This is a genomic window from Yersinia sp. LJYL362 (genome assembly GCF_048323875.1).
In genome coordinates this window covers 1-48,247 of record NZ_JBLWEX010000308.1, presented here as the reverse complement: position 1 = coordinate 48,247, position 48,247 = coordinate 1, and the positions used below count along the sequence as shown (strand labels likewise).

The following is a 48,247-nucleotide window of genomic DNA, read 5'->3' as shown; positions in this document are numbered from 1 at the left end:
AAGGGACTAAGCGTTTGGTTCGTGCTGCAATTGAGTATGCCATTACCAACGATCGTGAATCAGTCACCCTGGTTCATAAAGGCAACATTATGAAATTCACCGAAGGCGCATTTAAAGACTGGGGTTATCAGTTAGCGCGTGAGGAATTTGGTGGTGAGCTGATCGATGGCGGCCCTTGGGTTAAAATCAAGAATCCAAACAACGGTAAGGACATCATTGTTAAAGATGTGATTGCCGATGCTTTCCTGCAACAGATCCTGCTGCGTCCGGCTGAATATGATGTTATCGCGTGTATGAACCTGAATGGGGATTACATTTCTGATGCATTGGCTGCTCAAGTTGGCGGTATCGGTATTGCTCCAGGTGCAAACATTGGTGATGAGTGCGCATTGTTTGAAGCGACTCATGGTACAGCACCTAAATATGCGGGTCAGGATAAAGTGAACCCAGGTTCTATTATTCTGTCCGCAGAAATGATGCTGCGTCACATGGGCTGGTTCGAAGCCGCAGACCTGATTATCAAAGGCACCGAAGGCGCAATTCAAGCCAAGACTGTGACCTATGACTTTGAGCGTCTGATGGAAGGCGCTAAGTTGCTGAAATGTTCAGAGTTTGGCGACGCCATTATTAAGCATATGTAAGTTGTAACCAATAATATTTAGCCAACATAATTGTAGTGATTATGTTGGCTTTTTGGTCTGCATTGTTACTCTGCAAAACTCTTCTGCAAAACGGTACAAAAAATAAGCTACAAAGCTGTCACGATAGTCCACTCTGTTTGGTCTTACCTGTGCTCCACGCCTTGAATGAGAAGAGTTGTGCGTATAGTGGATTAGGCAGGGGCTTACGATATTATCGCGACACATACCGATGACATCTTCAAGAGTCATATTTATGGCGTTACATCTTAGGGGCAGAGGAAATGAGACTTTAGCTCCCGTCTTTTTACTCTACATGTAAAAAATCATCCCAAATGTCAGAAAATTTCAGTGTTGGAATAGGGCTTGATCTCTCAATCAAACAGTCCGCGGCCCGCTTCGATTTTATGTAACTTCCTGTAGAGCTCGATACTTATAAAGTATAAGTAAAAAGACCTCGAAAAGGCCCTTTCGTCGATATAAGTCAATCAGGCAACTTCACTGATGAGATTATTGGTTAACTTTCTTGGCTATCATATTCGAATTCAATACTTAGTTTCATTTTCTCTAAATCGAACGTCATTTCACAACCAATCCATTCAGGTAGGCCGTTTGTAAGTCCATGCTCCAAATAATACTTTCTAAGTTCCACAATTAACGGAGTAAGGTCACTGACGGCACCATCATAGGGGTCAAACCAGTTATTTGTACCTGCTGAGTCAATATAATCGAACTCGTATTCTCCTCCATCACCTTCAGGGAAAAGTTTTGCTCTGACTATGACCTTAACTGCATCATCAGGTGATGTATTTAAAAGAATTTGACTTATGTCTTGATAAATATTTTGTTCGTCTCTCATAACTCTACTGTCCTCCAGACACATTTTTAAAACCAGTCACGACAGGTCGCTCGTTGCCTATTGTACATTTTATTTCAAAGCTACTAGGCCTGTTACTGTCACCAGTATAAATAGGATTTATTTTCACTTTAACTGGTTTGCCATCTTCCAGCGCCTTAGCCCAGCTATTCTCCATCTTTTTCCATGCTCCCTTGTTCAGGTTTGCATCCATCGGAACAAGATTAAGTTTTTCTCCCGGCCCATCAAAAATGCTAGCGAGCAAATGTCCGCCTTCATCACCGGAATCACCACTTTTCCCGGCTTTGCGTTGTTGGTAGGTATTGCGATCTTTAGTCATCGCCGTAAGGTCGGCTTCAACCATCTTCACCCGGCCTTGATCATCTGTATGATATACTTTATTTCCATCAACTTTATAAATTGTATTGGGGCTAGGCTTGTTCAGTGGTTTGCTCCAACTGCCTTTTTCTCCAGCTTTTATTTCTACCACTTTAAACTCTTTCGTTGACGCGGCTTTCAAGTTATCAATCTGTTTTATCGAAGCTGCGCCGCCTTTTTTTGCACCAAGTAGAGCGCCAGCAGCAAGCATAGCCCCGGCAGTTTGCTTATTCAGTACCTGCTCGAATCCTTTATCTGCATCACCACCTAAATCCTTAGCTACTTTCGCATAGCCTTCAACATTTCCGTTGTAAACCCCCCCGGCAGCTAGCAACCGCCCCGCAGCTTTGGTATTGATAGTACGAAGGGCTTGCTGTGCTGGCAAATCAGGTGCAGAAGTGCGCACCAAACGCTGAATTTGTGTTGACCGTGGTTTTCCTCCGGAGTGTCGATAGTCTCTTCGCTTTACAGAAACCGTATACTCTTGAATGATTTTTTCTACGCCATTAAGGTGGAAAGCTAATGGATCAGCACAAATCAGTTTACCGTCATCATTAATATGAAAAAGCCCTGCTGGGCGATAGATATCACTTAGCATCACGATTTCACCAGAAAACACCATTTTTTCCAGTTTCTCTTTTTCACGCGATCCGCGAGAGGAGGCTGGGGTATGATAAGTCCGGCCCTCTCTCATATTGATAAGGTAACGGCTGGCGTTGTAGCCATCATCAAATTCATACTCACGACAAATCCGTGACCAGGCAGCATAGGCGCTGATAATTCGTTCATACTCTTCGGGGGCGAGATTGTCTCTTGAAAGGTAGTACAGATAATTTCCGGGCAAGCTAAGATTCATATCCATTTCCTTATGGCATTGAGTAAAACTGTGTGACTGTATAGCTACTACGCAATAGATTTTCTACAAGAAAGCTCTGTATTTAGCCTTCTCGCAGAGTAAATATCTTTCCTCATCAGGTGCACCGTAAACCTCGCCCTCAGCCGCCGAACGTGTGATCCACGATGATGTCAGCACCAACAAGAATAGATCGCTGGCACTCATGTCAGCACGTGCTAGTCCTTAAGCTCAGTCGAGAAGCAGTAAAGGGGCAGTAAGACGTTCAATGTGTTCGCCACTCAAGTGAATGCCTTTCTCACCTTCGTATATTCAGCCAATTCAGTAACTTTGAAGGCCAATCAAGGTGCTGTGACCTGCCATAATAATATGAAGAAAATATTTGACTGATTAGGTTAACTCTTTATCCTTTACGGCAATGTTATTCAGCATGTGTTTATCATTTAATAACCAGATCTCAGTAAATTATAAATTTTGTTATTTTCTCTCTTAAAACAGAGGTTTATATTGTGGCGAAGGATGTAGAAATTGTTAAAGCACGGCATCCGTTAGATAAGCAGCACATCAAACTGACTTATGTAACTCATTTTTACTGTAATCAGGGAAATATGGATTCTGTTGAGTCTTTGTTGAAGGAATATGAATCTTACCCTGATGATATTAAGGATGCGGTCGAATTTGTCATCGTAGATGACTGTTCACCTTTAGAATATGAAGTAAAAGATTATGATTTGAATTTCACGTGGTTAAGAATAACCACTGATATCCAGTGGAATCAGGCTGGCTCCCGTAATCTTGGTGTGACTTATGCCAAATCTGACAAGATTATCATTACCGATTTAGATTGCCTGCTGCCCGAAGATACCCTGCGTTATCTGGTTAATGCGCGTAACCCAGGGCGCTCTCTGTATCGTATCTATCGTACCGATGAAAAAACTGGCAAGGCCTATCGTGGTCACCCGAATTTATTCTTCATGTCCAGAGCTCGTTTCTTCAGACTTTATGGTTATGACGAAGAGTTCGCCGGTCATTACGGTTCGGAAGATTACCGCTTTGTGAAGTTCCATAAAGACCATGGTTCCACACCGCGTTATTTGCCTAAGCAATACCGCTGTATTGAACGTAATGTTGATAGGAAGAAAAGTTACCATTCACTGGATCGTGATTTGACGCATAACGCGCCTATCGATGATCGCAAGAAAAATGAAATTGCCCTATTTGGTGCGGAATATGGTCATAGCCGAATATTCCTTAACTTTAATTGGGAAATTAAAAAAGTGCATTCACGTCCGCCGACAGTACCTGAACGTAAAGTGTGGTGGCGGCCATTATGGTGGTTCCGTTACCTGTTCCGTTCACTCGCGGCATAACAGCATTTATCCAAAATACTTTTCATAGCCAGCCAGAGTACACCGGTTGGCTATGTCATAGATGGAGGCCAGCTATGCTGGGTTACGCGTGTCATGCGGCCTCTTCTGGTGATTACTCTGAAGTGAGCGACTTATGATTTCTTCTGCTGCTTTGCCCGGTTCGCCGCCAGCACATCGATATATTGGCATGTTCTCTTGTGCCACTGCATTTTTGTTAGGTATTGGTCTACCCACTTCTAATTTTATAATGAATTTGTCGATGGTATTGGCTGTCATCTGTTTACTGCTAAGCCGCGATACTCGCTATGTGAAAGTCTTAGTCAAAAATCCGTTGATTTGGCTACCTGCTCTCATGTTTTTGTTGTTGGCTATATCTTTGCTTTGGCATCACAATCTGTACGGTAAAGTGATGGTAGGTAAGTACTCAAAACTGTTATATATCTTGCCATTAGCGATGTTTTTTGTTCTTTCGCGCTCACTTGCCAGCTATTTTGCCAAAGGCTTTTTACTGGCCAATGCCGTGATCCTGGCCGCCAGCTTGTGGGTTGGTGTACTGCATATGCCACTGGGTCAGATTGATCCATTAAATCCGTATGTCTTTAAATTACAAATCACACATAACTTCTTTATGGCCTTAGCGGCGGTTATATGGCTCTCTTTGGCGTTCCGCAGTCAGGGGCTGAAGCGCTGGGGTTATGCTTTGCTGGTGTGCCTGGCTGTTTATAACATTATATTTATGGTGCAGGGCAGAACCGGTTATATTGCTTTGGCTGCGGCTTTTGGGATGTGGGGTTTACTGTCGCTATCAAACCGCCAGCGTTTGGGAATGGTAGTTGGCGCTCTTATCGTTGCGGCCATAGTGGCTATAGTACCAAACCGCGCTGTTGAACGGCTGCAACAAGGTGTGACAGAGATTCAAAGTTGTCTGGCGGTCACTGATACTGCAGATAAAGAGGCTTGTGATAGCTCGATGGGGCTACGTACGGCATTTATGCTTGAGTCTGTAAAGCTGATAGAACAGGCTCCAGTTTTAGGCCATGGTGCTGGAGGCTTCTGGTTAAGTTTCTCTGAAGATGCATACAGTATAAACCCACATAATGAATATCTGATGCAGACTGTGCAATCAGGGATAATCGGGTTAGCTTTATTCCTCGGATGGATGTGGTGCTATTTCCGTTCAGCTTTACGTTTACCCGCACACCTTAGAAATATATTGGTGTCTTTACTCTGTGCTTATTTGGCTTGTCACCTGTTTAACTCCTTCTTACTGGATTCCTCGGAAGGGCATTTATTTATTATTCTTACAGCGATCGTTGCCAGTTATTCAGTGATACCGCCTAAAGAACAATTAGAAATGGAACAAACAGAATAGGCCATTCACGGAGAGAAGATTCGTAAATCTAGAAAACAGGTGCAAAAATAGCGCCTGTTTTTTTATCTGTTTAATCAGATATTTCAGTTGGTGGACCAAAACCTAAATTTTTGTATCCCTCTTGAAAACCAAACAACTCAAGGAACTCATAAGCTGTTGAATACATATGATACGGTGAGAAAAACATCCAGGCAAAAAGTGACAATAAAATCATAATGACAACCAGTAGGATTTTATCCAGTAACACTTTTCCTCCTTATATTATTCGGGCCAGTAGGCATGCCAGATTGACCCATTATGCCAACCCAAGCTATTGCCTAACGATAACGTAAAACCAAAAAAAACACATGAGGCAAGCTAGATAATATCATGTGATTTTCATCACATAAATTGATTGTTAACGTTAACATTGGTGATTAACATCACGAAACAAACGAAGCAGATCTTTCCAAAATAAAAAGTTAACGTTAACAATGAGCGTAAATCTCCAACCGGATATCGCCATGAAACACTCTGTCCGCAATCAATATCTGATCTTAAGTGGCTTACTGTTTACGTTTTTCTTTACCTGGTCATCGGCATTTTCATTATTCTCGATTTGGCTAAATCAATATGTAGGGTTAAAAGGAGCAGAAACCGGTGCAACATTTTCTGCTATCGCCATAACGGCATTATGTGCACAACCGTTATACGGAGTGATACAAGATAAGCTGGGACTTAAAAAACATCTTTTATGGGCTATTGGTATTTTGCTGCTGATCAGTGGCCCTTTTTTTATTTATGTTTATGCCCCTTTATTGCGCATCAATATGCTCGTCGGTGCGGTAGTAGGCGGTTTGTATATGGGGATGACATTCTTTGCCGGTATTGGCGCTTTGGAATCTTATACCGAGCGAGTGAGTCGGATTAGCGGGTTTGAATTTGGTAAAGCCCGGATGTGGGGATCACTGGGTTGGGCGGGAGCGACCTTTTTTGCTGGCATGCTGTTTAATATTAATCCCAACATTAATTTCTGGATGGCTTCGGCATCGGCTGCGTTATTTTTACTGTTGTTGTGGCGTCTGCATGAAGTCAAAGCAGATGCAATGGGGCAATTGGAATATGGTAAGAGTAGTGCCCTGAAGCTTCACGATACGTTGTCATTATTACGTCTTTCACGTTTCTGGGCGCTGGTGGTGTTTGTTACGGGGGTCAGTGTTTATAATGTATATGACCAGCAATTCCCGGTGTATTTCTCTTCTTTATTTGCGGATCCGCGCCACGGCAATGAAATGTACGGTTTCCTTAATTCATTACAGGTATTCCTGGAAGCGGGCGGTATGTTCCTTGCACCTTTTTTGGTTAACCGTATTGGCGCGAAGAAAGGTTTATTACTGAGTGGGTTGATCATGGCGATGCGGATATTTGGTTCAGGGCTGGCCCAAGATGCCGCTACTATTTCACTGATGAAACTCTTACATGCGGTCGAATTACCCATACTGCTGATCGCAATGTTTAAGTATATCGCTGCCAATTTCGACCCACGTCTATCAGCGACGCTGTATTTGGTGGGCTTCCAGTTTGTCACCCAAGTCTGTGCCAGCATATTTTCACCGCTGGCAGGTATTAGCTACGACCACATCGGGTTCGCTGATACTTATATGGTTATGGGGGCGATTGTCCTCGGATTAACCGTTATTTCCTGCTTTATGCTACGTGCTGAGCCACCTACCGATGATCCTTCTTTGCAATTAACGACCAAGTGAGCACTATGAATCCATTAATTGAACGGGCCAATGATGCACTGCAAACTTTAGCTTCTCAGGTTGGCCAAAATTTCTATCCACATTATCATTTGGCTCCGCCGGCAGGGTGGATGAATGACCCCAACGGGTTGATCTTTTTTAACGGACAGTATCACGCGTTTTATCAGCATCACCCTTATGATGAAAATTGGGGGCCGATGCATTGGGGCCATGCGACCAGCCACGATATGTTGAGTTGGCAACATCAATCCATTGCCTTAGCTCCAGGTGATTTATGGGATAAAGACGGCTGTTTTTCTGGTTGCGCGGTAGACGATAATGGCGTGTTAAGCCTGATTTATACCGGACATGTTTGGCTTAACGGTGAGGGTGATGACAGCGATATTCGCGAGGTGCAGTGCCTGGCAACCAGTCAGGATGGCATACATTTTGACAAACAAGGTGTGGTACTGACCCCGCCCGAGGGAATCATGCATTTCCGCGATCCGAAAGTGTGGTTTGAAGATGATTGTTGGTGGATGGTAGTCGGTGCTCGAGATGAGCGAGATCATGGGCAAGTCTTGCTATATCGTGGCAATTCATTGCAGCAATGGCAATTTATGCAAGTTTTAGCGCGCGCAGACGACAGCATGGGATATATGTGGGAATGTCCAGATTTCTTCCCATTAGGGAATGAACGTATTCTGATGTTTTCACCGCAGGGGCTGGCAGCAAAAGGTTACCTCAATCGCAATTTGTTCCAAAGTGGCGTCTTACGCGGCAAATGGCAGCCAGGAGTCGATTTTAAGCCATCACAGCCTTTTACCGAACTGGATCTGGGCCATGATTTCTATGCACCTCAATCCCTACTTACGGCTGATGGGCGGAGAGTCATTATTGGTTGGATGGATATGTGGCAATCGCCTATGCCGACCAAAGCCGATAATTGGAGTGGCTGCTTAACCTTGCCACGAGAATTAAGTATTGATTGTGATGGTAATTTATTAATAAAACCGGTGCGGGAGGTTGAAGCACTAAGGCAAGCCGGTGAATTCATCACATCAATGACACTGGCCCAAGAGAAACAACTTTTACATGAAAATTGCCAGAGTCTGGAACTGCAATTGACATGGGATACCACAGCCAGTCATGCAGAAAGATATGGTGTACAGTTAGCTGATGCCCAAGGAACGGGGGGTAAAGTTTCGGTTTATGTCGATAATCAGGCTAATCGACTAGTTTTGGATCGATATTACCCACAATATGGACTGACGGGGTATCGCAGTGTGGCATTACCAGAACAGGGGTTATTATCATTACGTATATTTATTGATAGTTCGTCGTTGGAGGTATTTATCAATGACGGGCAAGCTTGTATGAGCAGTCGTATCTACCCGACCGAGCATGAACGCTGTTTATCCCTGTATGCGGAGAATGGTCAGGCCCAGCTACTACACGGCGAATACTGGCAGTTAGTGGCTAAATCATCACGTTGAAATTAAATGGATGCCCGCTCCAGCAGTGGGCACGGCAACCGGTGTGTTGATCGTGATTCTCGCCCTTCAATCAAATGAAGGGCCGCTTCCCGACCAATATCATAATGCGGCAGTTGCACCGTAGTCAGTGGTGGTAAAAATAGTTCTCCGATGCCGACCATATTGTCATAACCCACCACCGCAACTTGTTGTGGGATAGTTATACCTTTGGCTAACAGCACTTGGTAGGCCAGAAAAGCAATGCGATCATTACCGCAAATAAGCACATCAAAATCAGGTTTGCCCTCAGGGCAGTAGCGCTCTAACAGTGGGATCACATCCTGATAATGTTCATCCCCCCAGGCTAAATGGCACTGACGTAACTGCTCTACCGGCAAGGCGGATTCTTGCCACGCTTTTTCTACACCCGCTCGCCGCGCTTTGCCTGCCAAAGTACATTCGGGAAGGTAAATACACAATGGCCGCTGATATCCTCGGCGCAACAGCACTTTCATCGCCTGATACTGACCATCAAAGTCATCAGGAATATAGCTGGGGATAGAATGGTTTTCGCTGACACAATTAGCTAGCACGATATTTTTATCCCGCAGGCGCTCAGGGATGGTGACTTGCCGCAGCCCCATGGAGGTAAAAATAATACCATCGGGGCGCTGGGCTAACAGTTGGTTAACCGCTCGCTCGCTATCTTCATGTGAGGTCAGATTGACCAGAAAACTATTCCAGCCAAACTCACGCGCTGTCAACTCAATAGACAGTAATATCTCGACGGAAAAGGGGGTGGTGGCGGTATCCCATGCAAGCACCGCGAGAGTGGACGTTTTGGTGGTATTACCGCGCATTTTTCGGGCGGAAAAGTCGGGGACATAATTGAGGGCCTCAATGGCTTGCATGACTCGCTGATAAGTCTCTGGGCGCAGTTGGTCTGGGTTATTAATCGCCCGAGAAACTGTCATTAATGAAACTGACGCCAGATTTGCTACTTCTTTCAGCGAAGCCATTACTTTCCTCAATGGGTTATGTTACCGCTTTCATCGGTTAATTATCGTTATCTTGCCATTCTGGATCAACCCGTGTGGCGGTGCTGGCTTTCGCTACCAATAAAAAGCCCTCAATGAGTGAGGGCTGGGGGCTAACGGTTGGCTTTATCATCAGCCTCATCGAGCAGGCCATTGGCTATCTTGCTCGCATCAAGATAACGGGAAGAACTTAAGATCCCATTAAGTGTTTCTCTGACACTAAACAGAAACTGATCATTATCGGACTCGTTAGCACATTCAACCATTAATGCGACAAGCAAAGCTTCATGGGCGATCAAATGATCTTCACCAGGTAAGTTTGCATCAGTTTCACCTTGTTGAGCGCGAACAGATGTTTGATTAAGTGATGACATAAAACTCCTTATTTAATAATTGAATAACCACTTACCCACTATAGCGGGGTTTCTGTTTATTGCTATGACAGATGAATAAGCTGTCATAGCAGCCATAACAGATAATGCGGTGGTTGTGTCTGGTCTCTCAATTGATTGATGCTATTTCAACGGGATATCATATCCATAGGGCTTTAATTCACCGGACGATAAATTCTCACGGCAGCGGTTAGACGTAAGGTTCGGTGAGCCAGTTCCTCTGCCGCGCCAGCATACTGTTCTACCATCGCCGCATTTTGGTGCGTCATTTGATCCAACTGACCAATTGATTGACTAATCTGGCCAAGAGCTTGCGTCTGTTCATGAGTTGAGGTACTGATTTCACTGATTAAAGTAGAAACCTGCCCGGCCTGTTTGACGATATTGTCCATGGTAGCGCCGGCATTTTGGACTAATGCGCTACCATCACGAACGCGCTCCACACTGGTTTCAATTAAGTGTTTAATTTCTTTTGCCGCAGTGGACGAACGTTGTGCCAGATGACGAACTTCACTGGCAACCACCGCGAAGCCACGGCCTTGTTCTCCCGCTCTGGCTGCTTCAACTGCCGCATTGAGCGCTAATATATTGGTTTGGAAAGCAATACCTTCAATCACACTGATAATATCGACAATTCGATGGCTGGAATCATTAATCGTGCCCATGGTTTTTATGACTTCATGCATTAACTCACTGCCTTGTTCTGCCGCATGACTGCTCATGGCGGCCAGTGATGTCGTCTCATTGGCACTATTAGCACTGTTTTGTACTGTTGCCACTAATTGCTCCGTCGCACTGACGATATGCTGTAAATTAGCAGTGGCTTGTTCTGTTCGTACTTTTAGTTCGCGATTCCCTGCGGCAATTTCACTGCTGGCGGTATTAATACCATCAACCTGACCACTGACGTCGTCTGTCAGCGAACGAAGATTCAAGCCCAACTGATTGACGCTACGCATTAGATAGCCAATTTCATCAACACGGTTCAATTGCACATAGTCACCGGCTTGCCCGGAAGAAACATCCTGCGCTTGCTGTAAAATTGCCGCGATCGGGCGTGAGACCTGGCGCTCAAGCCAAAGTGAGGTGATCAGGCTACTGAAAAGAGTCGTCGTTCCCAAACCGAGTAAAGGTAAACCGGAAATACCCATACTTTTGGCTGCCACCGTCGGCAGCAGTGCCGCAATCAGTAATGCACCACGCAAACGCCAGCGTAGCGGCAGCGTTTGAAATAATGAAAGGAAAGAGAGCCAGCCGGTGCGGACAATCAACCCTCGATGCAGCGCAATGCGGCGTTGTTTGGCTTTGCCAGAGTTGAAATCGCCATATAGTGCCTCCGCTTGCTTAACTTCTTCGCGGGTGGGCGCAATTCGTACTGAAATATAACCGGTCAAACGGCCATCATGGCGCAATGGGGTGGCATTAGCGCGCACCCAATAATAGTCGCCATTTTGGCGGCGATTTTTGACCAATGATGACCAGGATAACCCCGCATTCAACGTTTGCCACATATCAGCAAAGGCCGCGGGGGGCATGTCCGGGTGCCGCACCACATTGTGAGGTTGACCCAGCAAGTTCTGATATTCAAAACCACTGGCACGAACAAAGGCAGCATTGGCGTAGGTGATATTACCTTGAATATCAGTTGTTGATTGCAAGGTGGTATCGCGACCAATGGGATACTCCTGTCGGCTGACAGGTTTGTTCACTCGCATAATAACCTCAGTAAATGGGGGATTTCATTTATAACAGTGGAATACAATAATTACTGAGAGTCATCGGCAGCCATAGATAAAACTTTATGCCTTTATTAATTAAATTATTCATTCCCCATAAAGGTGCTATTAATTACTCTGATTGCACTTATTTAGAGCATTTTTATATTTTTAAAAATATTAGCCCAGCTAATTTCATTATTTAATTTTAACTTTAAGTTTGTTTTTATTTATGAGTGTTTATATTTTTTTGTTATAAAACAACGCATTGACTCGTAATCTCTTGGTTTGTTTAATACTTGATTGGTGAGGATTTTAAATGAATGTTTGTTTTCTTTTCTATCTCTCTGTCATTGAGGCTAAACATGTAATCTTTTTGCTTAAAAGTTGCATGATATGAAGTTTATTGAGTGTTTAGTTTGCGATATTTGTTAATTATGAATTTAAGAATAATTATTTGTTACAGTTGCTGTATATATCAATATGAGAAATATTCATTAGGAATAATCAATAAAATTTCTGACAATTTTTATTGAGAAAACGACGCACCAGAACATTGGTCAAGCGCGTCATTTGATGGTTGCTGTTGGGCAATCTCTAACGCGAGTAGTATATGCCGGCGATAACATCTCGCGTTTCATCTGCCATTCTTGATTAATTCCTTGTCCGACAAAGGAGATTTTGCTTTTACCGGACTGATTAATTTTGTCGATAGCGGCCATGAGTTGTTCACTGTTGATGCGCGGTTTGCTTTCATCAAACAACCCCAATTGTGAGATGCCCTGGCTTGAAAACTCCCCTAATACAATTCCTGCTTTCAGATAACGATGACCGGGCCGCCAAATGATCGTCAGGCATTTAAGAGCGGCGGCAATAATATCCCGTGAATCCAGTGTCGGGAAGGTAAGGTAGGTGCTGGCATGATTACTGTAATATCTCTCGTTTGGCGCAAAGGGGCTGGTTTTGATAAATGTCGAGACATGGCGGCAATATTGATGCTCTTTTCGCAGTTTTTCCGCGGCTTTCTCGGCATAACTGCACACAGCTTCGCGTATGTTTTGATATTCGGTAATTCGTTCACTAAATGATCGCGAGCAGATTATTTGTTGTTTTGTGGGGGCAAATTCTGCAACAGCTAAACACGCTTCCCCGCGTAACTCTCTGACTGTTCGCTCCAATACAACACTGAAATGTTTACGTATAAAAGGAGGACTGGCTTCTGATAATTGCAGGGCAGTGGTTATCCCCATCATTTCAAGTTTTTTCGCGGTACGACGGCCCACTCCCCAAATTTCAGCGACAGGCATCAGCGCCAATAGTTTACGCTGACGCACCGGGCTGGATAAATCAACCACGCCTTCGGTTTTATGCCATAACTTGGCAGCATGATTGGCCAGTTTGGCTAAGGTTTTGCTGGGAGCAATGCCCACACCAACATTTAAACCGGTCAATTTCCGTATCTGATCACGGATATACCGACCAAACTCTTCCAGCGCAATGGAATGCTGGACACCTTTTAGATTGAGAAATGCTTCATCGATTGAGTAAATCTCGATTCCTGGGGCCAGTTGTTCGAGGATAGTCATCACACGGGCGGACATGTCACTGTAGAGTGCGTAATTACTGCTGAACGCGATCACACCATGTTGTCGCATAACTTGTTGAATTTTAAAGTAGGGTGCGCCCATTGGTATGCCTACCTCCTTAGCCTCCCGGCTACGGGCAATGACGCATCCGTCATTATTAGAGAGCACCACCACTGGGCGACCGTATAAATCTGGGCGAAACACAGTTTCACAACTGGCATAGAAAGAATTTACATCAACTAAAGCAAACATTATCTTAACTTGTTGATACAAAAAGTAATAACACCAAAAATGACCAAATCCTCATCTCCCTCACACAATATTAACGCTGGAGTGCCTGCATTAAGGGCTTCAAGACGAGGTGTGGGCCGTAAATAAAGGCGCTTAATACTGAATTCACTCCCAATGGTGGCGACCACAATATCTCCGTGCTTTGCCGGTAAACTGCGATCTATTACTAGCAGTGCGCCATGATGTATGCCTGCCTCGATCAACGACTCACCTTCGGCAGTCATAAAAAAGGTAGCGGCAGGATGCACAATGCAGTGCTCATTAATATCGATTCTCTTTTCAATATAGTCTTGTGCAGCATTGCCAAATGCACTCATAGAGCCTCCAAATAACTGCTACAGGGAGAGGGGGATGACCAAAGGTTGCTGATTCAATACTACTGTTTATTTGTACAGTATACGTGAAGAGGATATGGGGAGAAAAGCACTATTAGGGCCTTTTTTATAGAACGTTGATTTGTAAAAATATAAAGCAAGTAGATGGAAAGTGTGGATCTCGCAGCGCAGGGCGTTATTGATGGCGAGAAAGCGGGGATTCAAGTTGGTGAACATGCCATTTTATCAACTTATCCATTCGGCTGGCACAAATATCCAAATCCTGTTTCAGTGCTAAGGTGTAAGCGAGGCTGTCATGCCATGTTTGACCAGTAAACAAACTTTTGTGACAGGAGATCAAAAGACTATCCGCGGGAAAATTAGACGTTGGAATCCACTCAGTTTGCGCGCAGGAACTTAATAGCAGTATCAGGCAAAAGTTCTTTAGAACATGCGTCATTGGCCAGTACTTGTTGTAATTGCTTGACTTGTTCATTCGTTTCGCTCCAATGTTTTCGTTCATATTCTAATTGCCTAAGCGTTATCAATCGATTGGCTGCTTCATTTTTAACATTCGTTTCAATAACTTTGCGTGTTATGTTTAGTTGAACTTCTAAGTATGCGATTTTATTTTTCTTTTCTTGATTAGCCGAGTACAAACGACTAATCAAAAACAACAGTAATAAATAAAATATAATTGAAGTGAAGGTCATTAATTTTTTAAAACGATCAAACATAATTCCCTCTCTATTTCCCTACGGCTTACTAGTCCCTTCCAACGCTTTCCTCCGGCATAGACCCATCGCTGTAACTCATTGCAAGCACCGATTAGATCATTATTGTTCAGTTTTTTAAGTAACGTTGAATGAATAAACTGTTGTGGGCCAATATTATAAGTAAAAGAGTAAAGTGCTGCTCTCTGATAGTCATTCAAAGGGTAAGTGACAGTATTGTCTACGATATGTTTTACCCATAATAAGTCTTGTTGCAATAAGTAATTACATTCGTCATCGGTGTAGTATTTATTGGGTTGTATATTTTCCCCAGTATGGCCGTCACAAACTGTTAATATTCCACCTACGTCATGATAGGGATAATAAACTCGCCCTTCGAATCCATCATTCCCCCCCAACAAACTGATTGCAATTGCCAATGCACCTCCACAGCTAGATAAACCTACAAGTTTATTTTTCAACTTTAGATTGATATGCATCAATCATCCTCCTTCTATCCCTATCATCACGAATTTTAAAAACTAAGTTAGTTAGGAAAGTCATTATTGCAATGATTATTCCACCGAGAACACCAATAGTATTCCATTGCTCTGGGTTAAAATAACTTAACACTCCGTTTAATATGCTGCCAGCAGAGGCACCATAAGCAGTAAAACTTGTCATCCTACTCATTATTTAATTCCTGAGTTTTATTAATTTAACTAATATCTCAATTTTGTTTTATATGCCATTTTTTATAACTTATGCTAATCTAGCACCGGTCCATCATGTTTTTTATTTTCACAATATACTCACGGAAAACACTATCATTAATTAGCCTTGATTTCTTATTTATCAAAATATAGAGGGGGCGGGCTGTTGGTATCTCATCAATAATGGTGATTTTATTTCCTACCAGTTCTTGGTATTGGTTGGCTCGATATCTTGACATAATGGATGCTGCATGACCAGATATTAGCATATTCAAGTTATTATCGAAATTGAGGCACTCAATTGTTTTTTTACTAAATCCTTTTTTTTCTAAATAAGTTAATTGATTTGAGCAAATGTCAGTAGATAAAAAACTCTTTATTTGTGCAAATGGTAATGATTTTATCTTATCTAATACTGACGGAATACAAACAATACAGAAATGTTCATTGATAACTTCACAGTGGTAACATTCAGATATATTATCTATTTTATCTGTGATAAAAATATCACAATAATCAGGTTTTATATCATTTCCCTCTAAACATGAGAATCGAACTTCATTTCTTACAAAAAAATCTCTGATAATATTTGATGTTGTCCAGTGAGGGTTATTTAGTGCTAAAAATATGGTTTCTCTATCTTGCAACATATCTTTAATAACCTTTATTGATTGGTAATATACTGGAGATATCTCGTTATAAACCTCTTTTCCTTGTGGCGTCAGTTTTAGCCCAGCTGCGGTGTTTAGGAAAAGCTTCATCCCTAGCTGACTTTCCAGTTTTTTGATCATTCTGCACACTGGTGGTATTGTCAGGAAAAGACGATCAGCGGCTTTCTTTAAGGAGCCTTCTTCTGCCGTTGCAATAAAGGCCTTTAACTCTTTTGACGAAAACATAAAACTCCGAAGTTTTATAATATGATCTATTTATTTTAATTCCTTAGGTTATATTTTTCGTGATGCAGAGCAAATTATCTTAAGCTAATGTTTTTATTTAAAAATTTATAACCGTAGGGTTTTAAGTTGCCAATAATAATTTAATGCCCATTTTATATATTGAACTATAAGTTTCCGTATTTATTATTTCGATTGTTCAATACAGGCGGATCCCTCCACCTGTATTGAGTGGTTGACTAATGATAAATAGAGTTTATTACTCGGTTCGTCTGTTCATTTTGCGGGGCGTAGAAGAACCTTATTTTTTGTTGGTAAATTATAATATTTAACAGCCAGTTTCATTCTCAAATTTATCAGAGACAGAGTTTTTTATAAAGGTCATTGGTTCCAGGTTAGGGATATGAACGATATGATTTTTGATAGCACCAAAATCAATTTTCGATAGATCAATTGCTCTTAATTGCATGTTATTATGAGTGCGTATAGCAATAATACCTTTGTCCAAATCCTTAATTGTTGCCCAACGGGTGAAAATATAGGTGTTCAGATCTTCCCGCCCACCATGTTTAACACCACTGCCAAAATCAACTGAATTCAGGATATGAGTTGCTTGCTCATAAGCTTGATCATTATCCGTAGGTTGTGCTAAGAAATGTTTTTCATATGCGACGCGAACAAAGCGTGAGACTGAAGTAAAATCGCCTGGAATACCTAATAAACCTGTCCCATCTTTGGGCTTCACTTCAAAATCGTTCATTTTAAAGGGTTCAGGCGTGTCTTTAGTTATATTGGCATAATTTGAGATATTATCTAAATGCCAAGGGAACCACGGACCATTAGTGGATAGCCCAATTGGATTTTCGTGGATTTTCATTTCACCATCTTGGAACTGCACAACAATAGATTCCCCGGTTTTATCAACTAATGACATATAAAGCGGGAGGTCGGACGCCATTAATGCAGGCATATAGAACTGATGATGAGGCAGTTTTTCACGAGCCTCCTGGACGTTGCCACAGTGCCCTAAAACCCAATTACACATAATGAAAGCGGGAATTGAGGTTTTAGGATTAACAAAATGTTGATATTTAGTATTTTCAATAAATAACATACTGGCATTTAGCCCTGCCTCATTCATACCATCCGTAATAATACGATTAGTGAAGGGGATGAATTTATAGGTAACACCAACGCCAACATAGCCGTAAAGACTTTTACCGATGTCCAGTTCCGGCATGTCGATTGATTCTCCATCTACAGAAATTGAAGAACTAAGTGAGTCACCGCGTTTATGAATATAAAAGGCAGGATTCAGTGGGATACCGAAGTCCATTGCGCGGCCTACAATCACAGCATCGTTTTTTGCTTTAATATGAAAAAAAGTACACATAGAAATTCCTTATTTATTGAGATTGAATTTTGATTGTTTAAAATAGATAAGAATGGTCTTTATTTGAAGTATATATTCCTTATGTGAGTAATTAATGTCCCGTTACACTATGAAAATATTATCGTGGTGTCTATTTCCAAAGTTAGAATTATATATTTTAAAAAATGTCATGACCCAGTAAACAATACGATTTATTGCAGCAATCATTAATATGATGGGAGGTGCGATATTATCAACTAAACAATAAATTTAGCTTCCTCTATATGGGGAGGTTAAAACAGCGTATGAATCATGCCATCAGGCTGATGGAGTCTGTGATCGATATCATTTTATTATAATTAATAGCTAAATAATTACTTTGTGAGGTATGTGCCACTCAGTAATTCCTCTATTGTAAGTTCCTACGTCGCGTCCGCTGTCCATCACGCTTACTTGTATAGCATTCGGCTACTATTGCGTTGCGTACTTGTAGTGGGCTGGATATCGTCATTTTAGAAGGGATGAAAATGAAATTAGAAACATTATCTATTCATGCAGGTTATTCACCAGATCCAACTACCAAGGCTGTGGCTGTTCCTATTTATCAGACTTCTTCTTTTGCCTTTGATGATACCCAGCATGGCGCTGATTTATTTGATTTAAAAGTTGCGGGCAATATTTATTCACGGATCATGAACCCTACCAATGATGTGTTAGAACAACGGGTTGCAGCTCTGGAAGGGGGAATAGCTGCACTGGCGGTGGCTTCGGGCATGGCGGCTATTACCTATGCTATCCAGACCATTGCCGAAACAGGGGATAACATTGTGTCAGTGGCGAAGTTGTACGGCGGAACCTACAACTTGCTGGCCCATACTTTGCCACGTTATGGGATAGAAACCCGATTTGCCGATCATAATGATATTGACGCTTTAGAAGCATTGATTGATGACCGAACCAAAGCGGTTTTCTGTGAATCAATAGGCAACCCGGCAGGCAATATTGTTGATTTGAAAAAATTAGCGGATGCTGCCCATCGGCATGGTGTGCCGCTGATTGTTGATAATACAGTCGCAACACCTATTCTTTGTCGGCCATTTGAGCATGGTGCCGATATCGTAGTTCATTCATTAACTAAATACATTGGCGGTCATGGTTCCAGTATTGGTGGGATCGTGGTGGATTCCGGTAAGTTCCCTTGGGCGCAATATCCGCAGCGTTTTGCTCAATTGAATACCCCCGATCCGTCTTATCACGGCGTGACTTATACCGAACAATTCGGTGCAGCAGCTTATATTGGTCGTTGCCGGGTCGTACCATTGAGAAACACGGGGGCGGCACTGTCGCCATTCAATGCATTCCTGATTTTACAGGGGCTGGAAACCCTGGCTTTACGCATGGAACGCCATACCGAAAATGCGCTGAAAGTTGCCCATTATCTGAAAAATCACCCACAAGTCAGCTGGGTTAAATATGCTGGCTTACCCGACCATCCTGAGCATGAGTTAGCCCAGCGTTATTTTGGCGGTAAACCCGCCGCGATATTATCATTTGGTATCCATGGTGGTCAGGCTGCGGGAGGACGATTTATTGATGCGCTGAATTTGATCGTGCGGCTAGTGAATATTGGTGATGCTAAGTCATTGGCGTGCCATCCGGCCTCAACAACCCACCGCCAGCTCAATGATGAGGAACTTATCAAAGCGGGAGTGCCGCGGGATATGGTGAGATTGTCGATTGGTATTGAGCACATTGACGATATTCTCAATGATTTGACTCAGGCATTGGACGCAGCCAAATCATAAGACACATAATGGTATCGTTGGATGAAACCGGTAACTCAATGGTTACCGGTTAAAAACGCTGACGACAAGATTTAGCTTGCAGCCAGTGTTGTGGCAATGACTTTCGCATAAGGCGTGGTTGGGCGGCCAATAAGTTTGCTCAATGTATGGCTATCATCAAATAGCCCGCCTTTAGCGGCACCCGCATCAGAATCCGCTAACAAACTCGCAAAAACCTCCGGTAAACCCGCACTAAGCAGTGCTTGTTTAAAGTCGGCTTCAGACAAGTTTTTGTATACCACTGGCTTACCTGATTGACGGGCAATCTCTGCTGAGAATTCAGCCAGGGAGTAGCTGTCATCACCGGCTAATTCATACACTTTACCGGCTTGATTTTCTTGAGTTAACACTTCGGCAGCGGCTTGTGCATAATCTTCACGAGTGGCTGAGGCGATACGCCCGTCACCAACCGCCCCGATAAATGCGCCGTGAGCCAGAGCAGGTGCAATACTTGCGGCATAGTTTTCGGTGTACCAGCCGTTTCGCAACAACACCACAGGTAGGCCCGATTCACGCAAAAGTGATTCTGTGGCGCGGTGTTCTTCCCCTAATCCCAGCGTGCTGGTATCGGCATGTAGCAAGCTGGTATAAGCCAATAATTTGACGCCCGCATGTTTGGCGGCATTAATGACGGCTGTATGTTGGGCAATACGTTGTCCTACTTCACTTGATGAGATTAACAACAGCTTATCAACGCCTTGGAATGCGGTCTCCAGTGTAGTGGGTTGGCTATAATCCGCTTTACGTACCTGAACTCCTAATGCGGCCAAGTCACTCGCTTTTTCAGGGCTGCGGACTGCGGCAATAATTTCATTTGCAGGCACTTTTTTAAGTAACGCATTGATAACAAGACGGCCTAGTTGGCCTGTAGCACCGGTTACTGCGATCATTATGACGCTCCAAATAGTGTTGGAAGATGGCGAGCTATTTTTTAGGAAACAATTTTCGCTAAAAACTCGCCCTTAAGATCATCATATGCAATATACTAACTTTAAGTAAGTACGCACGAAAAGGTTAGTATGAAAATAATAGAGTCGCAAAATTTAACAGGCACTATTTCATTTCCAGAGCAAGTCCGGCGGGGTGAGTTACTCAATGTAGATTGCCCATCAAGGGAAGTGCTCAAGCGTGTCACCAGTCGTTGGGGAGTGTTGGTGCTCATTGCTTTGAGTAATGAAACTTTGCGTTTTAGTGCCTTGAGAAGAAAGATTGGTGGTGTCAGTGAAAAAATGCTGGCGCAAACTTTGCAAAACCTCGAAGAAGACGGGTTTGTTGACCGTATTGCTTACCCCGTCGTACCACCTCATGTGGAATATCAACTGACCCCATTGGGGAAAGAAGTTCAGGAGCAAGTCGAAGGGTTGGCGGTCTGGCTTGAGGAAAACTTGCACCGGATTATGAAAAAACGACAACAGCGGGCCGTTTCATAACCTGTCGATACGCAAAAACAGCCATGCATGACCATGGCTGTTTACTTGCTTTATATCAAAAAATTAAAGCGTTTTTAATGCTTCAACTGACTCAATAGTCATGGAAGGGACAAACTCAGTCACACTATAATCAGCCACTGCATTAAACGGATCTTCTGCCAATATTTTATCTAACTCTTCTCGACCGATACTTTTTGCCAAAATAATGCCACCGGTGCGTGGTACTTTACGACCTGAGGCGATAAACACGCCTTGCGCATAATACTTTTTCAACCAGTCTTTATGGCTTTCAGTCAGTGCTTCTACGACGTCTATAGGTTGGTGGTAAGTCAAGCTGACAACAAACATGCGGAGCTCCTTCAGTATCGTTATCTATTAAAGATAAATGTCTATCCAATATAACGTCTTGGTGCTGGAGTGGCATCCCCCAAATGATAATTTCGCCAAGTGAGCTCTTTAATAGCTAAATTTTGCATATTGAAAGCAATAATGCTTATTTCATTTATTGTTTGGTTCAGCGTTTACTCTTAAATAAGGCGTTCTACTTGGTTTACTCAATAGCGTGGAGGCAATAATGGCTAAGATTACTGCATGGTTTACCGGACTTTCTTGGTGGCAGCCAGCCTCTGTATCCGAGGGTGATGCCAGCTTATCACAAGCTGATGGCGCGCATTTACTGGAAACAATCAATGCCATCGGTGGGCTGTATGGGATTGAATTTATTCACCATTAAATATTAATGTTTATTTAGTATCGAGTTCTTAAAAATATTTCATCAAAAAACAGATAGCCTTCTGATTGAAAAACTTAATTTATTTATTACCAGGTAAATATACATGAAACTGAATAAAACTTTATCTCTGAGTGGGATATTGAGTGTCTCATTATTGTTAAATGCGGCGTTGTCATTCAGCGCATCAGCCCAAAGCTTATTGGATAAAGCCAAAAATCATGAACCACTGATTGCCGGCATTGCGAATGAACAGCCTTATGGCTATATCGGTACTGATGGCAAGGCGACTGGCGCGAATGTGGAAGTGTTGCGTGCGGTATTGAAACCATTGGGGATAACCCAAATAGAAACACCGATTGTTGATTTTGGCGCATTGGTACCCGGTTTGGCGGCAAAACGTTTTGATGTGATTGGCGCGGGGTTATTTATTAACCCGGCCCGCTGCAAAGTTATTGGTTTTTCTAATCCCGTTACACGTTCCGGTGGGGCTTTTATCGTGAGGAAAGGCAACCCATTGAATTTGCATAGTCTAAAAGATGTTGCAGCCAATAATAAAGCTCGTCTTGGTACCCAAAATGGCACGAACCAAATTACTGAAGCCAAAGATAGTGGAATAGCAGCCAGCAAGGTAGTGCTATTTGATAAAGATACTGAAGCACTGGCGGCTCTGAAAGCCGGTCGTGTTGACGCTGTTTATTTCCCTGATGCTGAAATCCTCAGTTTGTTGAAAAAAGCAAATGACCCGACGGTCGAACGCGCATTGCCTTTCCAGCAAATCCCCGATGCTCATGGTAACCCTGGCTACAATTATCACGCGTTTGGTTTACCGCATAATGATCCCGAATTCACTCAAGCATTTAATGCCGAATTAGCGAAATTACGAGCTTCGGGTGAATTACTGAAAATCCTACAAAAATATGGCTATACCGAGAATGAGTTACCCCCGGTAGAAGTTCAAGCCAGTCAGATATGTGAGCCACAGGCTTAATTATTTTTGCTGAGATTTGTAGGTAATTTATGTCGAAACACTCGTCGTATTCAAAACGTATTATCGGGCAGGCTGGAATAGTGAGTTGGGGGCAATTGTCTTTCAGCCATCCGACATTGGCGGGGCTTGAACTTCCTTATTTTGATATTGAGGCTCCGCAACCGGGGCCAAAATTAGCCATCATTGCTGGTATGCATCCTAATGAAGTCTCGGCCATGGAAGCGGCTTTGCGCTTGAAAAATTACTTTGCCGACCAGTTAGTCCACGGTTCGGTAAGCATTCTTCCGGTGCTTAATATGCCCGGTTTATATCTGCATTCTGAATTTGTTTGCCCAGAGGACAATAAAAACATCAATTTTCTTTCTCCAGGAGATCCTCAAGGGAGTTTCAGCGAAGTTCTTATTGATAGCGTACTGAATAGCTGGGCGAAAGAGGCTGCGGTATTTATTGATTTACATGGCGGCGACCTGCGTGAAGATGTAGCGAAATTTGTTATGTGCCAACAGATTGGCGATGGTGAGTTCGACAATATAACTCGCTCGCTGGCCCATCAGTTTGATGCCGATGCCATTGTCGAGTTTGCGGTAGACCAAACCAATAATCGAGGGCGGGCAACTAACGAATTACCCTGGTTAGGGCGGCATGCGGTGATGTCTGAGGGCGGCGCTAACGGTATTCTTGACGAAGAAAATATCCAATTCCATTTCAATGGTGTCGCTAACATTGCTCGCCAACTCGGGCTGACGCAGGGGGCTAAGCAAATACGGACGCGACGCAATATTGTTGTTGATAATTTTGACAAAATTGAAGCGCCAGTGAGTGGTCGTTGGTATCTGGATATTGCGGCGGGTGAGCAGGTGAGCCGTGGGCAGCGACTGGGGGTGATTAAGAATCTATACGGTGAATGGGTGGCCGATATCATAGCGCCTTTTTCTGGCCTGATATTGATGATAGTAAATCACAATATCATCAATCAAGGTGAGTGGCTGATCAGCCTGGCTCCGACACTCGCAGGCTCACTGGAATAGGTTGTCCGCACACTGAGTTGAAATTATGGAATTGAGTCATCTGCCATTTGTTGCCGGTGAACTGGCCCGTGGGGCATGGGTCACTGTGCAAATAACCTTATTATCTGCTGTTGTGGCTTTGGTGCTCTCGTTTGTATTTGCGCTATTGCGACTGTCGCCCCTGCGGCCCGTGCGTATCATTACTGCTGCTTGCATCGAGTTTTTGCGCGGTACATCGGCACTGGTACAGCTGTTTTATCTATTTTTTATTCTGCCATTATTCGGAATTAGCATCAGCCCAATGACCACAGCGGTTATTGGACTGGGCCTCAATTTCTCTTCTTTTGGTGCAGAGATTGTTCGCAGTGCCATCGTCAATGTCAGTCAGGGGCAGCGCGATGCATTGCGCGCGTTGGATTTCCCACCATTGGTGGCTTTTCGCCGCATTATTCTGCCACAAGCACTGCCTTTTATGCTTCCTCCGCTCGGTAACCTACTGGTGGAACTACTGAAATCGACGTCGATAGTGTCCTTAATTACGCTGAGTGACTTGACCTTTGCGGGGGCATCATTGATTACCACCTTGGGCGACCAGACACTGATTTGGAGCATGGTATTGCTGTGTTATTTCGCAATGGCCTGGCCGCTGACCCGATTAGTGGCACATTACGAACAGCATCATACCCGCTATCGCCAAATAGGGAGTCGCTAGTGAGAGATGAATTAGCCATGAGTTTGGCCGAGGAATGATGATGGATTTTGATTTCGCATTTGCCTGGTCAATCTTGCCAGATTTACTACCTGGTTTGCTGGTGACCCTTGAAGTGGTGGTGGCGGGTTTTGTGCTGGCGACGTTGTTGGGGATGCTGGTTGCGGTGTTACTGCAACTGCAATCACCCATAATCAGCGCTGTGTGTCAGGCGTATGTGACATTTTTTCGTAATACGCCACTGCTGGTGCAGCTCTACTTTTTGTTTTTTGCATTACCACTCAGCGGATTAGCATTACCAGCAATGGCCACTGGCGTCGTTGGCATGGGATTATATTACGGCGCTTATATTGCTGAAGCATTCCGTGGAGCAATCAATGGTGTGCCGCAAGGGCAGTGGGATGCCGCGCGTGCATTGGATTTTCCACCTTTGACGCGGTGGACGCGCATCATTTTGCCGCAAGCATTCAAGCCTATGTTACCGGTGCTGGGTAATTACCTGATTGGGATGTTTAAAGAGACCCCTCTGTTGGCGGTTATCACTATTCCTGAGCTATTTCAGGCAGCGAAGCAGATTGCCGGCCTAACCTATCGTTATAACGAACCTTACACATTGATGGCATTACTGTTCCTGCTTATTAGTTTGCCGACATCATTATTGTTTAGCTATCTGGAAAGGCGGCGCGCACATGTTTAAGTCCTCTTTAACTCCACTTCCTCCAGTGCAGATCACCTTGTCGCAAGTGGTGAAAAACTATGGTGAGACACGGGTGTTGGACCACCTTGACTTGTCGATTCCTGCCGGGCAAAAAGTGGCATTGATAGGCCCAAGTGGTTCAGGAAAATCAACTATTTTACGGTTGATCAAAGGGTTGGAAACCTTTACTGCTGGTCAAATAAATATTGAGGGGAAGCCTGTCAAGGCGGGCGGACAGCCTTATTCGCTCTTCCATCGCCCACCGGTAAACCATGTGGTTGGTATGGTCTTCCAGCACTTTAACTTGTTCCCCCATTTAACGGTTGAGCAAAATATTACCGAGGCCCCTTTGCGGGTTTTGAAGGTAGGTGTCGAAGAGGCACGGGCGCGAGCTGATCATTATCTGCAATTAGTGGGGCTGGCTCATAAAGCGAATGCCTGGCCAGCCACCCTGTCGGGAGGGCAGCAGCAGCGGGTGGCCATTGCTCGAGCTTTGGCAATGCGCCCTAAAGTGATGCTGTTTGATGAAGTGACTTCAGCACTGGATCCAGAGTTGGTCAGCGAGGTACTGGGCGTTATCCGCAATATTGCGCATGAACAACAAATGACCATGTTATTGGTGACCCATGAAATGCATTTTGCCCGAGATGTGGCTGATAGGGTGATTTTTATGGAGCAGGGTAAAATTATCGATGACGGTATGCCACAGGATATTTTGGTTACACCTCGCCATGCCCGGACTCGGCAATTTCTTAATCTGATCAATGATCGTTGAGCGAGTAATATTCAAACTCGGGCAGGGGGAGCCTGCCCGTGCATTCCTCGTTACAAGGTGACGCCACTTTTGAAAATGGCGAGTTCGCGAAAATCATTCACTTCATTACATGTCGGTTGGCCATTAGCAATAGCGACAATCAAGTCGATAAACGCTGTTAGTAACTCCTCCATATTGACTCCGTGAATCAGTTTGCCTGCATCGAAATCAATCCAATGGGGTTTCTGAGCTGCCAGTTCACTGTTAGTCGCTAGTTTTACGGTAGGGACGAAACCGCCATATGGTGTGCCACGGCCGGTACTGAATAGCACCATATGGCAACCGGCACCAGCCAGTGCACTGGTAGCAACCGCATCATTACCGGGAGCGCTCAGTAAATTTAAGCCTGGTGTTTTCAGTCTCTCGGCATATTTCAGCACATCAACCACCTGACTTTGTCCTGCTTTTTGGGTACATCCCAGTGACTTTTCTTCCAGTGTTGTGATACCGCCAGCTTTGTTCCCTGGAGAGGGGTTTTCATAAATCGGCTGGTGGTGGTCAATAAAGTATTGTTTGAATTCATTGACCATACTCACCGTCTTATCAAAGGTGGTGATATCACGGCAACGGCTCATTAAAATGCGTTCCGCACCAAACATTTCTGGCACTTCAGTCAGCACCGAAGTCCCACCATGAGCGATGACATAGTCAGAGAAACGGCCCAATAATGGGTTGGCTGTAATACCGGACAGTCCATCAGAACCGCCGCATTCCAGCCCAAACTTCAGTTCACTGATCCCTCCCTTGACGCGTTTATCATGGCGCATGACCTCATACAACATCTGAAGTTGCTCCATACCCGCGGCGACTTCATCCCCCTGCTGCTGGCAAATCATAAATTTCACTCGCTGTTCATCAATCGGGCCAAGGGTTTCGCGAAACTCATCAACCTGATTGTTTTCACATCCCAAGCCAATGACCAGCACTGCGCCAGCGTTAGGGTGTCGCACCATATTTTGCAGCATGGTGCGAGTGTTCTGGTGGTCATCGCCCAGTTGTGAACAACCAAACGGATGACTAAAAAGATAAATGCCATCAATGCCGGGGGCGCCATGAGTTGCCTGTAAGAAACGCTGCTGAATCTGGCGGGCAATACCATTGACACAACCCACTGTCGGGATAATCCATAATTCATTGCGGATCCCAACATCTCCTGTGGATCGTCGGTAAATCTGTACTTCACGTTCTGCCATTTGTGGTGGCAAGATGCCGGGTTCCGGCTGATAACTGTAGTGATCCAGATCGCTAAGATTGGTTTTGGCATTTTGCGAGTGTATATGTTCACCCACAGCTATATCGCTGAGCGTATGGCCAATCGGCAGGCCATACTTGATGATATTTTGCCCACGCTGCAAAGGCTGTATGGCCAATTTATGTCCCCGACTCACCGCTTGTAGCAAGGTGATGCAATCCCCAACGATATCAATTTGCTCACCTGCTTCCAGTGAACTCAGCGCGACAGCAACATTATCCAATGGATGTATTTTTATGGTTTTTTGCATATATATTAGCTTCTGTATGGCAAGCTTCAGCTGTATGCGGCTAATGCTGCCCGCATCCCCACACGATCAATTGCTTGTAATTGTTCAGTAATCTGGTCTGTCAAATGGGGGATTTGATTGAGTTCTTGTCCCCAATGGGTGCTGTCGGCTAACACCAATTGCACCAGATCCCGCATCGGCAATATTCCCGCTTCGACATCTTGCCAAAGTGCTGAAAAGCAGCTTAACCAGTGAGCATCGTCTTGTAATCGATAGCTGCCATCATCACGTTGGCCGCGATAAAACATCAGCAATGCAGCAAAGGCGAAAGTCAGCCGCGGCGGTAGAACACCATTTTTGCGTTGGCTGGCAAGCAATTGTGGCAAAATCCGTGTGCGAAACTTGGTCATGCCATTAAGAGAAATTGACAATAACTGATGTTGAATGAAAGGGTTACGGAAACGGCCGAGTACAGCTTGAGCAAAGGTCTGTAGCTCATCGGGTGGCAAATCTAATACCGGAATGATTTCTTGATTGATGAGCTGCGCGACAAATTCACTGATTTGTCGATCTGCCATAGCTTCGCCAACGGTATTTAGCCCGGCAAGATAGGCGACAGGTACCAACGCCGTGTGAGCACCATTCAAAATAGCCACTTTGCGCTCTTTATACGGCTTAATATCATCAACGATGTGAATGTTTAGCGGGTATTCATCCAAATGTAATTCCTGCGCCAATGATTGTGGCCCTTGAATAACAAACAGATAAAAGTGCTCTGCGGTATCGAGAAAAGCATCGTGATAGCCCAGTTCAGACTCTAGTATCGGTGCTTCGTCACGGGGGTAACCAGTTACGATGCGATCGACCAATGTTGAGCAAAAGGTATTATGCTGAATCAGCCATTGGCTGAAAGCGTCACCTAATTGCCATTGTTGTGCATAGCGTAGGACCAGATTTTGTAATGCTTCGCCGTTGTAATCAATGAGTTCGCAGGGCAGAAACACCCAGCCTTTATCTGCCGCCCCGGAAAAATATTGAAAGCGCTCATACATCAGGCGAGTCAGTTTAGCCGGATAACTGACCGGGGGCGCGTCGCTAAACTTATCTTCTGCCCAATAACTGATACCCGCCTCAGTGGTATTAGAGAAAACCCACCGAATATTTTCGTCACGGGCGAGGGCCAGATAGCTCTCAAAATCTTGATAAATATTTATTTCACGATTAACTGAGCGAATGATTCGTGCGTCGCTGACTTTTTCACCTTTATCATTCAGGCCGCGAATAATAGTGGTGTATAAGCCATCTTGAGTGCTAAGTGAGGGGGGATAATCGCTGTTAATCGGGCGGACGACGACGATTCCGGCATCAAGGCTGGTATGTTCATTGAGCAAATCCAATTGCCAATCAACGAAAGCACGCAGAAAATTACCTTCACCAAATTGAATGACCTTATCAGGGTGATGGCGACCCGGAAAATCACGACGATTTAACGTTAACATAGAGTTACATCCTTACAATGTGTGATATCAGAATCGAATAACGCCTTTGATAAGATCTTTATTCTTCACAACCTGTTGTTCATAAACATCTGCCAAGGTATTGAATTCAAAGCTATGAGTGAGGATCATATTCGCCGATAATTTTCCTGCGGCCATCAATTTCCCAACTTTGGCAAAGTCCTCAAAAGTGGCATTTCGGCTACCCATCATGGTGGTTTCTTTTTTATGGAAATCAGGATCAGGGAAACTGAGATCGCCTTTAAACAGGCCGACAAACACGATGCTGCCTCCATGACGGATAAAGTTGACCGTGTTATTCATGGCTCGTTGATTACCGGTGGCATCTATCACTTTCAATGGCAACATGCCGGAGAATTGCTGGCGCAACTGCTGTTCGAATTCCGTATCACTTGGGTCTAACGCGCAGATATCCAACAGATTTTCTACATGGTTACGGCGCTGCGTACTCGTGTCAGCCATCACCACATGAGCCCCATCGGCTTGTGCAATTGCAGCAACACCCAAGCCAATTGGGCCAGCACCAACCACCAGGACATGTTCACCGGGATGGATATCAGCCCGGCGCACGGCATGGGCGCTGATAGCGAAAGGCTCAATCAGTGCCGCAGATACGGGGTCTACATCATCAACCAGCAATAAATTGCTGGTGGGGACCGATAAATACTCGCTAAATCCACCATCCTGATGGACGCCAATAACTGAAATATTCTCACAGCAATTTGTTTTACCGCTCAAGCAAGAGTTACAGTGATGACAAGCAACATAAGGAATAACAGCAACACGTTGTCCGACATGCATATTATGAACCTTATCTCCTAACTCTATTATTTCCCCACAAATCTCATGGCCTAATACCCGTGGATAACTAAAAAAGGGTTGCTGACCTGCCCATGCATGTATATCTGTACCGCAAATACCAACATTTAAAACTTTTATTAAAGCTTCGTCTGCTTTCGGTATTGGCAATGCTCGTTGTTGATAAACCAACTTGGTAGGTTCTTCACAAAGTAATATTTTCATCGTATTTATATTTTCCATAACGGGGCCTCTTGATAGGTGGACTCTTTTATTAAATAAAAAAACACCCGCTGGATGAATCAATGCTGTTATTTGTGAACTAGTGCTGACTATTCAGCTTTAAATTAGTTTTAAATGAATAAAAAACCCTAGGAGCTATGATGAGTAGAACTCAAAACCTTCGCCATAATGTGATTAACCAAGTGATCGATGGGATAAGTAAAGGGCATATTTTATCTCCATTACCTTCCCAGGCGTCTCTGGCGGAAATGTATAACATCAGCCGCACGACCGTGAATCATACGTTAAATTATTTATATGAATGTGGCGTGTTGGAAAAAGTGAATGGCAATTATCTGATTGTACGTGAACCAAATGAAATGGACGGCTTTGATAGTGTCAGTCAGCCTATCGAAGAACAAACCAGAATTTTCGAACGTGCATTTTACCATATGATTAATCAGCGAAAATTACGTGCAGGTGATAATTTTTCGGAGTTACAACTGGCTAGAGAAGCCATGGTCAGCCCGATTGTTGTGCGCGAGTTTTTGCTGCGTTTTTGCCGTTACAATCTGATTGAGAGTATTCGCCGAGGGCAGTGGCGGATGAAGAAATTCGATAAAAACTATGCTGAGAAATTATTTGAATTAAGGGAAATGCTTGAAACTCATGCTCTTAATCGTTTTATGAATCTTCCCGCCGATGATGAGCGCTGGTTAAAAGCCAAAGAGCTATTGGGGCGTCATCGACAACTACGTGAAACGATAGGTGATAACTACCGGACCTTCTCGCAGCTTGACCAGGACTTTCATACACTCATTTTGTCTGCGGCAGAAAATCCTTTTTTCAATCAATCTTTGGAAATCATATCAGTTATATTTCACTTTCATTATCAATGGGATGAGGCAGATTTAAAGCAAAGAAACATTATTGCTACTGAAGAGCACATGGCCATATTAAGTGCCTTGATTTGCCGAAATGACCTCAATGCAATGCGTGAGTTGCGCCAACATTTGGATACAGCAAAGCAGTCAATGATGCATTCGATCAGCCAATACACTGATTGAATTTACTTTCAAAACTAGCAGGGTATGTAAATGCTGACACATCGATGACTGTAAATAACAATATGATATTAAAAGTTATTTTTAATTTTGTTGCGCTTTTTTATCGATTTTAATCCTATAAAAAGCTGATAAAAAACACGTTAAAAGCAGATTAAAAACAGTAAAATAATAGCTGCCGCACGAATCTGTCATAAAAAACATGAAGTGGATATTTATCCCACTATCCTCAAAATCAGTTGATAGATATGAGTTATTACCGAAAGCGAAAAGGAGAATTAAATGACATCTCGAATCTAGTAGGGGTGGGATATTATAAAAAATAAGTCTCTGTATGAACTTATTATTAATAACATTAATATTGTAATGGTCTTTTGCTATGTTAATAGGTAGACACAGTACAAGATTAATAATATATCCACAGTGTGTTTATGAATTAATTTCACTAAGACAGTAAAGATACCCGGTATCCATATCGATAAATTAGCCAGCCAGGGAATATTTTTCGATACAAGTACGTCTTTAATGTATTGACAGCATGTAATGACTATTTTTAAAACCGAGGAATAAGATGAAAAGCAAAATAATTAATATTGAAGTCAAAGATATTCGCTTTCCTACTTCTAAAAACCTGGATGGTTCTGATGCGATGAATGCCATCTCAGATTATTCTGCTACCTATGTCACGTTAAGAACCGATGCCAATGACGATTTGGTGGGTAATGGTCTGACTTTTACTATTGGTCGTGGCAATGAGCTTTGCGTACAGGCGGTAAAATCATTGTCTGAGTTGTTTGTTCAAGACCGCTATCTGGAAGATATCACCGCTAATTTTGGTCGTTATTGGCATGAATTGGTGGCGGGGGATTGCCAGCTACGTTGGGTTGGCCCAGAAAAAGGGGTTATCCACCTGGCGACTGCGGCGATCATTAATGCGATATGGGATCTGTGGGCTAAAAAAGAAGGTAAACCGGTATGGAAACTTCTGGCAGACATGTCGCCAGAGCAATTGGTTAATTGCGTTGATTTCACTTACCTGACCGATGTGCTGACACCGGAAGAAGCCATTACGATGTTGCGCAAAGTATCCACTACTAAAGCTCAGCGCGAAGAGGAAATGTTGCGTGATGGCTTCCCGGGTTACACCACTGCCGCCGGATGGCTCGGCTATTCGGAAGAAAAAATGCGGACGCTGGCACGTCAGGCCGTTGCCGATGGCTGGACGCATTTGAAGCAAAAAGTGGGGGCTGATATTGAACAAGATATTCGTCGAGCCACTATTTTGCGCGAAGAGTTAGGTTGGGATTACAAATTAATGATGGATGCCAACCAGATTTGGGATGTTGATCAGGCAGTGGAAAATATGCGCCGATTGGCAGCATTTGATCCTTGGTGGATTGAGGAGCCGACCAGCCCGGATGATATTTTAGGTCATGCAGCTATTCGCCAGCGGATCGCACCTATTGGTGTTGCTACCGGTGAACACGCACATAACCGGGTGATGTTTAAACAAATGTTCCAGGCTGGTAGTCTTGATTTCTGTCAATTAGATCCGGCCAGACTGGGTGGATTGAATGAAGTATTAGCCGTATTACTATTGGCTGCCAAATTTAATATTCCTGTTTGCCCACATGGTGGTGGTGTTGGTTTATGCCAATATTCACAGAATATTGTTTTATTCGATTATATCGCGGTATCAGCATCACTGGATAAAAGGGTGCTGGAATATGTTGACCACTTACATGAAAACTTTATCGAGCCAATTACGATTAATCGTGGACGTTATATGCCGCCAAAATTGCCGGGCTATAGCGTCACGATGAAAGAAGAGTCATTAGCACGATTTGAGTATCCCCAGGGTGAAGAATGGCGCAGCTAGAAAATATGTCTTTTATAACAACATGTCTTTTATAACTACATGTCTTTTATAACATTTTGTTTTTTTATAGCAATATATCTTGTTATAACAGCAAGTTGATTTTTATAAAAGGCCGCTTTGCCATCATAGAAATGATTGAGGAGTGGGCAAATGTCACCAAACGATAAAAGCGAACTGCTATCGTTAGCGATAAAAAAATCAGTCAGAAGATTATTACCCTTTCTGGCTATGATGTATATCATGGCCTATCTTGACCGGGCTAATATAGGTTTTGCGAAAGATACATTTCAGTTGGATACAGGGTTAAGTAATGCAGCATATGCCTTTGGTGCCGGTATATTCTTTATTGGTTATGCCATATTTGAAGTGCCCAGTAATATATTTATGTTTAAATATGGTGCGCGTATTTGGCTTGCGCGGATTATGGTCACCTGGGGGGCAATTTCATCCCTCATGATGTTTGCTAATTCAGAAGTCAGTTTCTACGTATTACGTTTTTTATTAGGTGCGTGTGAGGCCGGTTTTATGCCCGGAGTCATGTTGTATCTGACATTCTGGTTCCCGATTAATGTACGAGCAAAAGTCGCTGGTTTCTTCTGGTTTGGGCCACCACTGGCATTTATTCTGGGCGGGCCTTTGTCGGGAGGATTGTTATCAATGCACGGTGCGTTTGGCCTGCACGGTTGGCAAATTATGTTCCTGATAACAGGGTTGTTGACAATTTTGGTCGGTATTTGGGCTTATTTCTATCTTGATGACCGGCCTTCAGATGAGCGCTGCACTTGGCTTACCCAGCAGGAGCGCGATGTGTTGTGTGAAACCATGAACGCAGAAGAGCATGACAAGTTAAGTCATGGGCCAAAGAGTATCTTGCAGGCATTATTGGACCCTAAAGTTATCTTTCTCTGCCTGATTGCTTTCACTATCCAGGTCGGCTCTTATGGGATTGCGTTCTTCCTGCCAACGCAAGTGGCGAATATTCTAGGGACCAAGGTTGGATTCTTGGTTGGGGTAGTGACCGGTATCCCATGGCTGTGTGCATTAATTGCGGCTTACTATATTCCGCATTTTTCCACTGTTATTCGAGAACGACGCTGGGTTGCTTCATTGACCTTATTCGCAGGTGCGGCAGGAGTTGCTGGTTCAGCCATGTTAGCAGGAACACCATTATTAGCTTTCATTGCTTTGTGTATTGGTTGCGCAGGTTTATTGGCGGTGCAACCGATATTCTGGACATTCCCTACCGGCTATTTAGGTGGTGCAGCAGCGGCATCCGGTATTGCTTTGATTAACTCACTGGCAAACCTGGGTGGATTCGTTGCTCCGAATATTCGGGTCTGGGCAGAAAATACTTTTAACTCCTCAGTTGCAGGTTTGTATCTATTAGGTGCTATTGCTTTGGTTGGTTCGGTCATGATACTGGCCGTTTACCGGCTAGGTATCGGTAAACAGGAAGAACGACATCGTGCCGCTCCTCTAGGTAATAGCCAGAAAGCATCTCAGTTATAACAAGTTGCTTATGAAAATAAAATGCACCTCAGAATTAGAGGTGCATTTTGTGTCACTGTCCGAAACTTATTGCACGGCAATGGGAGCTAACCCAGCGAGAGACGTTTAAACCAAGATTGCACCATACCCGGTTTGGAGAACATCACCAAATTACCTAATAGGATAAGTAGTAAACCGACGATGGCACTCAGGTGCCAGTGATAATTTTCATAAAATGTTGAAATCGTGAGTGCAACCAGAGGGAATAATAACGTGCTGTATGCTGCCCCACTGGCTCCGATACGACCGATCAAACTGAAATAAGCGGCAAAGGCAATGACTGAGCCAAAAATAGCTAAATACAACAAAGAGCCAAGGTAGCTTGAAGTCAGTTCAATCGTGAAAGAGTGATGCTGAATAAGACTGAAAAAACCCATTAATACGGCACCATAAGTCATAGCATAAGCATTAGTTGATAGAATATCCAGACCTCGGCGCTGGTGGCGACTGCTTATCATATTACCCAGAGAGAAACCGTAAGTTCCAAGCAAGCTCAGGCCAATTCCTTTCAGTAATTCGGGCGATATTTGAGTCGCGGTGAGATCTTGCCAGAACAGGGCAATAATACCTATCATCCCCAAAATACTGGCAGGGAGCAGATTAGGGCTAAGGCGTTGGCGGAAGAAAATCATGCCGTTAATGGCATTAAACAGCACCGCCATGGAGAAAATAACTGATTCCAAACCGCTGCTAATATAAGCCGCCGCATGATAAAAACAGTAGAAATTAAAAGCAAAGACGCAAAATCCCTGGGCGATACAAAAGAGATGATCACGTAAGGCGAGATGACGTAAGCGGCGAACAAGCAGTAAAATAATCATCATGACACCGGCTGCTAATGCGAACCGATAAAATATAGATACCGTAATAGCAACACTCCCTTGTTGTTGCAGGGTGATCGCAATCCATGTCGTTCCCCAAATCAGGACAACTAATAAATAAAGCAGCGCGTTCATGGTTATTTCTCATCACTTATCAAAACATCAGTATCTACCTGACAGGCAAATGCATCTTTCAGCGACTTGCGGTAAGTTGCAAAATCTTGCGCATTTTTGAGATAAATAACTAGAAAATATGGTTTGCGGTACAGCAAGTCACTAAACTGGGGCCATCAGCTTTACCACAGGAAGTCAGTGCGATGTTGGAACGTTACCAAGCCTTTGAAACCCTAAGAGAACATAAAGCTCGCTTGCATGATTGCGTGCAACTCGGCTCGGGTATTCAATTGGCGGCCTGGTCTAATCGCGATGACTGCGTTACGCAAGAAAGTCCGGATCATCACACCTTGAGTTTGTATGTCGCAGATGGTTATGAGTGCTATCACAAAACGCGGGCAGGGTGGAAAAACGGCGGGGGGCCGGATCGTTTTTGCATTATGCCAAAGGGGAGTTTATCGAGCTGGGATGTACGAGACGATTTATCTTTTGTGCATTTGTATTGCACCGATAACCATCTGCGCCAATTGGCAGAACAGATCTGGGAGCGTAGCCCTCAATCCATTCAGGTCGATGAGCGTATTTTCGCCGAAGATCCACAAATAACACTGCTGTATCGCCAGTTTTTACTTAATTATGATTGGCAAGAACAGGCAAATCATTTGGCGCTCAGCAGTGCAGCAACTTTGCTGATGACCCACTTACTCAAAACTTACACCCAGTTACAGTGGGCTATTCCTGCTATTCGCGGTGGTTTGGCCCCGGTAGTATTAAAGCGGGTAAAGGAATATATCGACAGCCACCTTGCACAACCGCTGTTATTGTCTGACCTTGCTGAACAGGCTGGACTGAGTGAATTCCATTTTGCACGGATGTTTAAACAAAGTACTGGACTGGCACCACACCAGTTTGTGTTAAAAGCTCGTCTATGCCGAGCCGATCAATTGATAAGGTACAGTTTGATGCCAATTATTCATATTGCTTTGGAGTGTGGTTTTAGCTCTGCCAGTCATTTTAGCAACTGTTTTAAAGTTGCTTATGGGGTAACACCCTCTCTGATGAGACAACGCAAATCATAGCGATCGCGTATGTCAGAGTGATGCTACAGCGGGCAACTTAAGTCACCTTCAGAACAATTTAAGAATGATTTCAGTTGGGTGGTGCGCTCTTCAGTTTTATGGGTCAAGCAAGCAGAAATAATCATCGGATGTACTGAACCTCCCTCGGTAGCTGATGACTGGAAAGTACAGTCCGCATCACGGTATTTTATCCAGGTCAGTTGCGCACTTTTTAATAATGGCCTTTGGGCTACAGTTGTTTTGGCGAGAAGATCTTTATAAGTGCGATTAAGTTCGGCATCAGCTTTTTTATAATCTGAATTTGCACATTGATTCATATCCTGTTGTGTTGCTGCATTTTTACAATCAACGGCCAGAGCTTGGCTGAGTGGTAGTATCAGTAATGTTACCAATATTATTTTCTTTTTTCGCATGATAACTCCAAAATAATAATAACTAAAAGTCACAGAAAGCCCCTCCTCAGTAAGGTGGGGCTTTGAATGATATGACATTTATTTCTTGGCCGCTGCCATAATATCTGGTTTCATGTCAGATATTTTTTTATCGGGTGATTTTTTACAGATATCAATGACTTTAGGAGTATATACAGTATCGACTTCCTGAAAATCGACATTGTCGCCTTTTTTATACTGAGTATCCTCATTCAGTATCCAGAACGCCACTGGAGTCATACTTTTAGGATTAAGATCAAGAAACTCTTTGCAAGTCATATCCTTTGGCGTTGTGGAAGAGGCAAATACCGGAGCCATTGTTGTGACTAAGAGAGTTGCAATAGCAATACTAGATAATGATTTATAGACCATAGTTTTTTCCTTAGCTACTTGTTATATGTCACAGGACATTATTAATGTATGAGGGAGATTTTTTTCTCGTTATTTAGCATGGGCTATAAAGTTATATCTTGCCAGTGGGGGAGTAAATTAATTCCGTGAGGTAATCATTATTAATTAACGTATAATGCATTTTTTTAAAATAAGTTAAATAATGAAAAGCAGATAAATTAAGCCATTATGTTTTTAACTTATCTGCTGTGGTAAGAATCTATCTATATTGATAAAAGAGGTTTACAGTCTTATGGTTTTTTATTTCCTTGTGGTGGCGGGCATAAATGTTTGTCATCATGAGGTGGTTGGCCTTTAGATGCATGGCTATTATTATGATCTTTAGGGGGGGGCAATGGGTGGCCGTTCTTGTCTTTAGGCGGTTCAGGAGGGCGTTTGCAGTTCTCACTTGATGATTTTTGCATCTCTTGATGCGCAGGTGATGCCGCATAGCTGGCCGTCATATTGAATAGTAATACGGTGGACATACATATTATAAGTAACGTCTTCATTCTTACTCCAGTTGTTCAACATCAATTGTGGTGACTATAGCGGATTGATGTCTCAGTTTTCTTTACTGGATTTGTAATGATTTTATCAAGTTAAATGTCATTCCTTATCGGACAAGTGGTGTTATCAGGGCTGGCCTACACTGGCTTATTGTTCCATGTTATAATTCAAAGTGTTATTTCTGGTAGTATTAGCTAAGTTAATGATGTTTTTATTTTTTTGTTTTACGTGCTAAATAATAGGTGATTTATATTTATGTCTTTATTTTCTTTTTATCATAGCTGCCTGGATTTTCTTTCCAGGAAAGTATTTGGTAAACACCCCAAAGGTGAGCCAGTGAAGAGAGAGAATGGGAAGCATGAATTATCTACTCTTCAGTTAGACGTGCTGCTGAATGCCGAAAAACAGATCGCCATTATTACTACAGACTTAGATAACTGCATCACGATATATAATGTGGGTGCAGAGAGAATGTTTGGTTATTCTAAGGATGAAGTTTTGGGAAAACCTATTTCCAACATATTGTATATCCCTGAAAATGGCGAATCCCAAGTTGATCTGGACTATTTATTACTTAATCGGCGCGAAGCCAATGAGTGGTGCTATCAACGTAAGGATGGTAAACGCTTTTGGGGCACATTGAGTGTCCATGAAATAACCGCTGATAATGGCAGTGTTATGGGATATATCAGTGTGATTGCGGATGTGTCGGAAAGAAAATCCTTACTGATAGAACTGGAAAAAAGTAAGCAGATGATGGACAAGTTAACTAAAAACTTGCCAGCGATGATCTATGCATACTATTTAAATTCTGATGGAGAATCTTATTTTAGTTATTGCAGCGAAGGGATTCGGAAAATATTTGACCTTGCACCTGCCGATGTCTTGCGCGTGCCACAAGAGAAAAACCCGCTATTTAGTCGTATTCATACTGACGATAGGGAGATGCTAAAACAGGCTGTTATCACATCCCAGCAAAATTTATCAGTTTGGAGTTGTGATTTTCGTGTGGTGTTGCCGGAAAAGGGGACGCATTGGCTTCATGGTGAGTCTTTCCCAACCCGCAAAGATGACGGCTCGGTTATTTGGTATGGTTCGTTTTTTGATATTACAGAACTTAAACAATCTGAATCTATCCTAAAAGCATTGGCACAAACAGATGTACTAACGGGGGTAGCAAATCGCCGTCACTTTGATGACATTTATCAGCATATTTGGCAGAAAAATTACGCCGAAAGGGGAACTCTGTCTGTGTTGATGATTGATTTTGACAATTTTAAAAGCTTTAACGATCTCTACGGGCATGCCATGGGGGATGTTTGCTTGAAATCCATTGTTGAAACGTTATCAAAATCTATTCGTGGCGGTTCAGATATTTTGGCTCGTTATGGTGGTGAGGAATTTATTGTCTTGCTCGCACCTAGCACATTGTCAGATGCAAAAGCAGTTGCCGAGCGCATGCGCCATTCTATTGAAGAACTGGATATCCCTCACGGCATGTCACCTCATGGGCGAGTGACTATCAGCGTGGGTGTGGCATCAGTCTCTGAACCCGGTGAGCATTTATCGGCGACAGATTTGTCAGAGGCTGCGGATAAAGCATTATACCGGGCGAAAACCGCGGGGAAAAACCGGGTTGAAGCGGTGGCACTGAGTTAATTAGTGCTATAGATGTAGAGAAATGTGGGGTAGGAAGAGGGGCTTACTACCCCACAAATATTCGATATATAACAAAAATGGAGATTTAATTACTGCCTGGCTTAATCTAGTTTATTAAATGAGATTTTAAGAAGGGAGTAGTGATATGTATAAGGAAATAAATAAATCTGGTTTATTAAACTCGGCAATTTTGATATTAACTCTAATATCAACCAATGAAATTATTGCGGCCAACGAACCTGTCTATAAATCTATTTATAATGTTAATCATGGCGCATTGATTTATAGCCATAACCATGGTCAGAACCAATATCTGTGGGCTGACTATGCTCACAATTTATCTGGAGACTGGAAAGCCAATGCCAACTGGAACCTTATGTACAACTCTGATGGGACAATTTCTTTTGTTAATCAAAACTCTGGCCTGTGTCTGCAACACTATGGGACCAACTATCAGATTGTGGAGCACAAGTGTACTGGCAGTCATGAAAAGCAAAAGTTTAATTTTGAACTTATCAGCTACGGCGCTATTTTAATAAAGTTTGCACATAATAGTGAGTGCATTTATATGAGCTCGGGCATTCGTTATTACTCCATATACAGTGATGTATGTGACCAAACCAATAAAGACTTTTATTGGGCGATTGTCCCACCATTAGCGCCTTAATATTAAAATAGAAAGGAATTCGAATATGAGGGGATTATTTAAGGGATTAATTTATGGTTTTTCAAATTTATGTCTAATAGCCCAAGCAGATGTTGCTGACTATAAATTAGCCTCCTGGAATATGCAGGGAGCCCAAAGTGGGTATGGTAGTAATTCCAAATGGGTAACGGGTGTCAAAGCAATATTTAGCAGAGATGGAATCGATATTGTAGCCTTGCAGGAAAGCGGTGCTGTACCGTCAAGTGCGATTGTTTTACCTATAGTGGCAGGTCAACACCCTGAAATAGAAAGAAGAATGCCGCGCTCCGATATACAAGTACCGGTGGTTTCTTTGGTCGGAGGGAGTGACACTATTATTAATCCCAGCCGCCGTGGGGTTTCAAGTAGTCTGGTGCAGGAATATCTCTGGAATGTCGGTAGCAGCAGTCGCTCCAGCGATTTTTATATTTATCACTTTGATCGTGGGCGAAGTGGACCGGCATCGCGAATCAATCTGGCGATTGTTTCCAGATTCCGAGCAGAAGAGGTCATTATCGTACCACCGATGACCAGTGGGCGTAACACCAGGCCCACATTGGGTATCCGAATCGGTGACGACTATTTTTTTAGTCTCCATGCCGAGGCGCGAACCAATAACGAAGCACCGCAAATTGTTCAATTCATTGATGGCTATATGGCAAGAACGATACAACCCAACCGTCCGCAAGCCACCTGGATGATAATGGGAGATTATAACCGCACACCTGAACAATTGGGTATATCCCTTGAGGCATTGAACCCGTCACTCACTCAGCCATATCAGATAGTCTCTCCTAATCAGATGACCCAGCAGTCGAACAGAACCATCGATTACGCAGTTATGGGAAGATTGAACCAAGGCGGGGGAAACACGGGTTCACTGATGACCGTGCCATTGATAGCTGCGCTGCTAACCTGTGCATCTGACCATATAGCAGTACGTTATATGCTTAAATAACTAAACAGTTTGTAAATTAATCGTATCTGAAGGGGGTAGGGCAATTCAGGGCAAGTCAACGACGTTGCACCGTACTCTACTCACCCCCTCATTTCTGATTGTAATGTTATGACTGATTAGTAAGGGTCTTGAGCCTCACGCAGGCGTTCTTGTTCTTCAGCGATGACCGCCTGGATCTCCTCCAGCACACCCTCAACATCCGCAGCTTGCGTACTTTCTGCAAATTCGCCGGTCAATGGAGTTTCAGGGTGCAATTTGCCATCTTCATACAGCGCCCACATCTCTTTGGCATATTTAGTGCCAAGCAATTCCGGGGCATATTGACCATAATAATGTGTCATATTCGCCACATCTCGCTCCAACATGGCCTTAGCATGGTTATTCGCAGCAGCATTAACGGCTTGCGGTAAATCGATAATCACCGGGCCGTCTTTATCGATTAAGACATTAAACTCCGATAAGTCACCATGAACCAAGCCTGCGCACAGCATCCGTACGACATAACGGATCATTATTGCATGGTCGATCAGAGCTTGTTCTTTGCTAAACGGGACATCACTAAGCCGAGGAGCAGCGAGACCATCTTCATCGGTGACCAGCTCCATGAGCAACACCCCATCAAGGCAGGCATAGGGCTGTGGCACGCGAACACCAGCATTGGCTAGCAGGTACAATGCATCCACCTCGGCGGTTTGCCAGGTTTCTTCTTGCTGCTTACGGCCAAACTTAGATCCCTTCGCCATGGCACGCGCATCGCGGCTATTACGGACCTTGCGACCTTCTTGATATTGAACCGCTTGTTTAAAATTGCGGTTCTCGGCTTCTTTGTAAACTTTAGCGCAGCGGATATCCTGCCCACAACGGACAACATAGACATCTGCTTCTTTGCCACTTTTTAAACGACGGATGACTTCGTCAACCAAGCCGTCATCAACCAGCGGTTGGATTCGTTTTGGAATTTTCATGGCGTCCTTGTACCCTATTTAAGCCCGCGATGGAATGGCTTTGGCTGAATTTTCCTCCAGTTTACCATTCGAGCCCATCTGCGGGTGGGTTTTTACTGTGTATCAAGCTGCACTGAACTGAGCATTATGCAGTTTGGCATAAGCCCCGTTACGGGCGAGGAGCTCGTGGTGGTCACCTTGTTCAACAATACCTTCTTTATCGACCACAATGATGCGGTCGGCATTTTGAATCGTGGCTAAACGGTGAGCAATCACCAAGGTAGTTCGGCCTTGCGATAGTTCAGTCAATGCCAACTGAATGGCTTGTTCGGTCGCAGTATCCAGCGCAGAGGTCGCTTCATCCAGAATCAAAATCGGCGGATTTTTCAGGAAGATACGGGCAATAGAAAGGCGCTGTTTTTGCCCGCCCGATAATTTTACTCCGCGCTCACCGACCACAGTATCAAGGCCATCTGGCAGGCTTTCAATCAGCTCATCCAAGCGGGCTTGTCGTGCTGCAGCCATGATTTCGTCATCACTGGCATCCAACTTGCCATAGGCGATATTCTCACGGATAGAACCGCCGAATAAGAAAACATCTTGTTGAACTATACCAATATTATTACGTAATGATTGCTGAGTCATATCACGGATATTGATCCCATCAATGGTGATTGTACCGCCATCAAGTTCATAGAAGCGGGGAAGTAATGAACATAACGTGGTCTTGCCGGCCCCCGATGGCCCAACGAATGCGACAGTTTCGCCCGCACGGATTTGCAGATTCAAGTGAGTAAAGATTTTGCTCTGTGGTGAATAACCGAAACTGACATCCTGGTAGCAAATATCGCCTCTAAGATGGCCGACCGGACGGGCATTGGGTTGATCAACAATATCGGGTAAAGTATCAATCAATTGAGTGAATCGTTTAAATCCAGCTATTCCTTTCGGGTAGCTTTCCAGCACTGAGGTTATTTTTGCTACTGGGCGGAAAAACACTTCGACTAACAATAGAAAACCGACGAAGCCACCATAGCTCAACTGATCATGAACGACATACCAAGTACCGACTACCATCACAATCAACTGCACCAGACGGGTGCTGAGATAGCTCATGGTCATGCTGGTGGTCATGATGCGGTAAGCCTTCAGCTTCGTCGTACGGTAATCTTCGTTATCTTTGGCGAATAATTTCTTCTCGTGGGATTCGTTTGCGAACGCTTTGACTACCCGAATACCCCCAATACTTTCTTCAATCCGGGCATTAAAATTCCCTACCTGACCAAAAAGCCGGCGCCAGGTATCTGTCATTTGTGCACCATAACGGCTGACCAAATAGGTCATAAACGGCACAATAACAATAGTGAGCATCGCCAGTGGCAGATGAACGGATGCCATCAGAATAAAGGCACCAATAAATGTCATCACTGCAATAAAAAGATCTTCCGGGCCGTGATGGGCAATTTCCCCGACTTCCTCTAAATCTTTCGTTACATGAGTGATGATATGGCCGGTCTTCATATTGTCGTAATAGCTAAATGATAACTTTTGCAGATGACTAAAGGCCTGGCGACGCATATCGGTTTCAATACCGACGCCGAGAGCATGTCCCCAATAGTTAACTATTGCCATGAGCGCTGTATTCAGGAGATAAATCATTAGCAGGCCCGTTGCAGCCCAGACTATCAACACCCAGTCTTGGTTAGGGAGCAGCTTATCAATGAACAGCTTTACCGCCATCGGGAAGCTCAGTTCCAGCAGCCCAGCCAAAATTGCACAGCCAAAATCCAGATAGAAAAGCCCTTTGTATGGGGTGTAATAAGAAAAGAAACGGCGGAGCATCAGAAATCCTTACAATTACAGAGGGAAATGACAACACAAAATAAGAAAATCGGTTTGCGGCATCATAAATCGAAATAGTTCTTAATAGCGTTTATTTTGCCAGTTATCAGCAGATAATAAAATTCTTATCTGTGAGAATATCCAGAAGCAAAGATAAAATCGAGTTGTGCCAGTGATTTCATAACGAGGAACAATGACAATGAAGTTAACGATGACGGACACCCCAACAACTGAAGATGTAGCTGAAATAATGGCAGGGTTGAAGGCTTTTAACCGTAATTTTGTCGGTGATAATGGGCGTAAACCATTAGCGGTGTTTATAACGGGTGAGCATGGTGAGAAGTTAGGGGGTATTACTGCTTATACGTTAGGTCATTATCTGAGTATAGAATTGTTATGGGTATCAGATACGTTACGTCATTCTGGAGCGGGTAGCAAACTGATGCAGGCAGTTGAGCGAGAAGCAATACTGCGGGGATGTAAATTCGCCCAAGTCGATACATTCAGTTTTCAAGCGCGGCCTTTCTATGAAAAGCATGGTTATCAATTGCAGATGACGTTAGAAAATGTCGTGGATGAGTACCATCGTTATTATCTAACGAAAAGCCTGATGAGCTAAATTACGTCGAAATAGACATAAATAGATAAATTTTATGGCACTCAGACGCCGAACGAATAAAACAACGCTCAACTCAGTTCAGCAATACACCAATGCACTACACCATTTTAATGATGGCTACGTGCATTATTTATGCTTGCTATACTCAAACTATGAATATTCAGCTTTTGACGAAAGCTCACATTTTTGCTGAATAGCAGCTGGTCTTAAGCTTTTATTAGGTTAATGTGGTTTACATAGGATTTACTCTTGTAAAGGGATAGAAATATGGCGGCCTCTTCAAATAAAAAATTATCACTGTGGTCATTAACTTCGTTGGTCGTCGGTTCAATGATAGGTGCCGGTATTTTCTCTTTACCCGCGACATTTGGCCGCGCTACTGGAGGTTTTGGCGCACTCATCGCCTGGGTTATTGCAGGGGGAGGCATGCTGACTTTGGCTTTTGTTTTCCAGACATTGGCGCAGCGTAAACCTGAACTCGATTCTGGTGTTTATATCTATGCGAAAACCGGATTTGGTGATTATGCCGGGTTTGCGTCGGCTATCGGTTTCTGGGCTGGTGCATGTATCGGCAGTGTCTCTTATTTTGTACTGATCAAATCAACACTCGGAGCATTCTTTCCACTATTTGGCGATGGCAATACTTTATCCGCTGTATTAATTGCCTCATTCATTTTGTGGAGCTTCCATTTTATGGTGTTACGTGGCATCAAAGAGGCGGCGGCGATTAATACCATTGCAACTTTTGCTAAAGTTATTCCAATATTTATTTTTATTATTGTTTTAGCATTTGCCTTCCACACCGATACTTTCGCATTAAATTTCTGGGGTACTCAACCTCTGGGGACGGTGGGTGACCTCTCTCATCTGGACGATTATGGTTATACCGGTCATGCGGCCTTGGAAATAGGTGCTGGTTCTGAATCTCTATTTTCTCAAGTTCGTAGCACTATGCTGGTAACTGTATTTGTTTTTGTCGGTATTGAGGGGGCGAGTGTTTATTCCCGCTATGCTAAGGAAAGAAAACATGTCGGTATAGCGACGGTCTTAGGTTTTATTGGTGTTTTATGTCTGCTGGTGTTGGTTACCATGCTTTCCTATGGTGTACTGCTACGCCCTGATCTGGCTGCTTTACGTCAACCCTCAATGGCGGGGGTGTTAGAGCATATCGTAGGCCGGTGGGGGGCAATATTTATCAGTATTGGATTGATCATCTCAGTGATGGGTGCCTATTTGTCATGGACTCTACTGGCGGCCGAAGCGCTTTATTGTGCAGCAAAAAGTCATATTATGCCGAGTGTCTTGGCAACCGAGAATAAACACGGGGTACCCTCCGCAGCAGTTTGGATGTCCAATATTTTTATCCAATTATTCTTAATTGTTACGCTTTTCACTGAATATGCTTTTCAACTTGCACTTGAGTTAACCAGTTCACTGGTCCTGATTCCCTATCTATTGGTTGCTGCCTATGGCTTGAAATTGGCCTGGACCCGAGAGACATACTCTGTAGGAACGAAAGACCATACGAAAGATTTTATTATTGCATTGATAGCCACGTTCTACGCTGTATTGATGGTGTATGCCGGAGGGTTGAAATACATATTATTATCGGCAGTGATATACGGTCCAGGAACCTTGTTGTTTATTATCGCTAAACGCGAGCAGAAGAAATTAGTCTTCTCGGCTATTGAAAAATGTGCTTTTGCCGTAGCACTCATTGCTGCAGTCGCGGCGCTATACAGCCTTGCGACAGGTATTATCACCGTGTGATAAGATTGACGATATTAAATGCGAATAGGCTGGGAATTTCGGTCCTGAGCCATGAGTGCAATACATTATCTATCTTAATGTGTTTGGAGTATTTCCCCATCTTTACAATGGGTGGGCTTGATATATAACACAGACTACGACAGGATCGCGTTGTAAAAGCCTGCTGTCAGGCTAGCGCTAGTATGATTTTTTGATAAACATGCGCTAATAAAACACGATTTTTCTTATGCAAGATTACGGCTGGTGTGTTTTGCCAGTAGGTATTGTTTTGAAAAAACAAGAAAATATTACCCAGAATAGCGACTATTCAACGGGAATTGGCGACGCGCAATTTGCGCTCGTGGTTTTACTGACAACATCATGTTTGCTGATCGCAATAACGCTGATTGTGATCCTATGGTTAATTTGATGCGCCATAGACATTAGGGAGAATATATGGACAAGAGCTTGTTTGATGACAATAAAGTCATTGCACTGATTGGTTTACTGCTGGCGGCACTTATTGTGGTGAGTACTATGTTTGTGATGACCTACATGGCGGATCGCCAGCGTAACGAAATACAAACTGTTGATGTGCAGAATTGCTACAAAAAAAACTGAGAATATATTCGCCGGTTAGCGTTGGTAAGCATTCAGGCGAATAATGGTATTGTGCGGATTACGCCAGTTTCTGGTGAGTGGTATGCAAGGGCAAAGCGATATTGAGGTCAATATCTGTATTTTGCCGGAAGTCATACGGGGTTATGCCGTAACGTTTTCTGAACATGTAAGTAAAGTGTGATTGTGAACCAAAGCCAAAATCCAAAGCAATATCAAAAATAGTGCTGTCACTGCTACGCAGTTGATAGACAGCACCTGCTAAGCGCCTTTCACGAATGTATTTACCTAATGACACCCCTGTCACTTCTTTAAATATTTTCTGCATATGCCAGAGAGAATAGCCTGAGTACGCGGCTAACTCTTCAAGGTAGATGACTCTCCCCAGATGGGTTTCGACCCATTTACTGAGGGCGCAGACTAACGCGAGATGATTTTCTTGTGACATTATTTAGTCTGTTTTTTCTGGTTAGGAGAAGTGCAGTATACACAAGTTGAATCTAACAACACAAAACACCAAATTGGCTATGATTGTAGCAAATATATCATGAAGGCTTTTCAAGATGTGTTTGCAAAAGAACTTTCTGGTGCCATAGTAAAAGGGTAGTGTCATCTGAAAGGGGGAGACCCCGAGGATAAAAGGTTGAGTTTGGAAAAATAGAAATTAAAAAAGATGAGGTGATCGCATGTTGATAACAGTGATTATGACTCTGATAGCGGTTGTGGGTGTGACCGTCTTTCTAAAGATGCCAGTAATGGTTCTGCACAAAGATAAAAGCGTAGGAGGTGATAAACTGTGAGACTAGAAATATTGTGATCAATAGATATGTAATGACTTCTCTTCCGAACCAGGTGATTGATAACTATCAAACCTGGTTTTTTTATAGCTATTTTTAACCTTTAGCATCATTAACCCAGCCCTCGCACCGATCTTTTTTACCCGCAACAAACGCTTCAGTTGATGACTTAATGCACCGAGTTATCGCTGTAGGTTGTTCATTAATCGAAGATAATTCTTACCGATAAAATCGTGAGTATGACACTGTCGGCTAAAGATATATGCCCAAGGGCGTGATATCCTTGTGCAATATTATTGTGAAGGAATTATTCATGTCTGAAATGTTCACTAATGACCAAGAACTGGTCTCCGATCTGGTTGCTTGCCAATTGGTTATCAAACAAATTCTTGATGTGATTGATATTATTGCGCCGACCGAAGTGCGGGATAAGATGTCTCATCAACTCAAAGCTATTGATTTCGCTTCACATCCTGCGGGAGCTGATCCGGTAACCAAGCGTGCAATTGAGAAAGCCATTGCATTGATTGATATGAAGTTTACGCAGAAGTAACGTACTATCAGTTGCGTTTTGGTCTGTACATTGAGCACAGACCAAAACCCGTGAG

General features: G+C 43.5%; 51 protein-coding genes and 1 pseudogene. 26 read left to right on the top strand and 26 right to left on the bottom strand.

The window, feature by feature from the left end; genetic code table 11:
• Nucleotides 1-641, top strand: a 641-nt coding sequence (locus ACNSO8_RS24215; protein WP_418396121.1) for an isocitrate/isopropylmalate family dehydrogenase, incomplete at its 5' end; no start/stop codon positions are given.
• Nucleotides 642-1,155: 514 nt separating this feature from the next.
• On the opposite strand, the gene ACNSO8_RS24210 is transcribed toward ACNSO8_RS24215, so the two are convergent.
• Nucleotides 1,156-1,497: a hypothetical protein gene (locus tag ACNSO8_RS24210; RefSeq protein WP_019079771.1), complete on the bottom strand. Its 342-nt coding sequence runs from the start codon at nucleotides 1,495-1,497 to the stop codon at nucleotides 1,156-1,158.
• Between the two features lie 4 nt (nucleotides 1,498-1,501).
• Nucleotides 1,502-2,728 carry a DNA/RNA non-specific endonuclease gene (locus tag ACNSO8_RS24205; protein WP_019079770.1) on the bottom strand — a complete coding sequence of 409 codons (1,227 nt, stop codon included), beginning with the start codon at nucleotides 2,726-2,728 and terminating at the stop codon, nucleotides 1,502-1,504.
• A 506-nt stretch (nucleotides 2,729-3,234) separates the two neighbouring features.
• Between ACNSO8_RS24205 and ACNSO8_RS24200 the strand changes: the two genes are divergently transcribed.
• Together ACNSO8_RS24200 and waaL-os are read left to right on the top strand one after the other, a co-directional pair.
• Nucleotides 3,235-4,095 (top strand): glycosyltransferase family A protein, encoded by an 861-nt coding sequence (locus ACNSO8_RS24200; protein ID WP_005170622.1) that lies wholly within the window; start codon nucleotides 3,235-3,237, stop codon nucleotides 4,093-4,095.
• Nucleotides 4,096-4,246: 151 nt separating this feature from the next.
• Entirely contained in the window at nucleotides 4,247-5,467 is a 1,221-nt protein-coding gene (gene waaL-os, locus ACNSO8_RS24195; protein WP_072082975.1) for an outer core oligosaccharide ligase WaaL-os, read from the top strand.
• Nucleotides 5,468-5,537: 70 nt separating this feature from the next.
• Here waaL-os and ACNSO8_RS24190 read toward each other — a convergent pair whose 3' ends face one another.
• A complete protein-coding gene (locus tag ACNSO8_RS24190; protein WP_005170616.1) occupies nucleotides 5,538-5,714 on the bottom strand; it encodes a hypothetical protein in 177 nt (58 codons plus the stop codon).
• A 256-nt stretch (nucleotides 5,715-5,970) separates the two neighbouring features.
• Here ACNSO8_RS24190 and ACNSO8_RS24185 point away from each other — a divergent pair, with 256 nt between their 5' ends.
• Together ACNSO8_RS24185 and ACNSO8_RS24180 are read left to right on the top strand one after the other, a co-directional pair.
• Nucleotides 5,971-7,212, top strand: a complete 1,242-nt coding sequence (locus ACNSO8_RS24185) for an MFS transporter (RefSeq protein ID WP_418396120.1) — start codon at nucleotides 5,971-5,973, stop codon at nucleotides 7,210-7,212.
• 5 nt (nucleotides 7,213-7,217) lie between these two features.
• A complete protein-coding gene (locus ACNSO8_RS24180) occupies nucleotides 7,218-8,687 on the top strand; it encodes a glycoside hydrolase family 32 protein (protein ID WP_418396119.1) in 1,470 nt (489 codons plus the stop codon).
• Between the two features lie 2 nt (nucleotides 8,688-8,689).
• Here ACNSO8_RS24180 and ACNSO8_RS24175 read toward each other — a convergent pair whose 3' ends face one another.
• From ACNSO8_RS24175 to umuD, 5 genes are all read right to left on the bottom strand, one after another.
• Entirely contained in the window at nucleotides 8,690-9,685 is a 996-nt protein-coding gene (locus ACNSO8_RS24175; RefSeq protein WP_050148870.1) for a LacI family DNA-binding transcriptional regulator, read from the bottom strand.
• A 131-nt stretch (nucleotides 9,686-9,816) separates the two neighbouring features.
• Complete coding sequence (locus tag ACNSO8_RS24170; RefSeq protein WP_005170608.1) at nucleotides 9,817-10,077, bottom strand: hypothetical protein; 261 nt, start codon at nucleotides 10,075-10,077, stop codon at nucleotides 9,817-9,819.
• A 173-nt stretch (nucleotides 10,078-10,250) separates the two neighbouring features.
• Nucleotides 10,251-11,810 carry a methyl-accepting chemotaxis protein gene (locus ACNSO8_RS24165; protein WP_019079764.1) on the bottom strand — a complete coding sequence of 520 codons (1,560 nt, stop codon included), beginning with the start codon at nucleotides 11,808-11,810 and terminating at the stop codon, nucleotides 10,251-10,253.
• A gap of 569 nt (nucleotides 11,811-12,379) precedes the next feature.
• Nucleotides 12,380-13,648, bottom strand: coding sequence for a translesion error-prone DNA polymerase V subunit UmuC (umuC, locus tag ACNSO8_RS24160; protein ID WP_019079762.1), 1,269 nt, complete (start codon nucleotides 13,646-13,648; stop codon nucleotides 12,380-12,382).
• A complete protein-coding gene (gene umuD / locus ACNSO8_RS24155) occupies nucleotides 13,648-14,004 on the bottom strand; it encodes a translesion error-prone DNA polymerase V autoproteolytic subunit (protein WP_019079761.1) in 357 nt (118 codons plus the stop codon). The genes umuC and umuD overlap by 1 nt, the downstream gene beginning before the upstream one ends.
• A 162-nt stretch (nucleotides 14,005-14,166) precedes the next feature.
• Here umuD and ACNSO8_RS24150 point away from each other — a divergent pair, with 162 nt between their 5' ends.
• Nucleotides 14,167-14,337, top strand: coding sequence for a hypothetical protein (locus ACNSO8_RS24150; protein ID WP_019079760.1), 171 nt, complete (start codon nucleotides 14,167-14,169; stop codon nucleotides 14,335-14,337).
• On the opposite strand, the pseudogene ACNSO8_RS24145 reads toward ACNSO8_RS24150, so the two are convergent.
• From ACNSO8_RS24145 to ACNSO8_RS24120, 6 genes and pseudogenes are all read right to left on the bottom strand, one after another.
• Nucleotides 14,294-14,461, bottom strand: a pseudogene (locus ACNSO8_RS24145) (hypothetical protein); the annotation flags it as partial. The gene ACNSO8_RS24150 and the pseudogene ACNSO8_RS24145 overlap by 44 nt on opposite strands.
• On the bottom strand, nucleotides 14,400-14,738 hold the full coding sequence (locus ACNSO8_RS24140) for a hypothetical protein (RefSeq protein WP_019079759.1): 339 nt from the start codon (nucleotides 14,736-14,738) through the stop codon (nucleotides 14,400-14,402). The gene ACNSO8_RS24140 and the pseudogene ACNSO8_RS24145, both read right to left, overlap by 62 nt.
• On the bottom strand, nucleotides 14,714-15,214 hold the full coding sequence (locus ACNSO8_RS24135; RefSeq protein ID WP_019079758.1) for a lysozyme: 501 nt from the start codon (nucleotides 15,212-15,214) through the stop codon (nucleotides 14,714-14,716). The genes ACNSO8_RS24140 and ACNSO8_RS24135 overlap by 25 nt, the downstream gene beginning before the upstream one ends.
• On the bottom strand, nucleotides 15,186-15,407 hold the full coding sequence (locus ACNSO8_RS24130; protein ID WP_019079757.1) for a phage holin: 222 nt from the start codon (nucleotides 15,405-15,407) through the stop codon (nucleotides 15,186-15,188). Before ACNSO8_RS24130 ends, ACNSO8_RS24135 begins: the two co-directional genes overlap by 29 nt.
• Before the next feature lie 79 nt (nucleotides 15,408-15,486).
• Nucleotides 15,487-16,323 carry a LysR family transcriptional regulator gene (locus ACNSO8_RS24125; RefSeq protein ID WP_050158409.1) on the bottom strand — a complete coding sequence of 279 codons (837 nt, stop codon included), beginning with the start codon at nucleotides 16,321-16,323 and terminating at the stop codon, nucleotides 15,487-15,489.
• Between the two features lie 325 nt (nucleotides 16,324-16,648).
• Nucleotides 16,649-17,713 (bottom strand): linear amide C-N hydrolase, encoded by a 1,065-nt coding sequence (locus tag ACNSO8_RS24120; protein WP_019079755.1) that lies wholly within the window; start codon nucleotides 17,711-17,713, stop codon nucleotides 16,649-16,651.
• A 506-nt stretch (nucleotides 17,714-18,219) separates the two neighbouring features.
• On the opposite strand from ACNSO8_RS24120, the gene ACNSO8_RS24115 reads away from it, so the two are divergent.
• On the top strand, nucleotides 18,220-19,497 hold the full coding sequence (locus tag ACNSO8_RS24115; RefSeq protein ID WP_019079754.1) for a bifunctional O-acetylhomoserine aminocarboxypropyltransferase/cysteine synthase: 1,278 nt from the start codon (nucleotides 18,220-18,222) through the stop codon (nucleotides 19,495-19,497).
• A gap of 71 nt (nucleotides 19,498-19,568) precedes the next feature.
• Here the strand turns inward: ACNSO8_RS24115 and ACNSO8_RS24110 are convergent, their stop codons facing one another.
• Nucleotides 19,569-20,426, bottom strand: coding sequence for an SDR family oxidoreductase (locus ACNSO8_RS24110; RefSeq protein WP_050160712.1), 858 nt, complete (start codon nucleotides 20,424-20,426; stop codon nucleotides 19,569-19,571).
• 129 nt (nucleotides 20,427-20,555) lie between these two features.
• Between ACNSO8_RS24110 and ACNSO8_RS24105 the strand changes: the two genes are divergently transcribed.
• A complete protein-coding gene (locus ACNSO8_RS24105) occupies nucleotides 20,556-20,966 on the top strand; it encodes a winged helix-turn-helix transcriptional regulator (RefSeq protein WP_268215817.1) in 411 nt (136 codons plus the stop codon).
• A 63-nt stretch (nucleotides 20,967-21,029) separates the two neighbouring features.
• On the opposite strand, the gene ACNSO8_RS24100 is transcribed toward ACNSO8_RS24105, so the two are convergent.
• Nucleotides 21,030-21,314, bottom strand: coding sequence for a YciI family protein (locus ACNSO8_RS24100; RefSeq protein ID WP_019079751.1), 285 nt, complete (start codon nucleotides 21,312-21,314; stop codon nucleotides 21,030-21,032).
• A gap of 226 nt (nucleotides 21,315-21,540) precedes the next feature.
• Here ACNSO8_RS24100 and ACNSO8_RS24095 point away from each other — a divergent pair, with 226 nt between their 5' ends.
• The 6 genes from ACNSO8_RS24095 (at nucleotide 21,541) to ACNSO8_RS24070 (ending at nucleotide 25,875) form a co-directional block, all read left to right on the top strand.
• Entirely contained in the window at nucleotides 21,541-21,699 is a 159-nt protein-coding gene (locus tag ACNSO8_RS24095; RefSeq protein ID WP_172654081.1) for a hypothetical protein, read from the top strand.
• A 103-nt stretch (nucleotides 21,700-21,802) separates the two neighbouring features.
• The gene (gene ehuB / locus ACNSO8_RS24090; RefSeq protein ID WP_019079749.1) at nucleotides 21,803-22,687 is read left to right on the top strand and encodes an ectoine/hydroxyectoine ABC transporter substrate-binding protein EhuB; all 885 of its coding nucleotides are present in this window, start codon (nucleotides 21,803-21,805) and stop codon (nucleotides 22,685-22,687) included.
• Between the two features lie 29 nt (nucleotides 22,688-22,716).
• Entirely contained in the window at nucleotides 22,717-23,715 is a 999-nt protein-coding gene (locus ACNSO8_RS24085; protein ID WP_229694748.1) for a succinylglutamate desuccinylase/aspartoacylase family protein, read from the top strand.
• A gap of 25 nt (nucleotides 23,716-23,740) precedes the next feature.
• The gene (gene ehuC / locus ACNSO8_RS24080; protein WP_019079747.1) at nucleotides 23,741-24,406 is read left to right on the top strand and encodes an ectoine/hydroxyectoine ABC transporter permease subunit EhuC; all 666 of its coding nucleotides are present in this window, start codon (nucleotides 23,741-23,743) and stop codon (nucleotides 24,404-24,406) included.
• A 40-nt stretch (nucleotides 24,407-24,446) separates the two neighbouring features.
• Complete coding sequence (ehuD, locus tag ACNSO8_RS24075; RefSeq protein ID WP_019079746.1) at nucleotides 24,447-25,100, top strand: ectoine/hydroxyectoine ABC transporter permease subunit EhuD; 654 nt, start codon at nucleotides 24,447-24,449, stop codon at nucleotides 25,098-25,100.
• The gene (locus tag ACNSO8_RS24070) at nucleotides 25,093-25,875 is read left to right on the top strand and encodes an amino acid ABC transporter ATP-binding protein (RefSeq protein WP_019083375.1); all 783 of its coding nucleotides are present in this window, start codon (nucleotides 25,093-25,095) and stop codon (nucleotides 25,873-25,875) included. The genes ehuD and ACNSO8_RS24070 overlap by 8 nt, the downstream gene beginning before the upstream one ends.
• A gap of 50 nt (nucleotides 25,876-25,925) precedes the next feature.
• On the opposite strand, the gene ACNSO8_RS24065 is transcribed toward ACNSO8_RS24070, so the two are convergent.
• Genes ACNSO8_RS24065 through ACNSO8_RS24055 form a run of 3 tightly spaced genes read right to left on the bottom strand, consistent with a single transcriptional unit; the run spans nucleotide 25,926 to nucleotide 29,944 of the window.
• Complete coding sequence (locus ACNSO8_RS24065; protein WP_050870369.1) at nucleotides 25,926-27,416, bottom strand: UxaA family hydrolase; 1,491 nt, start codon at nucleotides 27,414-27,416, stop codon at nucleotides 25,926-25,928.
• A gap of 26 nt (nucleotides 27,417-27,442) precedes the next feature.
• Entirely contained in the window at nucleotides 27,443-28,894 is a 1,452-nt protein-coding gene (locus tag ACNSO8_RS24060) for a tagaturonate reductase (protein ID WP_019079743.1), read from the bottom strand.
• A 27-nt stretch (nucleotides 28,895-28,921) separates the two neighbouring features.
• Nucleotides 28,922-29,944 (bottom strand): zinc-binding alcohol dehydrogenase family protein, encoded by a 1,023-nt coding sequence (locus ACNSO8_RS24055; RefSeq protein ID WP_050321660.1) that lies wholly within the window; start codon nucleotides 29,942-29,944, stop codon nucleotides 28,922-28,924.
• A gap of 149 nt (nucleotides 29,945-30,093) precedes the next feature.
• On the opposite strand from ACNSO8_RS24055, the gene ACNSO8_RS24050 reads away from it, so the two are divergent.
• The 3 genes from ACNSO8_RS24050 to ACNSO8_RS24040 all read left to right on the top strand — a co-directional run bounded on the left by ACNSO8_RS24050 (nucleotide 30,094) and on the right by ACNSO8_RS24040 (nucleotide 34,384).
• Nucleotides 30,094-30,999 carry a GntR family transcriptional regulator gene (locus ACNSO8_RS24050; protein ID WP_019079741.1) on the top strand — a complete coding sequence of 302 codons (906 nt, stop codon included), beginning with the start codon at nucleotides 30,094-30,096 and terminating at the stop codon, nucleotides 30,997-30,999.
• A gap of 568 nt (nucleotides 31,000-31,567) precedes the next feature.
• The gene (locus ACNSO8_RS24045; protein ID WP_019079740.1) at nucleotides 31,568-32,875 is read left to right on the top strand and encodes an enolase C-terminal domain-like protein; all 1,308 of its coding nucleotides are present in this window, start codon (nucleotides 31,568-31,570) and stop codon (nucleotides 32,873-32,875) included.
• A 150-nt stretch (nucleotides 32,876-33,025) separates the two neighbouring features.
• Nucleotides 33,026-34,384: an MFS transporter gene (locus ACNSO8_RS24040; RefSeq protein WP_046050775.1), complete on the top strand. Its 1,359-nt coding sequence runs from the start codon at nucleotides 33,026-33,028 to the stop codon at nucleotides 34,382-34,384.
• Nucleotides 34,385-34,470: 86 nt separating this feature from the next.
• Here the strand turns inward: ACNSO8_RS24040 and ACNSO8_RS24035 are convergent, their stop codons facing one another.
• Nucleotides 34,471-35,379 (bottom strand): DMT family transporter, encoded by a 909-nt coding sequence (locus ACNSO8_RS24035; RefSeq protein ID WP_019079737.1) that lies wholly within the window; start codon nucleotides 35,377-35,379, stop codon nucleotides 34,471-34,473.
• A 182-nt stretch (nucleotides 35,380-35,561) separates the two neighbouring features.
• Here ACNSO8_RS24035 and ACNSO8_RS24030 point away from each other — a divergent pair, with 182 nt between their 5' ends.
• Nucleotides 35,562-36,437, top strand: a complete 876-nt coding sequence (locus ACNSO8_RS24030) for a helix-turn-helix domain-containing protein (RefSeq protein ID WP_026017875.1) — start codon at nucleotides 35,562-35,564, stop codon at nucleotides 36,435-36,437.
• 23 nt (nucleotides 36,438-36,460) lie between these two features.
• Here ACNSO8_RS24030 and ACNSO8_RS24025 read toward each other — a convergent pair whose 3' ends face one another.
• The 3 genes from ACNSO8_RS24025 to ACNSO8_RS24015 all read right to left on the bottom strand — a co-directional run bounded on the left by ACNSO8_RS24025 (nucleotide 36,461) and on the right by ACNSO8_RS24015 (nucleotide 37,770).
• Nucleotides 36,461-36,850 (bottom strand): lysozyme inhibitor LprI family protein, encoded by a 390-nt coding sequence (locus ACNSO8_RS24025; protein ID WP_019079736.1) that lies wholly within the window; start codon nucleotides 36,848-36,850, stop codon nucleotides 36,461-36,463.
• A gap of 78 nt (nucleotides 36,851-36,928) precedes the next feature.
• Nucleotides 36,929-37,240, bottom strand: coding sequence for an acid-activated periplasmic chaperone HdeB (gene hdeB, locus ACNSO8_RS24020; protein WP_046050777.1), 312 nt, complete (start codon nucleotides 37,238-37,240; stop codon nucleotides 36,929-36,931).
• Between the two features lie 269 nt (nucleotides 37,241-37,509).
• Nucleotides 37,510-37,770, bottom strand: coding sequence for a hypothetical protein (locus ACNSO8_RS24015; RefSeq protein ID WP_026017874.1), 261 nt, complete (start codon nucleotides 37,768-37,770; stop codon nucleotides 37,510-37,512).
• 253 nt (nucleotides 37,771-38,023) lie between these two features.
• Between ACNSO8_RS24015 and ACNSO8_RS24010 the strand changes: the two genes are divergently transcribed.
• The 3 genes from ACNSO8_RS24010 to ACNSO8_RS24000 all read left to right on the top strand — a co-directional run bounded on the left by ACNSO8_RS24010 (nucleotide 38,024) and on the right by ACNSO8_RS24000 (nucleotide 41,070).
• Complete coding sequence (locus tag ACNSO8_RS24010) at nucleotides 38,024-39,427, top strand: sensor domain-containing diguanylate cyclase (RefSeq protein ID WP_019079733.1); 1,404 nt, start codon at nucleotides 38,024-38,026, stop codon at nucleotides 39,425-39,427.
• A 145-nt stretch (nucleotides 39,428-39,572) separates the two neighbouring features.
• The gene (locus ACNSO8_RS24005; protein ID WP_057631441.1) at nucleotides 39,573-40,094 is read left to right on the top strand and encodes a hypothetical protein; all 522 of its coding nucleotides are present in this window, start codon (nucleotides 39,573-39,575) and stop codon (nucleotides 40,092-40,094) included.
• A 25-nt stretch (nucleotides 40,095-40,119) separates the two neighbouring features.
• A complete protein-coding gene (locus ACNSO8_RS24000; RefSeq protein WP_019083369.1) occupies nucleotides 40,120-41,070 on the top strand; it encodes a cytolethal distending toxin subunit B family protein in 951 nt (316 codons plus the stop codon).
• A gap of 116 nt (nucleotides 41,071-41,186) precedes the next feature.
• Here ACNSO8_RS24000 and ACNSO8_RS23995 read toward each other — a convergent pair whose 3' ends face one another.
• On the bottom strand, nucleotides 41,187-42,035 hold the full coding sequence (locus ACNSO8_RS23995; RefSeq protein ID WP_005158129.1) for a PA4780 family RIO1-like protein kinase: 849 nt from the start codon (nucleotides 42,033-42,035) through the stop codon (nucleotides 41,187-41,189).
• Between the two features lie 102 nt (nucleotides 42,036-42,137).
• Nucleotides 42,138-43,856 carry an ABC transporter ATP-binding protein gene (locus ACNSO8_RS23990; protein WP_019079730.1) on the bottom strand — a complete coding sequence of 573 codons (1,719 nt, stop codon included), beginning with the start codon at nucleotides 43,854-43,856 and terminating at the stop codon, nucleotides 42,138-42,140.
• Between the two features lie 199 nt (nucleotides 43,857-44,055).
• Between ACNSO8_RS23990 and ACNSO8_RS23985 the strand changes: the two genes are divergently transcribed.
• The 4 genes from ACNSO8_RS23985 (at nucleotide 44,056) to ACNSO8_RS23970 (ending at nucleotide 46,845) form a co-directional block, all read left to right on the top strand.
• The gene (locus ACNSO8_RS23985) at nucleotides 44,056-44,475 is read left to right on the top strand and encodes a GNAT family N-acetyltransferase (RefSeq protein WP_019079729.1); all 420 of its coding nucleotides are present in this window, start codon (nucleotides 44,056-44,058) and stop codon (nucleotides 44,473-44,475) included.
• Between the two features lie 267 nt (nucleotides 44,476-44,742).
• Nucleotides 44,743-46,245, top strand: a complete 1,503-nt coding sequence (locus tag ACNSO8_RS23980) for an amino acid permease (RefSeq protein WP_019079728.1) — start codon at nucleotides 44,743-44,745, stop codon at nucleotides 46,243-46,245.
• A gap of 226 nt (nucleotides 46,246-46,471) precedes the next feature.
• Complete coding sequence (locus ACNSO8_RS23975) at nucleotides 46,472-46,654, top strand: hypothetical protein (protein ID WP_019083368.1); 183 nt, start codon at nucleotides 46,472-46,474, stop codon at nucleotides 46,652-46,654.
• Nucleotides 46,655-46,680: 26 nt separating this feature from the next.
• Complete coding sequence (locus ACNSO8_RS23970) at nucleotides 46,681-46,845, top strand: hypothetical protein (protein WP_005158133.1); 165 nt, start codon at nucleotides 46,681-46,683, stop codon at nucleotides 46,843-46,845.
• A gap of 58 nt (nucleotides 46,846-46,903) precedes the next feature.
• Here the strand turns inward: ACNSO8_RS23970 and ACNSO8_RS23965 are convergent, their stop codons facing one another.
• On the bottom strand, nucleotides 46,904-47,290 hold the full coding sequence (locus ACNSO8_RS23965; RefSeq protein WP_005158136.1) for a helix-turn-helix domain-containing protein: 387 nt from the start codon (nucleotides 47,288-47,290) through the stop codon (nucleotides 46,904-46,906).
• Nucleotides 47,291-47,952: 662 nt separating this feature from the next.
• Here ACNSO8_RS23965 and ACNSO8_RS23960 point away from each other — a divergent pair.
• Nucleotides 47,953-48,192, top strand: a complete 240-nt coding sequence (locus ACNSO8_RS23960; RefSeq protein WP_005170549.1) for a DUF2766 family protein — start codon at nucleotides 47,953-47,955, stop codon at nucleotides 48,190-48,192.
• Nucleotides 48,193-48,247: the final 55 nt, after the last annotated feature.

Coding starts and splice junctions, on each gene's coding strand:
- ACNSO8_RS23985 (WP_019079729.1), top strand. CDS start 44,056: ATGAAGTTAACGATGACGGACACCCCAACAACTGAAGATGTAGCTGAA.
- ACNSO8_RS24130 (WP_019079757.1), bottom strand. CDS start 15,407: ATGAGTAGGATGACAAGTTTTACTGCTTATGGTGCCTCTGCTGGCAGC.
- hdeB (WP_046050777.1), bottom strand. CDS start 37,240: ATGGTCTATAAATCATTATCTAGTATTGCTATTGCAACTCTCTTAGTC.
- ACNSO8_RS24185 (WP_418396120.1), top strand. CDS start 5,971: ATGAAACACTCTGTCCGCAATCAATATCTGATCTTAAGTGGCTTACTG.
- ACNSO8_RS24175 (WP_050148870.1), bottom strand. CDS start 9,685: ATGGCTTCGCTGAAAGAAGTAGCAAATCTGGCGTCAGTTTCATTAATG.
- ACNSO8_RS24125 (WP_050158409.1), bottom strand. CDS start 16,323: ATGTTTTCGTCAAAAGAGTTAAAGGCCTTTATTGCAACGGCAGAAGAA.
- ACNSO8_RS24035 (WP_019079737.1), bottom strand. CDS start 35,379: ATGAACGCGCTGCTTTATTTATTAGTTGTCCTGATTTGGGGAACGACA.
- ACNSO8_RS24110 (WP_050160712.1), bottom strand. CDS start 20,426: ATGATCGCAGTAACCGGTGCTACAGGCCAACTAGGCCGTCTTGTTATC.
- ACNSO8_RS24040 (WP_046050775.1), top strand. CDS start 33,026: ATGTCACCAAACGATAAAAGCGAACTGCTATCGTTAGCGATAAAAAAA.
- ACNSO8_RS24015 (WP_026017874.1), bottom strand. CDS start 37,770: ATGAAGACGTTACTTATAATATGTATGTCCACCGTATTACTATTCAAT.
- ACNSO8_RS24030 (WP_026017875.1), top strand. CDS start 35,562: ATGTTGGAACGTTACCAAGCCTTTGAAACCCTAAGAGAACATAAAGCT.
- ACNSO8_RS24010 (WP_019079733.1), top strand. CDS start 38,024: ATGTCTTTATTTTCTTTTTATCATAGCTGCCTGGATTTTCTTTCCAGG.
- ACNSO8_RS24170 (WP_005170608.1), bottom strand. CDS start 10,077: ATGTCATCACTTAATCAAACATCTGTTCGCGCTCAACAAGGTGAAACT.
- ACNSO8_RS24060 (WP_019079743.1), bottom strand. CDS start 28,894: ATGTTAACGTTAAATCGTCGTGATTTTCCGGGTCGCCATCACCCTGAT.
- ACNSO8_RS23995 (WP_005158129.1), bottom strand. CDS start 42,035: ATGAAAATTCCAAAACGAATCCAACCGCTGGTTGATGACGGCTTGGTT.
- ACNSO8_RS23965 (WP_005158136.1), bottom strand. CDS start 47,290: ATGTCACAAGAAAATCATCTCGCGTTAGTCTGCGCCCTCAGTAAATGG.
- ACNSO8_RS23975 (WP_019083368.1), top strand. CDS start 46,472: ATGCAAGATTACGGCTGGTGTGTTTTGCCAGTAGGTATTGTTTTGAAA.
- ACNSO8_RS24000 (WP_019083369.1), top strand. CDS start 40,120: ATGAGGGGATTATTTAAGGGATTAATTTATGGTTTTTCAAATTTATGT.
- ACNSO8_RS23980 (WP_019079728.1), top strand. CDS start 44,743: ATGGCGGCCTCTTCAAATAAAAAATTATCACTGTGGTCATTAACTTCG.
- ACNSO8_RS23960 (WP_005170549.1), top strand. CDS start 47,953: ATGTCTGAAATGTTCACTAATGACCAAGAACTGGTCTCCGATCTGGTT.
- ACNSO8_RS24105 (WP_268215817.1), top strand. CDS start 20,556: ATGAAAATAATAGAGTCGCAAAATTTAACAGGCACTATTTCATTTCCA.
- ACNSO8_RS24140 (WP_019079759.1), bottom strand. CDS start 14,738: ATGTTTGATCGTTTTAAAAAATTAATGACCTTCACTTCAATTATATTT.
- ehuB (WP_019079749.1), top strand. CDS start 21,803: ATGAAACTGAATAAAACTTTATCTCTGAGTGGGATATTGAGTGTCTCA.
- ACNSO8_RS24210 (WP_019079771.1), bottom strand. CDS start 1,497: ATGAGAGACGAACAAAATATTTATCAAGACATAAGTCAAATTCTTTTA.
- ACNSO8_RS24115 (WP_019079754.1), top strand. CDS start 18,220: ATGAAATTAGAAACATTATCTATTCATGCAGGTTATTCACCAGATCCA.
- ACNSO8_RS24205 (WP_019079770.1), bottom strand. CDS start 2,728: ATGAATCTTAGCTTGCCCGGAAATTATCTGTACTACCTTTCAAGAGAC.
- ACNSO8_RS23970 (WP_005158133.1), top strand. CDS start 46,681: ATGGACAAGAGCTTGTTTGATGACAATAAAGTCATTGCACTGATTGGT.
- ACNSO8_RS24050 (WP_019079741.1), top strand. CDS start 30,094: ATGAGTAGAACTCAAAACCTTCGCCATAATGTGATTAACCAAGTGATC.
- ehuD (WP_019079746.1), top strand. CDS start 24,447: ATGGATTTTGATTTCGCATTTGCCTGGTCAATCTTGCCAGATTTACTA.
- ACNSO8_RS24150 (WP_019079760.1), top strand. CDS start 14,167: ATGGAAAGTGTGGATCTCGCAGCGCAGGGCGTTATTGATGGCGAGAAA.
- ACNSO8_RS24045 (WP_019079740.1), top strand. CDS start 31,568: ATGAAAAGCAAAATAATTAATATTGAAGTCAAAGATATTCGCTTTCCT.
- ACNSO8_RS24120 (WP_019079755.1), bottom strand. CDS start 17,713: ATGTGTACTTTTTTTCATATTAAAGCAAAAAACGATGCTGTGATTGTA.
- ACNSO8_RS24005 (WP_057631441.1), top strand. CDS start 39,573: ATGTATAAGGAAATAAATAAATCTGGTTTATTAAACTCGGCAATTTTG.
- ACNSO8_RS24095 (WP_172654081.1), top strand. CDS start 21,541: ATGGCTAAGATTACTGCATGGTTTACCGGACTTTCTTGGTGGCAGCCA.
- ACNSO8_RS24070 (WP_019083375.1), top strand. CDS start 25,093: ATGTTTAAGTCCTCTTTAACTCCACTTCCTCCAGTGCAGATCACCTTG.
- ACNSO8_RS24085 (WP_229694748.1), top strand. CDS start 22,717: ATGTCGAAACACTCGTCGTATTCAAAACGTATTATCGGGCAGGCTGGA.
- umuC (WP_019079762.1), bottom strand. CDS start 13,648: ATGTTTGCTTTAGTTGATGTAAATTCTTTCTATGCCAGTTGTGAAACT.
- ACNSO8_RS23990 (WP_019079730.1), bottom strand. CDS start 43,856: ATGCTCCGCCGTTTCTTTTCTTATTACACCCCATACAAAGGGCTTTTC.
- ACNSO8_RS24180 (WP_418396119.1), top strand. CDS start 7,218: ATGAATCCATTAATTGAACGGGCCAATGATGCACTGCAAACTTTAGCT.
- ACNSO8_RS24025 (WP_019079736.1), bottom strand. CDS start 36,850: ATGCGAAAAAAGAAAATAATATTGGTAACATTACTGATACTACCACTC.
- ACNSO8_RS24100 (WP_019079751.1), bottom strand. CDS start 21,314: ATGTTTGTTGTCAGCTTGACTTACCACCAACCTATAGACGTCGTAGAA.
- ehuC (WP_019079747.1), top strand. CDS start 23,741: ATGGAATTGAGTCATCTGCCATTTGTTGCCGGTGAACTGGCCCGTGGG.
- ACNSO8_RS24135 (WP_019079758.1), bottom strand. CDS start 15,214: ATGCATATCAATCTAAAGTTGAAAAATAAACTTGTAGGTTTATCTAGC.
- ACNSO8_RS24165 (WP_019079764.1), bottom strand. CDS start 11,810: ATGCGAGTGAACAAACCTGTCAGCCGACAGGAGTATCCCATTGGTCGC.
- umuD (WP_019079761.1), bottom strand. CDS start 14,004: ATGAGTGCATTTGGCAATGCTGCACAAGACTATATTGAAAAGAGAATC.
- ACNSO8_RS24065 (WP_050870369.1), bottom strand. CDS start 27,416: ATGCAAAAAACCATAAAAATACATCCATTGGATAATGTTGCTGTCGCG.